Genomic DNA, 56709 nt, shown 5'->3' with positions numbered 1-56709 from the left:
CCTGCGGGGCGCGGCCGTACGACAGCGAGAAGGTGGTCATCAGGTAGAAGAGCACGTAGGTCGCCAGCATGAAGAACGTGCCGAGGATGAGCTGCTTCCAGTAGTTCTTGAACACGTTCGCGAGGGGCAGGCGCGTGAGCTTGCCCTGCTTCGACGCGTTCGAGAAGGCGGTCGACTCGACCAGGCGCAGTCGCACCCAGAGGCCGACGACGACCATGACGACCGAGAACAGGAACGGGATGCGCCAGCCCCAGTCGAGGAATGCCTGCGACGGCATCGAGGGGTCGTCGCTCGGGAGCATCGCCGCGATGACGAGGAACAAGCCGTTCGCGATGATGAAGCCGATGGGGGCCCCGAGCTGCGGGAACGTGCCGTACCAGGCGCGCTTGCCCTCGGGGGCGTTCTCGGTCGCCACGAGCGCGGCGCCCGACCACTCGCCGCCGAGCGCGAAGCCCTGCGCGATGCGCAGGATGACGAGCAGCAGGGGTGCGAGCCAGCCGACCATCGCGTACGTCGGCAGCACGCCGATCAGGAACGTCGCGATGCCCATGGTGAGCAGTGCGCCGACGAGCGTCGCCTTGCGGCCGTGCTTGTCGCCGAGGTGTCCGAAGATGACGGCGCCGAGGGGCCGTGCGATCATCGCGGCGCCGAAGACCGCGAACGATGAGAGCAGCGCGGTCGTCGCGTCGCCCGTCGGAAAGAACAGGTGGGGAAAGACGAGCACCGCAGCGGTCGCGTAGACGTAGAAGTCGTAGAACTCGATCGTCGTGCCGATGAGGCTCGCGAGTACCACGCGGCTGCGCGGATTGGCCGGGGTGGCGGTGGTGGTGACGGGTGCGGCCGGGGCCGCGGTTGGTGCAGACATCGCTGGCGAAGACTCCAAGAGGGGTGCGGAAGAACGCTGCGCCCCGAGGCACGTCGGTCAGGCGTTCGAACCGGAGGCAGTGCAGGAATCGTCGCTTGTGGCAACCTGTCCACCCTACGCGAGCACCGCATGCGCCCAGGCGCATGTCGGGTTCCCGATGCGGTGAGCGGCGGGCTCGGTGCGGCGAACGGCGAGATCAGCGCCAGGCGACCGCGATCACGATGTTCGCGAACGTGAGCACACCGGTCGTCCAGAGGGCCCAGCTCGGCGCCGGGTCCTTCTTGCGGTAGACGAAGACGAGCACCGTGATGATGATCGCGATGAGGAGCTTCACCGCGATCTTCACGTTGTTCACGTCGGACAGGTCGCCGATCTGGATGGTCGCCACGAGGAGGACGCCGGTTACGATCTGCGTCAGCGCGCCGCGCCACATGATGGGAAGCACGGTGCCTTTGCCTCCCGCAATCGCCTTCTGTTGCACGAGGAATCCGCCGAAAAGCATCGCGAGGCCGACGAAGTGCAGGATGAGGAGGATGATGCGCAGGATGTCCATGCTCCTGAGCCTAGGAGTCGCGGGGTTCTCGCCGCCACCCGAGCACCCGGTGGCGGCGAGAATCCGATCGAAAGTCGGATGCCGAGGTCAGCGACCGCCCGAGCGCACCGCGACCAGCGCGCGGGCGGTCGCGATCGCGGCCTCGGCGGCCTCGCGGCCCTTGTCCTCCTTCGAGCCGGGCAGCCCGGCGCGGTCGAGGCCCTGCTGCTCGTCGTCGAGGGTGAGCACGCCGAACCCGACCGGCTTGCCGGTGTCGAGGGCGACCCGGGTGAGCCCGTCGGTCGCCGCGGCCGACACGTACTCGAAGTGCGGCGTGCCGCCGCGGATGATCACGCCGAGCGCGACCACCGCGTCGGCGCCCGCCTCGAGCGCGGCCTTCGACACGACGGGCAGCTCGAAGCTTCCGGGCACGCGCACGAGCGTGAACGATGCGCCCGACGCCTCGAGCGTGCGGGTCGCGCCGGCGATGAGCGCGTCGGTGATCTGGTCGTGCCAGCTGCCCGCGACGATCACGACCTTCAGGTCGCTGCCGTCGACGTTCAGTTCGGGGGATCCTGCTCCGCTCATGATGCGTGTCCTTCCAAGAGGGCCTCAGCCGCCGCGTCGGCGAGCTGCTGGTCGTCGATCGTGTGTCCCATGCGGTTGCGCTTGGTCTCGAGGTACCCGGTGTTGACGTCGACCACGCCGACGACGAGCGGCAGCCGCTCGACGACGTCGATGCCGTGGGCCTCGAGCTGGCGCACCTTCTCGGGGTTGTTCGTCAGCAGCCGCACCCGACTGATGCCGAGGTCGGAAAGGATGCCGGTCGCCGCGCTGTAATCGCGAGCATCGATCGGCAGGCCGAGTGCGAGGTTCGCATCGAGCGTGTCGAGGCCGTCTTCCTGAAGGCGGTAGGCGCGCAGCTTGTTGATGAGGCCGATGCCCCGGCCCTCGTGGCCGCGCAGGTAGACGACGACGCCACCCGTGCGCTGGATCGTCTCGAGCGCGGTGTCGAGCTGCGGCCCGCACTCGCACTTCAGCGACCCGAAGGCCTCACCGGTCAGGCACTCGGAGTGCACGCGCACGACCGCACCGACCGGGTCGTCGGCCGGGTCGCCCGCGATGATGGCGACGTGATCGGCGCCGGTGCTGCGGTCGCGGTAGGCGCGCACAGTGAACTCGCCGCGGTCGGTCGGCAGCTTCGTCTCGACCTCGAACGCGACGGCCGAGGATTCGGGCACGGCCGCGGTCGCGGCATCCGCCCATGGATCGCGACCCGTGTCGCGCATCCAATCGACGAGCGCCGCCACGGTCGTGACGGGCAGCCCCGCGCGCTCGCCCATGGCGATGAGCCCCGGAAGCCGCATCATCTCGCCGCTGTCCTCGACCATCTCGCCGATGACGCCGACCGGTTCGAGACCGGCGAGGCGCATGAGGTCGACCGCCGCCTCGGTGTGGCCGGCACGCTCGCGTACGCCGCCGTCGACGGCGCGCAGCGGAACGACGTGCCCGGGTCGATGCAGTGAACGCGGCTCCGACGCCGGATCGGCGAGCACGCGCAGGGTGTGTGCGCGATCGGCGGCGCTGATGCCCGTCGACGTGCGGTCGGCCGCGTCGACCGTGATCGTGTAGGCGGTCGTGCGCGGGTCTTCGCTGCGCTCGGTCATCAGCGGCAGTTCGAGCCGGTCGGCGACCGAGTTCGGCATCGGCGCGCAAAGGTAGCCGCTCGTGTGCCGCACCATCCACGCGATCCACTCCTGCGTCGCGAACTGCGCCGCCATGATGGCGTCGCCCTCGTTCTCACGACCTTCGTCGTCAGCGACGATGACGGGCTTGCCCGCGCGCAGCGCATCGAGGACTTCGGGGATGGTTGCGAGGCTCATGCGGTACCTCCGGTGCTGTGGATGGACGACGGGATCTCGACCGACTCGGTGCCGAGGCGGCCGGCGAAGCGCAGCATGCGCTCGACCTGGCGCGCGAGGATATCGGTCTCGATGTTCACCCTGTCGCCGACGACCCGGTCGCCGAGCGTGGTCGCGGTGAGGGTCTCGGGGATGAGCGACACCTCGAACCACGAGCCGCCGGGCTCGTCGCCGACGGCGCTCACGGTGAGCGAGACGCCGTCGACCGCGATCGAGCCCTTGTCGACGACGAGCGGCGCGTGCGACGCGTCGAGCGAGAATCGGATGACCCGCCACGCGTCGCCCGGGCGGATCTCGAGCACCTGCGCGGTGCCGTCGATGTGGCCCTGCACGATGTGCCCGCCGAGCCGGTCGCCCACCTTCGCGGCCCGCTCGAGGTTCACCGCGAGCCCTTCGGCGGCGCCGTCGAGCGTCGACATCGCGAGCGTCTGCGCCATCACATCGGCGGTGAAGCCCTCGGCGTCGAACTCGACGACGGTCAGGCACACGCCCGACACCGAGATCGAGTCGCCGTGCGTGACGCCCTCGACCACGAGCGGCCCCCGCACGCTCAGGCGGGCGGCGTCGTCGGTTCGCTCGACGCGCGTGATCGTGCCACGCTCCTCGATGATTCCGGTGAACATGTCAGTTCCTCTCAGTAGCGTTGCCCGAGTAGCGGAGCGTATCGAGACCCGAGGCCGGGTGCGCGACGAGCAGTACGTCGTCGCCGAGTCGTTCGATGTCGGTGAAGGTGAAGCGCTTGGCGCCGTCGATCGACGTGATGCCGAGGTCGCCGAGCGCGAGCCGCGGGCCGCCGAGCAGCGCAGGTGCGACGTAGACGAGCAGCTCGTCGACGAGGCCCGCGGCCACGAAGGCGCTCGCGAGCGTCGGCCCGCCCTCGATGAAGAGCGAACGGATGCCCCGCCGCTGCAGTTGCTCGAGGTCGGCGGCCAGGTCGGTTCCGGTGAAGAACATGGGCGCGTGCGGGTGGCGGGTGATCGACGCGTCGGCGGGCACCTCGCGCCGGCCGAACACCACCGGCACGGGCTGCACGTCGTAGAACTGCCCGCCGGGGTCGCGCGCGGTGAGTGCCGGGTCGTCGGCGAGCACGGTTCCGGTGCCGACGGCGATGGCGTCGGCGGCGGCGCGTCGCCGGTGCACGTCGGCACGGGCGGCCGGGCCGGTGATCCACTGGCTCGTGCCGTCGGCCGCGGCGGCGCGGCCGTCGAGGCTCGACGCCCACTTCACGATCACGCGCGGGCGGCGGTGGCGCGCGGCGAACAGCCAGTCCTCGAGCATGGCCCCGGCCTCGTCGGCGAGCACGCCGCCGTCGACCTCGATGCCGGCGTCGCGCAGGCGTTGCGCTCCGCCGGCGGAGTGGTCGCCGGGATCTGAGACGGCGTAGACGACCCGGGCGATGCCGGCCTCGATGAGGGCGAGCGCGCAGGGGCCGGTGCGGCCGGTGTGATTGCACGGCTCGAGCGTGACCACGGCGGTGGCGCCCTCGGCCGCACCCGGGGCGAGCTTCGAGAGCGCGTCGACCTCGGCGTGGGCTGTGCCCGCTCCACGGTGCCAGCCCTCGGCGATGACGTCGCCGGCGCGCGAGAGGATCACGCAGCCGACGCGCGGGTTCACCCCGCGTGAGGGGCCGCGCGTGGCGAGCTCGAGCGCGCGGCGCATCGCTGCGGCATCCGCCATCGTGTGCGCACCCGTGGTCATCCCTCGTCCTGTTCATCAGGGCTCCGGGGATGCTCGGCGCAGCCGAACAGGTCGACGACGCTTCGCGTCGCCGACACGTGCCGCCTCCCATCCGGACTTTCACCGTCGGTACCGGAATTCCACCGGTTCAACCGAGTGCGCCCGATCTCTCGATCGACCGCACCCGGCTCGCGGACTGTAACCGCCGGTTCGGAATTGCACCGACCCCGGAGCACGTTGTCGTGTCGATTCTATGTCAACGCGGGCGCGCGCGTCCTATTCCCACGTCGCACCCGGCTCTCCGGCGTCGATCACCGCAGCCGAGTGGGCAGAGATCGTCCTTCCCCGCTATATGAAGGTCGATCTCTGCCCACTCGATCTCTGCGGGGTGTTCGCGCGCGTGAAGGGGGCTCGATCGGGTCACGCCGCCTCGACGAGGGCCCGGGCCGCGCCCTCGTCGACGATGAGGTCGGTGATGAGCCCGGCAGCGAGCGCGCCGTGCAGGCTCGGGATCTTCGCGCGCCCCGAGACGACGCACACACGGCGCGGCGCGCGGCGCAGTACCGCGAAGTCGGGCCCGGTCGCACGTTCGTTCAGCGCGATGCCGTCGCTCGAGCCGTCGGCTCGGTAGAACACGGTGGCGACGTCGCCGACGACGCCGTCGCGGCTGAGCGCCTCGTAATCGGCGCGCTCGAGGTAGCCGCCCTGGTAGACGTGGCTCGGCACCTCGGCGAACGGCGAGCCGAGGCCGAACAGCGCGACATCCATGCGGCTCTGCAGGTCAAGAAGGCGTCGAGTCGAGCGTTCGCGCCAGAATGCCCGCCGGGTCTCGGGGTCGTCGAAGAAGGCAGGCACGGGGGACTGCTGCACGTGCGCACCGAAGGCGTCGCCGAAGCGGCGCAGCAGCTCGCTCGCGTAGAGGATTCCGGTCGAGCGCACGTTGCCGGCGCCGTTGAGCTGCACGATCTCGGTGTTGTGGGTCGCCTTCGGCACGAGATGACGGCTCATGGCCGTCATGGTGGAGCCCCACGCGATGCCGATCGTCTGGTTCGAGTCCACGTACTGGCCGAGAATACGTGCAGCTGAGAGCGCGACACGGTCGAGCCGGTCGACGTCGCTCGCGTGGTCGGGCACTGGGACGACGTGCGCGTGCACCTCGTGACGCTCGAGGATCTCCTGCTCGAGCCGGCTCGGCAGGTCGAGCGGCGAGTGGATCGAGATCTCGACCAGTCCGCTCGCCCGGGCATGGCTCAAGAGGCGTGAGATCGAGGATCGCGAGGTGTGCAGCTCGTGGGCGATCGCGTCCATCGTGAGGTCCTGCATGTAGTAGAGGTGCGCGGCCCGAAGGGCGTCGCGTGTCTTGCCCGGCACCGTCTCGGTCTCGCCCGGCTCGTTCTCAGTCATCCTGCTCTCCCCTTGCACGTATGTGCACGCAGCTTGCAATAGCGTGCGAGCATGCTCACGATGTATTCATCCACACCGGACCCGTCGGCGCAAGCCGATCGCGGCCGATGGATTCGCATCGAGTACCCACCCGCATCGAGAAGAGGACAGCGATGTCTGCGAACCCCACGACCACGCAGCGACACCGCCACGGTCGCGCCCCGCGCCTGCGCGCCGAGGTCGCGGACCTCCACGCCCGGCCCACGGCCGACGTGGTCGTCATCGGCGCCGGTATCAACGGCATCGCCACGTTCCGTGATCTCGCCCTGCAAGGCGTCGACGTGGTGCTCGTCGAGCGCGACGATTTCGTCTCGGGCGCATCGTCGGCCTCGTCGCACATGATCCACGGCGGCATCCGCTACCTCGAGAACGGCGAGTTCCGGCTCGTCCAGGAGTCGGTGCGGGAGCGGAACGCCCTCATCCGGATCGCCCCGCACTACGTCAAGCCGCTCGAGACGACGGTGCCGATCTTCTCGACGTTCTCGGGCATGCTCTCGGCGCCGATGCGGTTCCTGACCCACAGGGCGGGGCGGCCGACCGAGCGGGGTGCCGCGCTCATCAAGGCCGGGCTCACGCTCTACGACTCGTTCTCGCGCGACGGCGGTCAGGTGCCGCGACACCGGTTCCACGGTGCGAAGCGGTCGCTCGCCGAGCTGCCGGCCCTCAACCCCGGCGTGAAGTACACCGCGACCTACTACGACGCCAGCATGCACGATCCCGAGCGGCTCGCCCTCGACGTGCTCTTCGACGGCCTCGCCTCGGGCCCGCACGCCCGTGCCGCCAACCACCTCGAGGCGGTCGCGCTCGGCGCCGAAGGCGTGCGCGTGCGCGACGGGCTCACCGGCGAGGAGTTTGCGATCGCCGCCGACGTCGTCGTCAACGCGTCGGGGCCCTGGACCGACATCACGAATGCGCAGCTCGGTCACCCGTCGCGGTTCATGGGTGGCACCAAGGGATCGCATATCGTGCTCGACCACCCCGAGTTGCTCTCCGCGACCGCGGGCCGCGAAATCTTCTTCGAGCACGAAGACGGACGGATCGTGCTCATCTACCCGCTCAAGGGCCGCGTCATGGTCGGCACCACCGACCTCGAGCACGACATGCGACAGCCCGCGGTGTGCACCGACGACGAGGTCGACTACTTCTTCGAACTCATCGCGCACGTTTTCCCAGGCATCCGGGTCGATCGGTCGCAGATCGTCTACCGCTTCTCGGGAGTGCGGCCGTTGCCGCGCCACGATGACACGCAGCCCGGGTTCGTGAGCCGCGACTACCGCATCGAGCGGTCCGACGTCGCTGAGCGGCCGGGAACGATGCTGCTGAGCCTCGTCGGCGGCAAGTGGACCACGTTCCGGGCCCTCGCAGAGCACCTGTCCGACGAGGTCCTCGGGCGCCTCGGGCGCACGCGCGTGCACTCCACGAAGGGACTCGCGATCGGCGGCGGCGCGGCGTACCCGGCGACCGACGATGCCCGCCGGGTGTGGGTCGCGGCGCACGGCGACGAGGTCGGCAACGCGCGGGCCGCGGCGCTCCTCGACCGATACGGCACCCGAGCCTCCGACCTGCTCGGCGAGGTCGAGGGCGCCGAGGACCTCGCCCTCGACCATCACCCCGGGTACACGCGGGGCGAGATCCGGTGGCTCGTGCGCAACGAGCGCGTCGTGCACCTGCTCGACCTCGTGCAGCGGCGCACCAGTATCGCGTTCACCGGCACCCTCACGGCGCCGCTGCTCGAGGAGCTCGCCGACCTCGTCGCCGCCGAGCTCGCCTGGGACGCCGAACGGCGAGTCGCCGAGGTCGCGCAGGCGCGCCGTGTGCTCGCCGAGCGCCATGGCGTCACACTGCTGGAGGTCGCGGCGGCCGGGTGAGGTCGTCCGAATCTGCACGGATGTGCACCGCGAAACCCGTGATTCGGTGCCGATGGCCCGGTAGCTTCATCGAGGCCGGCATCGTCCGGTGCTCCCGGCGGGCGGATGCGACATCCGTTCGCCCACTCGAAGGAAGGTCAACGTGGACAATCTCGGAATCGTGTTCCTCGCGGAACTCGTCGGCACGGCGATGCTGGTGCTGCTCGGCTGCGGCGTCGTAGCGAACGTGGCGCTCGCCAAGACGAAGGGCTTCAACGGCGGGTTCCTCATGGTGAACTTCGGCTGGGGCCTCGCGGTCTTCGCCGGCGTCATCGTGGCGTACGCCTCCGGCGCGCACATCAACCCCGCCGTCACCCTAGGACTCGTCGCGAACGGCGCCACCGAGTTCGGCAACCCTGCGTTCGGCACCGCAGTGCCGGTGAACGTCGTCTCGGTGCTCACCTACATCGGCGCACAGCTGCTCGGCGCGTTCCTCGGCGCGATCGCGGCGTGGTTGGCCTACAAGCAGCACTTCGACGCCGAGCCCGAGCCGGCCAACAAGCTGGGCGTGTTCTCGACCGGCCCCGCCATCCGCTCATACGGCTGGAACCTCGTCACCGAGATCATCGGCACATTCGTGCTCGTCTTCGTCGTCATCGGCTTCGGCCGGCAGGGCGACGCCTCGGGCCTCGCTGCGCTCGGCGCGCTGCCCGTGGCCCTGCTCGTGGTCGGCATCGGCGCGTCCCTCGGTGGCCCGACCGGCTACGCGATCAACCCGGCACGCGACCTCGGCCCGCGCATCGCGCACGCCATCCTCCCGATCAAGGGCAAGGGCAGCAGCGACTGGTCCTACTCATGGGTCCCCGTCGTCGGCCCCATCATCGGCGGCGTCCTCGCCGGCTGGGTCGCGATCCCGCTCCTGCCGCTCCTCGGCTGAGCTGCGGCATCCGCTCGCCGAATCCACCCGCACCACCCATTCACTGACAGCAACGGAGGTCTCAGATGACTGACTACGTCCTCGCGATCGATCAGGGCACCACCTCATCGCGCGCGATCATCTTCGACAAGGCCGGATCGATCGTCTCGACCGGGCAGCTCGAGCACGAGCAGATCTTTCCCAAGGCCGGCTGGGTCGAACACGACCCCGCCGAGATCTGGCGTAACACGGGAGAGGTCATCGGCCAGGCACTCGGCAAGGCGAACCTGACCCGCCACGACATCGCCGCGATCGGCATCACCAACCAGCGCGAGACCGCGGTCGTGTGGGACCGCACGACCGGCGAGCCGGTGTACAACGCGATCGTGTGGCAGGACACCCGCACCCAGCCGATCGTCGACCGGCTCGCAGCCGACGGCGGCGTCGAGCGCTTCAAGCAACAGGTCGGCCTGCCGCTCGCGACCTACTTCTCGGGCACGAAGATCGTCTGGATCCTGGAGAACGTGCCCGGTGCACGGGAGAAAGCCGAGGTCGGCGACCTGCTGTTCGGCACGACCGACACCTGGGTGCTGTGGAACCTCACCGGCGGAGTCGACGGCGGCGTGCACGCGACGGATGTCACGAACGCGAGCCGCACGATGTTCATGGACCTCGAGACCCTCCAGTGGGACGACGAGATCCTCGCCGCGTTCGGCGTGCCGCGCTCGATGCTGCCCGAGATCAGGTCGTCCTCGGAGGTCTACGGCGTCGCGAACGAGCACTCGCTGCTGCGCGAGACGCCGATCGCCGGCATCCTCGGCGACCAGCAGGCCGCGACCTTCGGCCAGGCGGCGTTCGAGACCGGCGAGGCGAAGAACACCTACGGCACCGGCAACTTCCTGATCTTCAACACGGGCGAGGAGATCGTCCACTCGAAGAACGGCCTGCTCACGACCGTCGGCTTCAAGCTCGGCGACCAGCCAGTGCACTACGCACTCGAGGGCTCGATCGCCGTGACCGGCTCGCTCATCCAGTGGCTCCGCGACAACCTCGGCCTCATCTCCTCGGCCGCCGAGGTCGAAGAGCTCGCGAAGTCGGTCGATGACAACGGCGGCGCGTACTTCGTGCCGGCGTTCTCGGGGCTGTTCGCGCCCTACTGGCGCCCCGACGCTCGCGGCGCGCTCGTCGGCCTCACCCGGTACGTGAACAAGGGCCACATCGCCCGTGCAGCGCTCGAGGCCATCGCATTCCAGACCCGCGATGTCATCGAGGCCGTGAACGCCGACGCCGGGGTGGACCTCACCGAGCTCCGCGTCGACGGCGGCGCGACCGCCAACGACACGCTGCTGCAGTTCCAGGCCGACATCCTCGGCGTGCCCGTCGTGCGCCCGGTCGTCGCCGAGACCACGGCGCTCGGCGCGGCATACGCGGCCGGTCTCGCGGTCGGCTTCTGGTCGAGCCTCGACGAGCTGCGGGCCAACTGGCAGGAGGACAAGCGCTGGACCCCGTCGATGGACGAGGCCGAGCGTGCACGTCTCGACCGCAACTGGAAGAAGGCCGTCTCGAAGACCCTCGACTGGGTCGACGACGACGTCGCATAAGCCTCACCGCAGGTACGGTGAGGTGACGGGTCGGGTGCATGGGGGTGCGCCCGACCCGTTCTCGTCTCGTGACGCGCCCGTAGCCGTTGCGCCGCGCTGCGGCGCGCCCTGCTGCGGTGCGCCCCGCTGCTCAGACGGTGAGGCGCTCGGCGAGGATCGGCGCGAGTTCAGTGAGCGATGCGATCTCGACGACGTCGACCAGCGCTGCCGATGCGGCCTCGTCGTCGGCCATCGTCGCGCCGGTGCGATTGAGCCACACGCCGACGAGTCCGGCGGCGGCGGCACCGATGGCGTCGGTGGCGAGGCGGTCGCCGACATAGGCCGCAGCCGTGACGGGCGCGTCGGACTCGAACCGTGCGATCGCCTGCTCGAAGATGCGCACGTCGGGCTTGGTGATGCCGACGTCGCCCGATGCGACGATGTGCGCGAATCGGTCGAGAATGCCGAGCCGCTCGAGCTTGGCTCGCTGGAGGTCGAGCTCGCCGTTCGTGATGATGCCCAAGCGCACGCCCGGCAGCACGTCGACGAGCGCGTCGAGCGCGGGCAGCGCGTCGTCGTGCAGCGACCATGACTCGCGGTAACGCTCGAAGTAGCGGGCGAACCATGCGCCGGCGGCGAGTTCGTCGAGCTCGTCACCGTGGGCCAGTGCGAAGTCGCGTGCGCGCGCTCGTCGCTGGCCCTCGAACGTCAGCTGCCCCGCGAGGTAGGCGTGGTAGTGCTCTTCTTCGAGGTCGCGCCAGAACTGTTGCGCGGGTGCGCGTTCAGCGTCGTATGCCCGTTCGGCCATATGCGCCACAATGCCCGCGTCGACCGCGGCGCGGTGCGCCATGAGAGTGTCGTCGAGGTCGAAGAGCACGACCGGCGTCGCCGCACTCGGCGAGGTCATCGGCCGCCGCCGAGGATCGACTGCCAGCTGTCGTGCGCTCGCGCGTCGATCACGGCGCCCCGCTCGCCACTCCACGCCGGCAGGTCGACGCCGTCGCGGCCCGGAACCGTGCCTGCGTCGGTCGTCGTGTTGATGAATCCCGAGGCGCGGGCGACCGAGGCCGAGGCGACGTTGCCGGCGTTCGCCCGCCATGAGATCGTGTCGATGCCCGGCACGCCGCCCGCGAACGCCCAGTCGCAGAGCGCCGTCGTCGCCTCGGCCATGACGCCCGAGCCGCGGTGCTCGGCGCCGAGCCAGAAGCCGATCTCACGGGGCCCGGTGCGCAGGCTGATGACGCCCATGAGCGGACTGCCCACCTCAGGTCGGATGGCCCACGTCAGCTCGGAACCGGCCACCCAGGCTTCGGGCACGTACTCGGTCAGGAACCCTCGGGCGTGCGCGTCGGTGTACGGCCATGGTGTCGTGAGGAACCGCTCGAAGAGCGGATCTTGGCAGTAGTGAGTGACCAGTTCGATGTCGCGTTCGGCCGGTAGGTCGAGCACGAGGCGCGGCGTGCGCAGGGTGACAGGTTGCATCTCAGCCGCGACGCACGAATCCGACACGGTCGTAGACCTCGCGCAGGATGCGCTCGGCACGCTCGCTCGCGCGCTCGGCGCCGACCGCGAGCAGCCGGTCGAGCTCGGCGGGGTCTTCGAGCAGTTCGAGGGTGCGTGCGCGGATGGGCGTCAGGCGGTCGACGACCACTTCGGCGAGATCTTTCTTGAAGTCGCCGTAGCCGCGGCCCGCGTAGCGCGCCTCGAGTTCGGCGATGGAGTCACCGGTCGTCGCAGCATAGATGTCGAGCAGGTTCGAGATGCCGGGCTTCGTGTGCGGCTCGTAGCGCACCTCACGCTCGGTGTCGGTGACGGCGCTCTTGATCTTCTTCGCCGTGATCGCAGGGTCGTCCATGAGCTTCACGAGGCCCGCCTCTGACGCCGAGGACTTCGACATCTTCGCCTCGGGCTCCTGCAGATCGTAGATGCGCGCCGACTCTTTGGGGATGAGCGCCTCGGGCACCACGAACGTGTCGCCGTAGCGCGAGTTGAAGCGCCCCGCGAGGTCGCGCGTGAGCTCGAGGTGCTGTCGCTGGTCGTCACCGACAGGCACGAGGTCGGTGCCGTAGAGCAAGATGTCGGCGGCCATGAGCACCGGGTAGGTGAACAAGCCGACCGTGGTGGCGTCGGTGCCGTGCCTGGCCGACTTGTCTTTGAACTGCGTCATGCGGCTCGCCTCGCCGAAGCCCGTCATGGTGCCGAGCACCCATGCGAGCTCGGTGTGGGCCGGCACGTGCGACTGCACGAACAGCGTTGAGCGCTCGACGTCGACGCCCGCCGCGAGGTACTGGGCGGTCGTGCGGCGCACGTTGTCGTGCAGCGCCTTCGGGTCTTGCGCCACCGTGATCGCGTGCAGGTCGACGACGCAGTAGATGGGGTCGTACTCGTCTTGCAGTGCGACCCAGTTGACGAGCGCACCGAGGTAATTGCCGAGGTGCAGCGAATCGCTCGAGGGCTGCATGCCCGAGAAGACGATGGGGGTGGTGGTCATGGATTCAACGTTCTCGTGTGTGGGAGAGATGGTCAGATGGCGTAGTCGACGACGACCGGGGAGTGGTCGGACCATCGCTCGTCGTAGGCCGCCGCACGGTCGACCGTGTACGACGCCACCGTTGCCGCGAGCGCGGACGAGGCCAGGTGGTAGTCGATGCGCCACCCGGTGTCGGTGTCGAACGCCTTGCCGCGCATCGACCACCACGTGTAGGGGCCATCGACCTCGCCTGCTGCCCGGCGGCCGACGTCGACCCAGCCGAGGCCCGCGCCGGCGTTGTAGTCGGGTGCGTCTTCAGCACCCACGAACCGGTCGAAGTACTCGCGCTCGCGGGGCAGGAAGCCGGCCTTCTTGACGTTGCCCTTCCAATTGCGGATGTCGAGCCTTCGGTGGCCGACATTCAGGTCGCCGACGATGACCGCGAGTTCTGTGTGCTCGACGAGCCGGGGCATGCGCTCTTCCATCGCATCGAGGAATCGGTACTTCTCGACCTGCTTCGGCGTGCCGTCTTCACCGGAGTGCACGTAGGCCGACACAACGGTGAGCACCCGCCCGTCGACGTCGTAGTCGGCCTCGAGCCAGCGACCGGCGCTGTCGAAGTCGGGCGCGCCGAGCTCGACCCGGTGGATCTGGGCGCGGTTGCGGCTCGCGATCGCGACCCCGGCCCGGCCCTTCGCGGTCGCAGGGTCGTGCAGGATGTCCCAGTCGTCGCCGAGCAGGCCCTGCAGGTCATCGGTCGACGCGCGCACCTCTTGCATGGCGAGAATGTCGACGTCGCGAGCCACCAGCCACTCGCCCATGCCCTTGCGGAATGCAGCGCGCACGCCGTTGACGTTGACGCTGGCGAGTCGGACGGGTTTCGCGGAGGGCATGCATTCGATCCTAGGGGAGGCCTCCGGCGCGCTTTCGCGACGCTTCGCCGGGCGCGGATGCCTCGAGCTCGGCGAGCTCGGATTCGGCGCGGTCGAGGCGACGCCTGGCGGCGAACCTCCCCATCCAGTTCGCGGCGGCCACGTCGGCGGTGGCCTCGCGAACGCGAACGCGCGCCGCCGTGACGAGCGCCTGCTGCTCGCGCTCGAGTTGCTCGGCGGCGAGTTGCTCGGGGGTCACCTTTCGCAGCGACTCATGGGCATCGGCGGCCTCGACGGCGATCCAGCTCGCCGCGACGAGGATGATGATGCTCGTGATGCGGAACCAGAGCAGCATGCCGATGAACACGGCGAACGTCGCGAGCAGCGGGTTGGTCGAGGCACGGCCGAGCAGGAACCCTCCGAGCAGCTGCAGCGCCGACAGCGCGGCAGAGCCCAGCAGCGAGCCGACCCACACGCGCCGCCAGGGCATCGCCGCCCCCGAGAGGAACCGGAACATGACGGCGAGGGCCAGCGTGTCGATCGCGAAGACGACGAGGAACGCGCCGGCCTGCACGAAGAAGTCCGACCAACCCGAGCCGCTGTCGAGCCCCACGAGGGCGAGCAACCAGTCGAGGAACGAGGTCGTCGCGACCGACAGGCCCGTGGCGATCAGCAGGATCGAGCCGAACGCCAATCCTGCGAGCAGGTCGCGTGCTTTCAGCAGCACGTACGCTCTCATGTCTTTCGGCAGGCCGAAGATGCTGCGCACGGCGGTGCGCGCGTAGGTGATCCACGCGATGGCCGTCCAGATGAGGCCCGCGAGGGCGACGGCGCCGGTCCAGCCGAAGAGGCTGGTGCTCTGGGTGGCGATCTCGGTGAGCTCGTCGGTCGTGAGCACGCCGTTCTCGCCGATGAGCCCCGGTGCGTAGGTGTTGAGCAGCGTCACGAACGCATCGAGTGTCGCCGGGTTGCCCGTCAGCCAGATGCCCGCGACCGCGAGCACGACGTACAGCGCCGCGAAGATCGCGAAGAGCGCCTGGTAACTGAGCCCCGACGAGAGGATGAACCCGTTCTGGTACAGGAAGTGCCGCCACACCCGCACCGGGAAGAGGGCGAGGGTCTTCTGCGTGATGGTGCCGACCGTGTGGATCGGCTCCTCGAGCCGGTCGCGGATCGGCTCGGTGAACGCGTCGAATCGTTGCCTGGCCGACGTGCCCGCCTCGTCACTGTCAGGGGCGTCATCGGATGTCGCGGGGGGCGCGTCGTACGGTCGACGGTGTTCGCCGGAACGGCTGTCCGTGCGCTCGCTCACGCTGCCCCCTTCGCCGAGCGCGGAACCCTACGGCTTGCCGCGCATGACGGCCTGCTTGACCTCGGCGATCGCCTTCGTGACCTCGATGCCGCGCGGGCACGCGTCGGTGCAGTTGAAGGTCGTCCGGCAGCGCCACACGCCCTCGGTGTCGTTGAGGATGTCGAGGCGGGTCTGCGCGTTGTCGTCGCGCGAGTCGAAGATGAAGCGGTGCGCGTTGACGATCGCGGCGGGGCCGAAGTACTGGCCGTCGGTCCAGAACACGGGGCACGACGAGGTGCACGCGGCGCAGAGGATGCACTTCGTGGTGTCGTCGAAGCGGGCGCGCTCGGCGACCGACTGCACGCGCTCCTTGCCCGGCTCGGGCGTGCTGTTCGCCACCAGGAACGGCTGCACCTCGCGGAAGCTCGCGAAGAACGGTTCCATGTCGACGATGAGGTCCTTCTCGAGCGGCAGGCCCTTGATGGCCTCCACATAGATGGGCTTCGAGATGTCGAGGTCCTTGATGAGCGTCTTGCACGCCAGCCGGTTCCGGCCGTTGATGCGCATCGCGTCGGAGCCGCAGATGCCGTGCGCGCACGAACGGCGGAACGTGAGCGAGCCGTCTTGTTCCCACTTGATCTTGTGCAGCGCGTCGAGCACGCGGTCGGTGGCGTACATCTCGACATCGAAGTCCTGCCAGCGCGGCTCGGTGTCGACATCGGGGTCGAACCGGCGGATCAGGAAGGTGACGGTGAACGAGGGGATCGCGGCTTCGGTCGTCGGGGCCGCCTCGAGCGTTGCGGTGCTCACGTCAGTACTTCCTTTCCATCGGCTGGTAGCGCGTCACGACGACCGGCTTCCAATCGAGCCGGATGTGGTCGGCCGCATCGGACGAGTGCGCGTCACCCGAGAGGTAGGCCATCGTGTGCTGCATGTAGTTGGCGTCGTCGCGGTCGGGGAAGTCGTCGCGCATGTGACCGCCGCGGCTCTCTTTGCGGTTGCGCGCCGAGAACACGACGACCTCGGCGAGGTCGAGCAGGAACCCGAGTTCGACGGCTTCGAGCAGGTCGGTGTTGAACCGCTTGCCCTTGTCGTGCACCGCGATGTTGCGGTAGCGCTCGCGCAGCCCGGCGATGACCTCGGTGACATGGGCGAGCGACTCGTCGGTGCGGAACACCTGGGCGCTGCGGTCCATCTCGTCTTGCAGCTCTTTACGGATCGCGGCGATGCGCTCGGTGCCGTTCGAGTCGCGCAGCTGCGTGAGCAGGTTGCGCACCGCTGCGGCCGGGTCGTCGGGCAGGGGAGTGAAGTCGACGGTCTTGACGTACGCGACGGCGTTGTTGCCCGCGCGCTTTCCGAACACGTTGATGTCGAGCAGCGAGTTCGTTCCGAGGCGGTTCGACCCGTGCACCGAGACGCATGCGCACTCACCCGCGGCGTAGAGCCCGGGAACGACGGTGGTGTTGTCGCTGAGCACCTCGGCGTTGTTGTTCGTGGGGATGCCGCCCATGGCGTAGTGCGCGGTGGGCATCACCGGCACCGGCTCGAAGACGGGGTCGACGCCGAGGTAGGTGCGAGCGAACTCGGTGATGTCGGGGAGCTTGGTCTCGAGCACCTCGGCGCCGAGGTGGGTGCAGTCGAGGTAGACGTAGTCCTTGTGCGGGCCGGCGCCGCGCCCCTCGGCCACCTCTTTCACCATGCACCGGGCGACGATGTCGCGCGGCGCGAGGTCTTTGATGGTGGGGGCGTAGCGTTCCATGAACCGCTCGCCCGAGGCGTTGCGCAAGATGGCGCCCTCGCCTCGTGCACCCTCGGTGAGCAGGATGCCGAGGCCGGCGAGACCCGTCGGATGGAACTGGAAGAACTCCATGTCTTCGAGGGGGAGGCCCTTGCGCCAGATGATGCCGACGCCGTCGCCGGTGAGGGTGTGCGCGTTCGAGGTGGTCTTGTAGATCTTGCCGAACCCGCCGGTGGCGAAGATCACGGCCTTCGCCTGGAACACGTGCAGTTCGCCTGACGCAAGGTCGTAGGCGACGACGCCCGATGGCTTCTGCACTCCATCGACCTCGGTCATCACCAGGTCGAGCACGTAGTACTCGTTGAAGAAGTTGATGCCGAGCTTCACGCAGTTCTGGAACAGCGTCTGCAGGATCATGTGGCCCGTGCGGTCGGCCGCATAGCAGGCGCGGCGCACGGGCGCCTTGCCGTGGTCGCGCGTGTGGCCGCCGAATCGGCGCTGGTCGATCTTGCCCTCGGGCGTGCGGTTGAACGGCAGTCCCATGTTCTCGAGGTCGATGACCGCGTCGATCGCCTCTTTCGCGAGGATCTCGGCAGCGTCTTGGTCGACGAGGTAGTCGCCGCCCTTGACGGTGTCGAACGTGTGCCACTCCCAGCTGTCTTCCTCGACGTTGGCGAGGGCGGCGGCCATGCCGCCCTGCGCGGCGCCCGTGTGTGAGCGCGTGGGATAGAGCTTCGAGATGACCGCGGTCTTCGCGCCGGGGCCGGCCTCGATCGCCGCGCGCATGCCGGCGCCGCCGGCGCCCACGATGACGATGTCGAACTGGTGGTGGTGGACGCCGTCGATGATCTGGGTCTCGGCGTCGGCGGACTGGGTGTTCACGGATCTCCTATGCGGAACAGAACGAGGGGAGCAGGTCGGCCATGTCGGCCGAGACGGGCGGGCAGGGCTCGAACGTGAAGACGACCAGGGTGCCGAGCACGATGAGCACGGCCGCGGCACCGAACAGGGCGCCCTTCAGCACCTTCTGCACCGTTCCCGGGTTCGTGTAATCGTTCACGATCGTGCGCATGCCGTTGGCGCCGTGGATGAGTGCCAGCCAGAGCATCAGCACGTCCCACCACTGCCAGAACGGGTCGGCCCACTTGCCGGCGACGAAGCCGAAGTCGATGGCGCTCACGCCGTCGCCGACGATGAGGTTCATGAAGAGATGGCCGAAGATCAGCACGATGAGCACGACGCCCGACGCGCGCATGTAGATCCAGCCCCACTTCTCCCAGTTGGTGCCGCGATTGCGCGCGGGCCGGGCCGGGGTGCGGGGTGCTTCGATGGTGTTCGTCACTGTCGCTCCCCTTACTAGTGGCTGAAGACGTTGATGAGGTGGCGCGGCGTGAAGGCGAGCATGGTGATCACCCAGAGCGCGACGACGATGTAGAAGAGCACCTTCTGGTTGCGCGTCGCCCACGACCAGAAGTCGACGAGGATGATGCGCAAGCCATTGAAGGCGTGGAACACGATGGCTCCGACCAGCGCGACCTCGCCGAGGCCCATGATGGGCGTCTGGTAGGTGCCGATGACCGCGTTGTAGGCCTCGGGGCTCACGCGCACGAGCGCCGTGTCGAGGATGTGCACGAGCAGGAAGAAGAAGATGGCGACACCGGTGATGCGGTGCAGCACCCATGACCACATACCCTCGCGACCGCGGTAGAGCGTGCCGCCCGGCTTCTCTCTCGCCGGCTTCGCGGGTGTGGTCAGGGTTCCTGCCGAGTTCTGTGGCATGAACAACCCCTCCCTGGGATGAATCCTGCCCGGCTCGAGCGGGCGTCTGGGGGCGCAGCGGCCCGATCCCGAGTGTAGTCCGACGCTCCGGAGCGCGCCCCTTAGGGCTGCCTAATATCTTGACGTCGAGACTTCTGCGCTCGGCTGATGTTCGCCGCCGCCCGCTATCCTGAGCGGATGCACCTGGACCAGCCTCTCGACCGGTTCTACGCCGTGATCCCCGCGGGCGGCGTCGGCTCCCGCCTCTGGCCGCTCTCGCGGGCCGATGCGCCGAAGTTCCTGCACGACCTGACCGGCTCCGGGCAGACCCTGCTGAAGGACACGTGGGACCGGCTCGCGCCGCTCTCGGGCGACCAGCGCATCATGGTCGTCACCGGCCGCGCCCACCGTGCGGCCGTCGAAGCCCAGCTCCCGGGGCTGAGCGACGCGAACATCGTGCTCGAGAGCGAGCCGCGCGACTCGACGGCCGCGATCGGCCTCGCCGCCGCGATCCTCGAACGCCGCGAGCCGGGCGTGATCATCGGCTCGTTCGCCGCCGACCACGTGATCTCGGGCGAGACCCTGTTCCGGTCGGCGGTCGCCGAGGCGGTCGCGGCTGCCGACGCCGGCTACATCGCGACGATCGGCATCACCCCCACCGAGCCCGCGGTCGGCTTCGGCTACATCGAGTGCGGCGACGCGCTCGCCATCGACGGCGCCGAGCACGCCGAGGCCGTGTCGAGCTTCGTCGAGAAGCCCGACCTCGACACCGCGAGGCGCTACCTCGCCGACGGCAAGCACCTCTGGAATGCGGGCATGTTCATCGCCCGCGCCGATCAGCTGCTCGCCGAGATCGCCCGCAACAAGCCCGAGCTGCATGCCGGGCTCATCGAGCTCGCGGCTGCATGGGACGACCCGGCGACCCGCGGACCGGCGGTCGACCGCATCTGGCCGCGGCTCGAGAAGATCGCCATCGACTACTCGGTCGCCGAACCGGCCGCCGCGGCCGGGCGGCTCGCCGTCATCCGCGGGCACTTCGCGTGGGACGACGTGGGCGACTTCGCCTCGCTCGCGAAGCTCAACACCGCCGGCCGGTCGGGCGAGCTCGCGATACTCGGCGAGCACGCGCGGGTGCTCGCCGACGCATCGAGCGGCATCGTCGTCAGCCGGTCGAAACGGGTCATCAGCCTCATCGGCGTGCACGATATCGTCGTGGTCGACACACCCGACGCGTTGCTGGTCACCACGAGCGAGCACGCGCAGCGGGTGAAGGCGGTCGTCGACGCCCTGCGGCTCGGCGGTTCGAGCGACGTGCTCTAGGCACACGAGAGAAGCGAGGCAGCGGATGTCCCAGGGTCGGGGTTTCACCGTCGGGGCCGTGCTCGTCGCGGCATCCGCACTGTTCGTCGCGTGCGCACCCGCGCCCGACGCGGGCGACGATGTCGCGGCATCCGACACGTGCGTACGCATGGTGACCAACTCGGGCGGTCTCGAAGACCGTTCGTTCAACCAGTCGACGTGGGAGGGCCTGCAGTCCGCAGAGGCCGAGTACGGCATCGAGGCCGAGGCGCTCGTCTCGACCGGTGAGACCGACCTCGCCCCGAACGTCGAGCAGGCGTCCGCGTCGGGCTGCGAGCTCGTCGTCACGGTCGGCTTCGAGCTGGCCGAGTCCACCCTCGACCAGGCGGGCGAGAACCCCGAACTCGCGTTCGCGATCGTCGACGAGGTCGTCGAGGCGCCGAACGTGAAGCCGGTCATCTTCGACACCGCGCAGGCGTCGTACCTGGCCGGGTACCTCGCGGCAGGCGTGTCGAAGACCGGCGTCGTCGCCACCTTCGGCGGCGGCAACCAGCCACCCGTGACCCTCTTCATGGACGGCTTCGTCGACGGTGTCGCCAAGTACAACGAGGTGCACGGCGGCGCCGTGCGAGTGCTCGGCTGGGACAAGGCGAAACAAGACGGTGCGTTCACGGGCGACTTCGAGGACATCAACAAGGGCAAGGCGCTCAGCGAGGGGTTCATCGACCAGGGCGCCGACGTGATCCTCCCGGTGGCCGGGCAGGTCGGTGAGGGGGCCGCATCGGCCGCAGTCGAACGCGGCGGGGTCTCGGTGATCTGGGTCGACAGCGACGGCTACGAGACGCTCACCCCCGAGTTCCGGCCGGTGATCCTCACAAGCGTGCTGAAGAACACGCAAGATGCGATGGTCGAGATCGTCGGCGACGTCATCGACGACGCGTTCTCGAACGAGCCGTTCATCGGCACGCTCGAGAACGGCGGGGTCGAGATCGCGCCGTACCACGATCTGGCGCCGCTCGTCTCGGCCGAACTCGACGCCGAGATCGAGGGCCTTCGGGCGGCGATCATCGCCGGCGACATCGTCGTGGATTCGCCCAGCGCACCGTGATGCGCCGGTCACCCCTGTTCGGGGGATCATTCGCCTGCTCATGTGAGCAGAAAGTCGCGGCTTCATAACCATTGCGTTGCGCCGGCGCAAACCACGATGGCGACCGATGCAACTTTCGGTAACGTGACTTCAACGCCCCCGGACCGATGGGGCTGCAGGACTCTGGAGGACACTGTGAAGGTCATGACCAAGAAGGCGGCGCTCAGCGGCCTCTCGCTGTTGGGCGCAGCCGTGCTGCTCGCCGCGTGCTCGGCGGCTCCCGAAGACTCGGGCGAGACCGGGGACGCGGCTCCCGACTTCCAGCCGTGCATGGTGTCCGACGCCGGCGGCTTCGACGACAAGTCGTTCAACCAGAGCGGTTTCGAGGGGGCCACTGCGGCAGCCGACGAGCTCGGCGTCGAGTTGACCGCTGTGCAGTCCGACGCCGAGACCGACTACGCGCCGAACATCACGAACCTCGTCGACCAGGGTTGCGACCTCATCGTCACGGTCGGCTTCGCACTCTCTGCGGCGACCATCGAGGCGGCTGTGGCCAACCCCGACATCAACTTCGTCATCATCGACGACGCGGCCGACGGCGACTTCGACGGCGCCACCGACGCCGAGAACATCAAGCCGCTCCTCTTCGACACCGCCCAGGCGGCGTTCCTGGCCGGCTACGCGGCCGCGGCCTACTCGCAGACCGGCGTCGTCGGCACGTTCGGCGGCATGAACTTCCCGACGGTCTCGATCTTCATGGACGGCTTCGCCCAGGGCGTCGAGTACCACAACGCCGAGAAGGGCACCGACGTCAAGGTCCTCGGTTGGGACCGCGCCGCGCAAGACGGCGAGTTCACCGGTGGCTTCGAGGCCAACGACACCGCGCGCCAGAAGGCTCAGGCGCTCATCGACCAGAACGTCGACGTGCTGCTGCCCGTCGGCGGCCCGATCTACCAGTCGGCTGCCGCGGCGATCCGCGACGCGGGCCGCGAGATCGCGATGATCGGCGTCGACGCCGACTTCACCGTGACCGACCCGTCGGTCGCCGACCTCATGCTCACCTCGATCCTCAAGGGCATCGCGGTCGGCACCGAAGAGGCGGTCCTCGCTGCGGGCAACGGCGAATTCGACAACAGCCCCTTCATCGGCACCCTCGAGAACGAGGGCGTGGGCATCGCCCCGTTCCACGACTTCGAGTCCAAGGTTCCCGAGGGGCTCCAGGGCGAGATCGACGACCTGATGGCCGCGATCATCGCGGGCGACGTGCAGGTCGAGTCCTACCTCGCCGCCAACTGAGTCGAGGGCGTTGAGCGGGGAGGTCGGCGGATGCCGGCCTCCCCGTTCCGACTGTCGGAGGCCACTCGGTCGCGCGCGCGCCACATCTGAGCACGCGACCTCCGACACGTTCAACATTCGCGCAGCGACTGCAACGGATGCAGTCGAATCACTAGGATCGGGAACATGAAGCTCGAACTTCGCGGCATCACGAAGCGTTTCGGCAGCTTGGTCGCGAACGACCACATCGACCTCACCGTAGAGGCTGGCGAGATCCACTGCCTGCTCGGCGAGAACGGTGCAGGCAAGTCGACGCTCATGAACGTGCTCTACGGCCTGTACCGGGCCGACGAGGGCGAGGTGCTCCTCAATGACGAGGTCGTGCACTTCGAGGGGCCCGGCGATGCCATGGCCGCCGGCATCGGCATGGTGCACCAGCACTTCATGCTCATCCCCGTCTTCACCGTCGCCGAGAACGTCATGCTCGGCAACGAGTCGACGAGGTCGGGCGGGCTGCTCGACCTGCCCACCGCGCGCAAGAAGGTCGAAGAGATCGCGGCCCGGTTCGGCTTCCACGTCGACCCCGACGCGCTCGTCGAAGACCTGCCGGTCGGCGTGCAGCAGCGGGTCGAGATCATCAAGGCACTCTCGCGCGATGCCAAGGTGCTCGTGTTCGACGAGCCGACCGCGGTGCTCACCCCGCAAGAGACCGACGAGCTCATGGTCATCATGCGCCAGTTGAAAGAGGCGGGCACCTCGATCGTGTTCATCACCCACAAGCTGCGCGAGGTGCGCGAGGTCGCCGACCGCATCACGGTCATCCGGCTCGGCAAGGTCGTCGGCGAGGCCGAGCCGACCGCGTCGAACGCCGAACTGGCATCGCTCATGGTCGGCCGAGCGGTCGAGCTCACCGTGCACAAAGACGAACCCACGCTCGGCGACGACGCCCTCGTGGTCGACCACCTGACGGTCGTCGACCCGATCGGGCAGCTCGTCGTGAACGATGTGAGCTTCACCGTACGACGCGGCGAGATCCTGGCCGTCGCCGGTGTGCAGGGCAACGGTCAGACCGAGCTCACCGAAGCGCTGCTGGGCCTGGCGCACCAGGTGCGGGGGTCGGCTGTGCTCGACGGTACCGAGCTCGTCGGCCAGAGCGTGCGCGACATCCTCGAGTCGGGCGTCGGCTTCGTGCCCGAAGACCGCACCGAAGACGGGCTGGTCGGCGAGTTCACGATCGCCGAGAACCTCATGCTCGACCGCAGCGAGTCGCCGCCGTTCGTGCGCATGGGCAACCTGCAGCACGCCACCCTCGCCGACTTCGCACGCGAGAAGGTCGAGGAGTTCGACATCCGCACCCAGGGCATCGACGAGTACGTGCAGCGACTGTCGGGCGGCAACCAGCAGAAGGTGGTGCTTGCTCGCGAACTCAGCCGCGACCTGCGATTGCTCGTCGCCGCACAGCCGACGCGCGGCGTCGACGTCGGCTCGATCGAGTTCATCCACAAGCGCATCGTCGCGGCACGCGACAGCGGCGTGCCCGTGGTCGTCGTCTCGACCGAGCTCGACGAGGTCGCCGCGCTCGCCGATCGCATCATGGTCATGTACCGCGGCCGCATCGTCGGCATCGTGCCTGGCGACACCCCGCGTGACGTCCTCGGCCTCATGATGGCCGGAGAAAACGCCCCAGAAGGAGCCGCCGCATGAGCGACCCCCAGCAGCCGGCGGGCGACGCCCCCGGCGCGAACGAACCCGACGCCGACGTCGCCATCGAAGAGCCGGCGGCCGCCTCGCCCGAGGGGGGTACCGCCGTCACCGACGCCCGTGCGACCGCGTCGAGGCCCGGTGCCGTTGCGGATTCCTCGGGTGCCGCAGACGACATACCGCCGCCGTCGAAGTGGCACAAGATGCTGCGCGAAATCGCCACCGGCAATGCCATCATCTCGGTGCTGGCGGTGGTGCTCGCCCTGATCGTGGGCGCAATCATGATCGCGTTCACCGACGAGCGCGTGCAAGAGACCAGCGTGTACTTCTTCGCGCGGCCGGCCGACATGCTCTCGGCGATCTGGCAGTCGGTGTCGGGTGCGTACTCCGCGCTCTTCCAGGGGTCGATCTACAACTTCCGACGCGACGATTTCCTCTCCGGAATCAGGCCCCTCACGCAGACGCTGCTGTTCGCAACGCCGCTGATCGCGGGTGGCCTGGGTGTCGCCCTCGCGTTCCGCGTCGGCATGTTCAACATCGGTGGCCGGGGCCAGATGCTGATCGCGGCATCCGTGGCCGGATGGATCGGATTCGGCTTCGACCTGCCGTGGGGCGTGCACATGATCGTCGCCCTCGTCGGCGGACTCGTCGGCGGCGCGCTGTGGGCGGGCATCGCCGGGCTCCTCAAGGCCCGCACCGGCGCGCACGAGGTCATCGTGACGATCATGCTCAACTACGTCGCGTTCTACCTCGTGTCATGGATGCTGCGCACACCCGGATTGCTGCAGGCGCCGGGTTCGTCGAACCCGAAGACCGCGGCGATGAGGGACACGGCGATCTTCCCGGCCCTCCCGGCGCCGTTCAACCTGCACTTCGGGTTCGTACTCGCTATCGCCGCCACCGTGCTGGTCTGGTGGATCCTGAGCCGTTCGAGCCTCGGGTTCAAGTTCCGTGCCGTGGGCATCAACCCGAACGCGGCCCGTGTCGCGGGCATCAACGTGCCCGGCATGTACGTCTACGCGATGCTCATCTCGGGCGCCCTGCTGGGTCTTGCCGGGGTCAGCCAGGTGCTCGGCACGGTCACCACCGGGTTCACGGCGGGCATCGACGCGGGCATCGGCTTCGATGCGATCACGGTCGCCCTGCTCGGCCGGTCCACTCCGTGGGGCACCTTCGTGGCGGGCATCCTGTTCGGTGCGTTCAAGGCCGGCGGCTTCTCGATGCAGGCCGCCGAGGGCGTGCCGATCGAGATCGTGCTCGTGGTGCAGTCGCTCATCGTGCTGTTCATCGCGGCTCCGCCGCTCGTGCGCACGATCTTCGGCCTGCCCGCCCCCGACGCCAAGCCGAAACGATCTCGCAAGACCGCCGCGAATGAGGTGAAGGCGAAGTGAGCAAGACCGTAGAGCACCACCGCGTCGCGCCGCGACCCGACGCCCTCGACACGACCGTCGTGACGAGCTGGAAAGCCCCGATCGCCTTCGCGATCTTCACGCTCCTCGCCCTCGCGCTCGCCGTGTTCGCGCCGCGACCCGGCGAAACGACCTACCGTTGGTCGAGAGAGACCGACGCGCTGCAGGTGCCCGACCTCGTCGTGCCCGTGATGCCCGCGTTGTGGGCGGTCGTCGGCCTCCTCGCCGTCGCGACCCTGTACTCGGTCGTGCTCGTGCGCTCGAAGCGCCGCGTGCCGCTCTGGCTCATCGTGGTCTTCGCGATCGCCTTCATGTTCGCATTCCTCACCTGGGCGGGCTCGGGCTCGTCGCTGCCGATGATCGGCCTGCTGTTCGGCTCGCTGAGCCTCGCCGTTCCGCTCATCTTCGGGTCACTCGCGGGCGTAATCGGCGAGCGTGCGGGCGTCATCAACATCGCCATCGAGGCCCAGTTGCTCGCCGGCGCGTTCACTGCCGCAGTCGTGGCGTCGGTGACTGGCCAGGTGTGGCTCGGACTCATCGCGGCCATGGTCGCCGGCATGCTCGTGGGAATGGTGCTCGCCGCATTCGCGATCAAGTACTTCGTCGACCAGGTCATCGTCGGTGTCGTGCTCAACGTTCTCGTCGTCGGCCTCACGAGCTTCTTCTTCTCGCAGGTGCTCGCACCGAACGCGGCGCTGCTGAACACGCCGCCGAGGTTCGAACGGCTGCCGATCCCCGTGCTCGGCGACATCCCGATCGTCGGTCCCGTCTTCTTCCGTCAGACGATCGTCGTCTACCTGATGTACATCGCCGTCGCCGTCGTCTACATCGGCCTGTTCCACACCAGGTGGGGCCTGCGACTGCGTGCCGTGGGCGAGCACCCGCAGGCCGCCGACACCGTCGGCATCAAGGTGAACCCCACCCGGTTCTGGAACGTCGCCCTGGCCGGTTCGATCGCCGGACTCGGCGGCACGTTCTACACGATCGGATCGGGCATCGCCTTCAACAAAGAGATGACAGCGGGGGCCGGCTTCATCGCGCTCGCCGCCGTGATCTTCGGCCAATGGGACCCCATCAAGGCCACCCTGGCGGCGCTGCTGTTCGGCTTCGCGTCGAACCTGCAGAACACGCTTTCGGTCATCGGCTCGCCGGTGCCCAGCGAGTTCATGCTCATGCTGCCGTACGTCGTGACCATCTTCGCCGTCGCCGGCCTCGTCGGAAAGTCCCGCGCGCCGGCCGCAGACGGCAAGCCGTACATCAAATCCTGACGGGCGGCCCCGGCCACGGGGCATCCGTCGCACCGATCGCCTGAACGGGAGCGCACCATGACCGCAACGGATCCGATCGACTGGGCAGACCTGCGCGAGCGCGCCCGCGAAGCCATGGCGAAGGCGTACGTGCCGTACTCCGAGTTCCCGGTCGGCGCGGCCGCGGTCGTCGACGACGGCCGCGTCGTGAGTGGCTGCAACGTCGAGAACGCGTCGTACGGCGTCACGCTGTGCGCCGAGTGCTCGCTCGTGTCGGCGCTCATCATGTCGGGCGGGGGTCGGCTGGTCGCGTTCACGTGCGTCGACGGGCACGGCGCCACGCTGATGCCGTGCGGCCGGTGCCGGCAGTTGCTCTACGAGCACTCGGTCGAGGGCATGGTGCTCGACACCGTCTCGGGATTCAAGACCATCGACGAGGTGCTGCCCGACGCGTTCGGCCCGCGCCAGCTCGCCGACTACCGAGGAGACCACCCATGAGCGCCATCGAAGCCTTCGACGCCGTCGACCTGATCCGCGCGAAGCGCGACCGCCGCGAGCTCGAGACCGCCGAGATCGACTGGCTCATCGACGCGTACACCCGCGGCTACGTGGCCGACGAGCAGATGTCGGCGATGACCATGGCGATCTTCCTCAATGGCATGAGCCGGCGCGAGATCCGCGACATGACGATGGCGATGATCGCGAGCGGCGAACGCATGGACTTCTCGGGACTCGGCAAGCCCACGAGCGACAAGCACTCCACCGGCGGGGTCGGCGACAAGATCACGCTGCCGCTGATGCCGCTCGTCGCGTCGTTCGGGGTGGCCGTGCCGCAGCTCTCGGGCCGCGGGCTCGGGCACACCGGCGGAACGCTCGACAAGCTCGAGTCGATTCCCGGCTGGCGGGCCGACCTCACGAACGACGAGATGTTCGCGCAGCTGCGCGACGTCGGCGGGGTCATCTGCGCCGCGGGTGCCGGACTCGCGCCGGCCGACAAGAAGCTCTACGCGCTGCGCGACATCACCGGCACCGTCGAAGCGATCCCGCTGATCGCGTCATCGATCATGTCGAAGAAGATCGCCGAGGGCACCGGCGCGCTCGTGCTCGACGTGAAGTTCGGGTCGGGTGCCTTCCTCACCGACATCGAGCGCTCGCGCGAACTCGCCCGCACGATGGTCGAGCTCGGCGAAGATGCGGGGGTCGCGACATCCGCCTTGCTCACCAACATGAACGTGCCGCTCGGACTCACGATCGGCAATGCCAACGAGGTGCGCGAATCGGTCGAGGTGCTGGCCGGAGGCGGGCCCGCCGATGTGCGCGAACTCACGATCGCGCTCGCACGCGAGATGCTCGACCTCGCCGGGCAGCCCGAGGCCGACGTCGAGGCGGCCCTCGACGACGGGCGGGCGATGGACACCTGGCGTCGCGCGATCGCTGCCCAGGGCGGCGACCCCGACGCCGCCCTGCCGGTCGCCCGCGAGCAGCACGACGTCACCGCCGACCGCGACGGCGTGCTCGTCGAGCAGCAGGCGCTGCCGTTCGGCATCGCCGCGTGGCGACTCGGCGCCGGCCGTGCGCGCAAGGAAGACCCCGTGCACCACGCGGCGGGCATCGACCTGCACGCCAAGCCCGGCGACGAAGTGCGCGCCGGGCAGCCGCTGTTCACGCTCTTCGCCGACGACCCCGCGCGGTTCGATCGGGCGCTCGAGGCGGTCGATGGTGCCTGGCGCATCGGCGCCGCGGGCGATCCGGTCGACGACGGCGGACCCCTCATCGCAGACCGCATCGGGCGCTGACGGCTCTGTCGATCGCGCAGCGAGCGCCGTCGAGCGTATCGAGATCCTGGCGACGGGTCTCGATATGCTCGCTCCACGCTCCACGCTCCACGCTCCACGCTCCACGACCGACGCGCCGCGTCATTGCTTCGAGAATGCCGAGACTTCGCGGCGTCCGTGTCGCTATCGTTGAGTCGTGAACACGAATCCGACGGAGTACCGGCTCGAGGGCGACGGCGCCGACATCCAGTCGCTGCCGAAGATCTCGCTGCATGACCACCTCGACGGCGGCCTGCGGCCGCAGTCGCTCATCGAACTCGCCGATGAGCTCGGGCTCGAGGTTCCGGCCGCCGACGCCGAGGCGCTCAGGGCGTGGTTCACGGAACAGTCGAACTCGGGTTCGCTCGTCGAATACCTGAAGACCTTCGACCTGACGACGGCGGTCATGCAGACCCGAGCCGGCCTCAGCCGAGTCGCGCGCGAGTTCGTGCAAGACCTCGGCGCCGACGGGGTCATCTACGGCGAGATCCGCTGGGCACCCGAGCAGCACCTCACTCGCGGGCTGAGCCTCGACGAGGCGGTCGAGGCCGTGCAGGCGGGCATCGAGCAGGGCCTCGATGACGTGCAGGCCCTGGGGCGCCGCATCCGCGTCGGCCAGCTCGTCACCGCGATGCGGCACAACGACCGTGGGCTCGAGATCGCCGAACTCGCCGTACGTCACCGTGAGCGGGGAGTCGTCGGCTTCGACATCGCGGGCCCCGAAGCCGGGTTCCTGCCGGCCCGGCACCGCACCGCGTTCGATTACCTCGCGAGCCAGTTCATGCCGGTCACCATCCACGCAGGCGAGGCCGACGGCCTCGAATCGATCCGCGGTGCCCTGCTCGATGGTCGCGCCCTCAGGCTCGGCCACGGCGTGCGCATCGCCGAAGACCTCGTCATCGAGCGCCAAGACGACGAGAACACGTACGTCTCGCTCGGGCCGATCGCGCAATGGGTGCGCGACCGCGAGATCGCCCTCGAGACCAGCCCGTCATCGAACCTGCAGACGGGGGCCATCGCGGCATGGGGCGGCGAGCTCGTCGACCACCCGTTCGACCTGCTGTACCAGCTCGGGTTCCGGGTCACGGTGAACGCCGACAACCGACTGCAGAGCGGCACCTCGCTCACGCGCGAGCTCGCACTGCTGAGCGACGCGTTCGGGTACGACCTCGACGACTTCGAGACGTTCCAGCTGAATGCCGCCGCGTCGGCCTTCCTCCCGCTCGACGACCGCGAAGAGCTCGCCGAGCTCATCCAAGACGGCTTCGACGAGGCCTGAACCTGCCAGACGACCGATGCCCCGACCCGGGGCCCGCGTCCGACCGCCGCCCGAACGGATCACCTGAAATGACCTTCCCGCCGCTGGCCGATGCCGGCATCATGCTGGGCGCCCATGCGACCGACTGGCGTGACGCCGTGCGGCTGGCCGGGCGTGCGCTCAGGCTTTCGGGCTCGACGCGGGCCGAGTACTCCGACCGCATGATCGCGGTCATCGAGGAGTTCGGTGCCTACGTCGTCGTCGCGCCCGGTCTCGCGCTCGCGCACGCCAGGCCCGGGCCTGATGTGCGTCGCGAGGGGCTCTCGGTGGTCACCCTCGCCGAGCCCGTGGCGTTCGGGCATCCCCACAACGACCCCGTGCGGGTCGTCGTGGGGCTCGCGGTCTCGAACGCCGAAGAGCACGTGGCATCGGTGGCGTCGCTCGCCAACGTCTTCAACGACGGCGCCACGGTCGCGCGCCTCGCACGCGCCACGTCCGCCGACGACGTGCGCGGCCTGCTCGGCATCGACGCCCCTGGGGCTTGAGCCCGGCGCGCTCTGCGCCACTTCTGTACCTTCTGCGCCAGCCGAACTGGCGCGCGGCCCGCCGAAATGGCGCAGCCCTCGCATCGGGCTACTCGACGAGTTCGCGCATGCCGGCGTCGAGGGCGGCGACGGCGGCGGAGGCCGCGGCTCGCCGTTCGGCAACGGTTCCGGCCTCGGACACCGCGTCGATGTAGACCTTGAGCTTGGGCTCGGTTCCGCTCGGGCGCACCATGACCCGCGCGTTGCCCTCGAGCACGATGCGCAACACGTCTGACGGCGGCAGCGAGCCGAAGCCGTCGGCGAGGTCATCGATGCGTTCGACCCGGATGCCGCCGACAGAGGCCGGCGGTTCGGCGCGCAACCGCGCCATGACCTCGCCGATGCGCGAGAGGTCGGTGACCCGGATCGAGACCTGGCCCGAGGCGTGGCATCCGAATCGCTCGACGAACTCATCGAGGTGGTCGGCGACCGTGCGACCCTCGGCCTTGAGCTCGGCCGCGAGTGCGAGGAACGCGAGGCCCGCCGAGATGCCGTCTTTGTCGCGCACGGTGCCCGGATTCACGAGGTAGCCGAGCGCCTCTTCGAAACCGAACACGAGGCTCGGCGCACGCGAGATCCACTTGAACCCCGTGAGCGTGGCCTCGAAGTCGAGGCCGTAGGCACGCGCGACGACCTCGAGCCCCGGTGACGACACGATCGAGCACGCGAGCGCCCCTTGGGGCCCCGAGTCACCAGATGCATCGGCGGCGCGGCGCGCGGCCTGCCACCCGAGGATGAGGCCGACCTCGTTGCCCGAGAGCCGCCGGTAGCCCGCTTCGGCAGCAGGGTCGGGGATCGCGATCGCGAGCCGGTCGGCGTCGGGGTCGTTCGCGACGATGAGCTCGGCGTCGACGGCACGGGCGCGTTCGTAGCTGAGGTCCATGGCGCCCGGCTCTTCGGGGTTGGGGAACGCCACCGTGGGGAAGGCCGCGTCGGGCTCGATCTGCGCGTCGACGAGCGTCGGTGTGTCGAAGCCCGCCGTGTCGAGCACGCGCGACATCGTCTGCCACCCCACGCCGTGCATCGCCGTGTAGACGACGCGTGGCTGCGCGACGGGCGCAGCGCCCGTGGGCGAGGCCACGAGCCCCGTCTGCCGCACGTACTCGTCGATGACCGACTCGGCTGCCGTCCAGAACGTGCCGCGCGGCAGGTCGCGCACCGACCTGGACTCGGCGACGCGGGTGATGTGCGCGGCGATCTCGGCGTCGGCGGGGGCGACGATCTGCGAACCGTGGTGCTCGCCGCCGAGGTAGACCTTGTAACCGTTGTCGTTCGGGGGGTTGTGCGAGGCGGTGACCATGACCCCGGCCGACATGCCGAGGTGCCGAACGGCGAACGCGAGCACCGGGGTGGGCAGCAGGCGGGGGAGCAGCACTGCCCGCACGCCCGCGCCCGCCATGATCTCGGCCGAGTCGCGGGCGAACACGTCGGAGTTCTTGCGTCCGTCGTAGCCGATGACGATCGACGGCGTCGAGCCGGGTGTCGCACGTTCGACGAGGTAGGCCGCGAGCCCCGCGGCCGCCTGTGCCACGAGCACGCGGTTCATGCGATTGGGCCCGGCCGCGATCGCTCCGCGCAGGCCGGCGGTGCCGAAGGCGAGGCGCGTGTCGAACCGGTCGGCGAGGTCGGCGGATGCCTCGGGGTCGCCGCCGCGCACGGCCGCGATGATCGCGGCGAGTTCGTCACGGGTCTCGGGGTCGGGGTCTTGGGCGATCCACGCCTCGGCGATGGCGACGCGCTGCGCGTCGCGGGGATCGATGTGCTGCGGCATCGGCTCGTCCCTTCCTTCTGCGCTGCGGCTACAGCGCGGCGACGATGTTCGCGAGCAGCCCGGTGATGACGGGTTCGGCGGCCTGGCCGGCCTCGATGACCTCGGCGTGGCTCAGCGGGGTCTGCTGGATGCCGGCGGCGAGGTTCGTGATGAGCGACATGCCGAGGATCTCCATGCCGGCCTGGCGCGCCGCGATGGCCTCGAGGGCAGTCGACATGCCGACGATGTGACCCCCGATGGCCTTGGCCATCTGCACCTCGGCGGGCGTCTCGTAGTGCGGCCCGCGGAATTGGCAGTACACGCCCTCGTCGAGCGTCGGGTCGATCGAGCGCGCGAGGTCGCGCAGCCGCTTCGAGTACAGGTCGGTGAGGTCGACGAAGGTCGCCCCCTCGAGCGGCGAGTCGCCGGTGAGGTTGATGTGGTCGCTGATGAGCACGGGGGTGCCCGGGGTCCAGTGCTGCTTGATGCCGCCGGCGCCGTTCGTGAGGATCATCGTCGTCGCGCCGGTGGCCGCGGCCGTGCGAACCGAGTGCACCACCCGGCGCACGCCGTGGCCCTCGTAGTAGTGGGTGCGGGCGCCGATGACGAGCGCGCGTTTGCCGCTCGGCAGCAGCACCGAGCGCAGGGTGCCGACGTGCCCCTCGAGCGCGGGCTTCGAGAAGCCGGGCACCTCGGTGGCCGCGATGGTGTGCGTCGTCTCGCCGATGAGCTCGGCGGCACGGCCCCAGCCGCTGCCGAGGGTGAGGGCGACGTCGTGGTGGTCGACGCCCGTGAGTTCCGCGATCTTCGCGGCGGCGTCGGCTGCGAGGTCGAAGGGGTCGGCTGCGGGGTCGTCGAGGGGGTTCGCATCGTGCATCACACCACTCTAGGGGCGCTGCGGATGTCGCGGCACGGTCGTGCACGGATGCAAGGGGCTGCACCCGAACTGACAGAATGTGAGCATGGCCTACGAGTTCGAGCGCACACAACGCATTGCCGTCCTCGGAGGGGGGCCGGGCGGGTACGAGGCCGCGGCCGCGGCTGCGCAGCTCGGGGCCGAGGTGACCCTCATCGAGCGCGCGGGTGTCGGCGGCTCCGCGGTGCTCACCGACGTCGTGCCGTCGAAGTCGCTCATCGCGACGGCCGAGGCTTCGAACGCGGTGAAAGAGGCCGCCGACCTGGGTGTGCAGTTCTTCGCGAAGGGATCGGCCGGCGAGAAGGCCGTCAAGCCCGAGGTCGCCATCAACCTCGCCGCCGTGAACAAGCGACTCCTCGGGCTGGCGGCGCAGCAGTCCGAAGACCTGCGCAGCAACCTGCTCGAGGCAGGCGTGCGCATCGTGCACGGCGAGGGGCGCCTCGACGGCCCCAACGCCGTCATCGTCTCGACCGCCAAGGGCGGCACCGACTTCGATCGCATCGAGGCCGACACGCTCGTCATCTCGGTCGGCGCGAGCCCGCGGGTGCTGCCCACCGCGGTGCCCGACGGCGAGCGCATCCTCACGTGGACCCAGCTCTACCAGCTCGAGCGGGTGCCCGAGCACCTCATCGTCGTGGGTTCAGGTGTCACGGGCGCCGAGTTCGCTTCGGCATACCGCGCGCTGGGAGCCAAGGTCACGCTCATCTCGAGTCGTGACCAGGTGCTTCCGGGCGAAGACGCCGATGCGGCATCCGTCATCGAGAAGGTCTTCAAGCGCAACGGCATGAAGGTCATGAACAAGTCGCGGGCCGAGTCGGTCGTGCGCGACGGCGACTCGGTCGTCGCGACCCTCACCGATGGGCGCGAGGTGCGCGGCAGCCACTGCCTCATGGCGGTCGGCTCGGTGCCGAACACCGCCGACCTCGGCCTCGAGGCCGCGGGAGTGCAGCTGGCCGAGAGCGGGCACATCCGCGTCAACCGTGTCGCACGCACCTCGATGCCCAACATCTACGCCGCCGGCGACTGCACGACGTTCGTGCCGCTCGCCTCGGTCGCCTCGATGCAGGGGCGCACGGCCGTCTTCCACGCCATGGGTGACATCGTGAACCCGCCCGAGGACCGCAACATCACGTCGAACATCTTCACGCAGCCCGAGATCGCCACGGTCGGCTGGACCGAGAAGGAGATCGACGAGGGCGTTGTGCCGGGCGTCGTCTACAAGCTGCCGCTCTCGTCGAACCCGCGCGCGAAGATGATCGGCATCCGCGACGGGTTCGTGAAGCTCTTCGCCTCGAGCGGCTCGGGTGGCATCATCGGCGGCGTGATCGTCGCGCCGAAGGCGTCGGAGCTCATCTTCCCGCTCGCGCTCGCCATCGAGCACCGCCTCACGGTCGACCAGTTCGCCGAGGCGTTCCCCGTCTACCCCTCGCTCACGGGCTCGCTCACGGACGCCGCCCGGGCTATGCACATCGTGCGCTGAGCCCGGCTTCGGTACGGCAGAACGGCCTGTCGGACAACATTTGGCAACTGGTTGCCAATCGGATCACCGCGTGCGTAGATTGATGCAGTCGCGACGCCTCATGGGTGCTCGGCGACACCCACAGCACGCGCCCGACCGGGCGCGCAACGCCGCATTCGACTCCGGCCGGCAACCCGTAACGGCCGACGGTGTTCGACTGCATGCAAAGGAGCATCAGGAATGAAGATCACACGTCTGCTGCAGGCATCCGCGGTCGTCGGAGTCGCGGCACTCACCCTGGCCGGTTGCGCCTCGGGTTCCGGCGACTCCGGGTCGAGTGCCGAGGCGACCGAGCCCAAGACGATGAAGCTCGCCCTCAATCAGGCCCAGGATCACCCCTCGTTCATCGCGCTCGAGGCATTCGGCGAGTACCTCACGGATGCCACCGATGGCCGGTGGAACATCGAGGTCTACCCCGACGCCCAGCTCGGCGATCAGGCGCAGTACGTTCAGTCGGTGAGCGATGGGGTCATCGACCTCGCTGTCGTCTCGGCGCCACAGCTCGAGAACCTGAATGACGACTTCGTGGTCTTCAGCCTCCCCACGGTCTTCGACTCGATCGATCACCAGATGTCGGTGCTCTCGGATGACGAGGCCGTGGGTGACGTGTACGCGTCGCTCGAAGACAGCAACAACATCACCGTTGTCGGCGGACTCACGCAGGGCGCCCGCAGCATCTACCTCAAAGACAAGATCGCCGAGACGCCGGCCGATCTGGCGGGAAAGAAGATCCGCGTGCAAGAGAGCCCGGTCTTCATCGCGATGATCGAGGCTCTCGGTGCCTCGCCCACCCCGATGGCCTTCAGCGAGGTGTACACCGGCCTCCAGTCGGGAGTCATCGACGGCGCCGAGAACAACGAGATCTCGTACCTCACTCAGAACCACTACGAGGTCGCGCCGTTCTTCTCCTTCACCCGTCACCTGATCGGTGCCGACTTCCTGATCAGCAACACCGACACGCTGAACGAGATGTCCGAAGAAGACCGTGCCGCGTTCGACGAAGGCTGGACCGCGGCGTGGGAGCAGCACACGGACCTGTGGGTCACCGACACCGACAAGGCGATCGAAGACGCAACGGCCGGCGGCGCCACGTTCGAGGAGGTCGACAGCGAGGCCTTCACCGAGGCGCTCACCCCGCTGCTCGACGAGTTCATCACCACCGACTCGCAGCAGGCCCTCTACGACGCGATCCGGGCCGGCGCGGAGTAGGCCCACCCCATCACCGGCGGGGGCGCCGCGTGGTCTACGACCACCGGCGCCCCCGACCTGAGCCACGACAGCACTCGATGGCATCGCCCCCCAGCGGGGCCGACGGAGGACAACGTGAACAGCAACGCACCGGAGTCCGGCGAGAATCCGCCGGGCAGCGGCCGACCAGGCGACACAGGTCGCTCCGAACCGAATGGCCCGGCTCGCTGGGGCGGTCTCGTCGGGGTGCTGGGCGGCATCCGTCGCGTCATCGACCGAGTGCTGGCCGTGCTCTGCATCATCATGTTCGTGGCGCTCGTCTTCATCGTCGCTCTGCAGGTGTTCACCCGTGAGGTCCTGAACAACTCAGCACCATGGACCGAGGAGGCGGCGCGGTACACGTTCGTCGTGCTGGCAGTCCTGGCCGCCGCGTACGTGTTCTCGGAGCGAGGCCACATCGCGGTCGAGATTCTGATCGAGAAGCTCCCCCTCAGGTGGCAGAAGGTGATGGGCATCGTCAACGAGTCGATCGTCATCTTCTTCGCGATCCTCGTCTTCATCGTCGGAGGCGCTCGTGTCACTGACAACGCGTGGAGTCAGGACATCGCCACCCTGCCGTTGAGCGTCGGCCAGGTGTTCCTGGTGCTCCCGATCGCCGGCATCCTGATCGTCTTCTACTCGCTGGCCACTGTCATCGGCATCCTTGCGGGCGTTGAGAAGCCCACCCCCGAATTCGACGAGAGCGCGGAGATCTGAGGCTATGGATACCAACACCATCATCGCCGTCGTCATTCTGGTCGTCGGCATCACCGTCGGGATTCTCATGGGCCTTCCCGTGGCGGTCGCCATGGGTCTGCCCTCGACAGTGGCGATCGTCATCCTGCTCGACTGGGAGGGCGCTGCGCTCACCTCGGCACAGCAGATCTTCGCAGCCAGCAATTCGTTCGCCCTGCTCGCCATTCCGTTCTTCATCCTCGCGGGTGGCCTGATGAACACCGGGGGCATCGCGTCGAGACTGATCGACCTGGCGCTCGTGGTCGCGGGTCGCCTGCCTGCACCGCTCGCCCAGACCACCGTCGTCGCCAACGCCATGTTCGGCTCGGTCTCGGGCGCGTCCGTCGCGTCGGCCGCCGCCGTCGGCACGGTACTGTCGCCGCGCATGCGCAAAGAAGGCTACGACCCCGCGTTCTCGGCGACGGTCAACGCCGCGTCCTCTCCCTCGGGAATGCTGATCCCGCCGAGCAACACCTTCATCGTGTACTCGCTGGTTGCGGGCGGCGGGGCTTCGATCGGGGCGCTGTTCATGGCCGGCGTCGGGCCGGGAATCCTGTGGGCGCTCATCTGCATCGTGATGGTGGCCCTCTATGCCCGCAAGCGCCCCGAACTGCGCGCCACCGGCCCCCGGCCGACCCTGAAGCAGGCGGTGATCGTCTTCCTGCGTGCGATCCCCGCGCTCCTCATGATCGTCGTCGTGATCGGCGGCATCCTGAGTGGATTCTTCACCGCCACCGAGTCCGCGGTGATCGCGGTGCTCTACTCGCTCGCGCTCGGACTCGTACAGCGCACGCTGTCGGTCAAGGATCTCCCGAAGGTCCTCCTCGAAGCCACCAAGGTCACGGGCATCATCATGCTTCTGATCGGAGTCTCTGGAATCCTCGGCTACGTGCTCGCGTTCGCGCGGATCCCGCAGCTCGTCACCCAGGGCCTGCTCGGCTTCACCGACAACACAGCGATCATCCTCATCATCATCATGATCGTGCTGTTGCTCGCGGGAACCGTTATGGACCCGACTCCGGCGATCCTGATCTTCACGCCGATCTTCCTGCCGGTGGTCGTCGCCCTTGGCGTCAGCCCGGTGCACTTCGGTGCGATGATGGTCTTCAACATGTGCCTCGGCAACATCTCACCGCCGATCGGAAACAACCTGTTCGTCGCCGCACGTGTCGGAAACGTCAGGATCGAATCCGTCTTCAAGGGCATCTGGCCGTATTTCTGGGCGCTGTGCATCGGCCTGCTCATCGTGGCATTCGTTCCGGCACTCTCGATGTGGTTGCCCGAGACCTTGGGACTGATCCGGCCGTGACGTGAGAACATGACATCGTCGTGACCTGAGCAGCTGGGCAGGGATGCCCAGCTGCTCATTCGCACTGGGGGAGGATGTTCGGCTCAGGCGGCGTGCTCGTGATCGGGTGCCACAGGGCGCGACTCGCGCCGTGCGGGCGGCGCAGTCGAATCGCGTACCACCAGTTTCGCCGGCAGTCGGGTCGGTCGCAGCGGGCCGGCGGCACGCGCACGGCCCGGTCGGCCGGCCACCTGCTGTGCCAGCACGATGCGCACGGCATGGCTGCCGAGGTGGCGCAGCGGCGATGCGAGGCTGGTGAGCGGTGGAATACTCCACCCGGCCAGGAGGCTGTCGAAGCCGATGACGCTGACGTCGTCGGGCACGCGCATTCCCAGCTCGGCGAGGCCCCGCATGAACCCGACTGCGATGGAGTCGTTGAAGGCGATGACACCGCTGGTCGCGTGCTCGGTGAAGGCGTGCGCAGCGGCGTGGCCGCCCGCCTGCGTGGGGGCGGTCGGACCGATGCGGCGGGTTCGCAGCCCAAGCTGCTGGGTCGCCGCCCGGAAGGCCCGCCACCTCGTACCGTCGGTCCACGCGCCTGCCGGGCCGGCGACGTACGTGAGCTCTCGGTGGCCGAGCGCGGCCAGGTGGGCGACGGCCTGACTCATGCCGTCGGCGTTGTCCGTGAGCACGCTCGCGACATCGGTCATCGCTCGGTTCACCACGACGGTGGGGCGCTGTCTCGCGACGACCCGTATCGACGAGTCGGGAAGCGTCGAGGCGGCCAGGATCACGCCGTCGACGACCGGGATCAGGCGCTCGAGGGCGCCCCGCTCGGTGGTGGCCGAGCGCTGGGCGTCGACGACGAGCAACGTGTGGTCGGCAGCGTTCGCGGCCTCTTTCGCGCCCCTGATGATCTCGTTGAAGAAGTGATCGGGCACATCCGGCACCACCATCGCGAGCAGTGCGGTCTTCGCACCGGGCAGGGACAACCGCACCACCGGCTTCGCACGGTACCCCATCTCCGCCGCGATGCGCCGCACTCGGTCGGCGGTCTGGGCGTTGACGCGACCCGGGCGGGAGAAGGTGCGCGACACCGTCGACGGCGCGACGCCGGATGCTCGGGCGACGTCGTAGATCGTCGGACTCGTCGGGTTCGGGGCATCCTCATCGCGGGCCATCGACCCAGTTTACGTGTAGGAACAACAAATGGCAACCGGTTGTCACGATCGGAAGCCGAGTACGGATGACTGCAGGGCGTCGCACCGAACGCACCGGCCGACCAATGGTCGCCCCTCGGGGATGCGCGTACGCTGGTACGGCGCGGCGCGGCGTGCGCGGCGCAGACTCCCGGGGGAACGATGGATCTGCGCGCGCAGGCGGCGGCGAACTTCGCTGTGGTCAGCGGTGGCGCGTGGGTCGGCTGGAAGAGCCCAAGGCGATGAGCGGCACGCCATCGCACGGGGGCGCGAGCCCGGCTGCTGACACGCTGACTCCGGCCGACCGATACCAGGAGCTCTTCGTCGACGTTCAGACGTCGCGCGTGTTCGACGACAGCAAGACCTTCGTCGACTGCTCACCGATCGACCGACCGATGCGCATCCTCGAACGGTATCGCCGGGAATCGCGCCGTCCGGGGTTCGACCTCGCGGGATTCGTCGGCGAGCAGTTCACGCTGCCCGTCTCACGAACCGAGCATTTCCTCCCCGAGCCCGGAGAACCCATCGGAGCGCACATCAGCCGCCTGTGGGACGCACTCACCCGAACGCCGCTCGAGCACCCGCCGCGCTCGTCCCTGCTGCCGTTGCCCGAACCGTACGTCGTGCCAGGCGGACGATTCCGCGAGCTCTACTACTGGGACTCGTACTTCACGATGCTCGGACTCGCCGCAGAAGGGCGCAGAGGGCTCGTCCGCGGGATGACCGACGACTTCGCATACCTGATCGACGCGTATGGTCACGTGCCGAACGCGAATCGCACCTACTACCTCTCGCGTTCGCAACCGCCGGTGTTCGCGTTCATGGTCGAGCTGTGCCGCTCGATGGGAGCGGCGACGCCCCTCGACTACGCCGCGCAACTCCGGCAGGAGTATTCCTGGTGGATGGAAGGTGCGGATGACCTGCGCGAGGGTGAGACCCACGGCCGTTGCGTGCGCATGGAGGACGGGGCGGTGCTCAACCGCTACTGGGACGACCGGGACAGCCCGCGAGAGGAGTCGTTCCGCGAAGACGTCGCGACCGCCGGCCGTTCACGGCGGCCCGTGCACGAGGTGTATCGCGACCTGCGGGCTGCCGCGGCGTCGGGCTGGGACTTCAGCTCGCGATGGTGCTCCGAGCCCGGTGACCTCTCGACGATCATGACCACGTCGATCGTTCCGGTCGATCTGAATGCGTTCCTCCATCGGCTCGAAACCGCGATCGCCGAAGTGAGCGAGCGCGAAGGCGACGATCGAGCCGCCGCTCGATTCCGGGAGTCGGCGGCGGCGCGCGTGCGGGCGATCGATCGATGGTTGTGGGACGCCTCGGCCGGCGCGTACGCCGACTACGACCTCTGCGCCGGGAGGGTGCGTCCGTCGCTGACGGCAGCCTGTGTCGCGCCGCTATGGGTGGGGATCGCTTCATCGAGTCGCGCCGCCGAGGTCGCGAGCGCGGTGCGTGATCGGTTGCTGCGACCCGGTGGACTCGGCACGAGCGAACACGAGACCGGTGAGCAATGGGACCGACCCAACGGTTGGGCACCGCTGCAGTGGATGGCCGTGAGGGGATTCGCCCGGTACCGAGAGGCGATCGCCGCCGATCTGCAGCATCGCTGGTTGCGCGCCGTCGATGCCGTGTATCGCCGCGATGGCCGACTGGTCGAGAAGTACGCCATGCTGGGCACGCCGGAATCGACGACCGGCGGCGGCGGCGGCGAGTATCCGCTGCAAGACGGCTTCGGATGGACGAACGGCGTTGTGCAGGCGATGCTCAAGGGCTTCGATCCCGACGGCCGACTCACCTGACCCGTCGTACTGCCGGGGTCACGCGGCGCGCGGTGTCAGGCGTCGGTGATGGCGAGCAGCAGGTGCCCGCTCGAGACCGTGGCGCCGGCTTCGGCGTTGACCGTGCCCACGACGCCGTCTTTGTGGGCGACGATGGGCTGCTCCATCTTCATGGCCTCGAGCACGAGCACGAGGTCGCCCTTGACGACCTTGTCGCCCTCGGCGACCGCGACCTTCACGACCGTCGCCTGCATGGGCGCCTTGACCGCGTCGCCGGTACCGGTGTCGACGGCGTGGGCGGCGGTGCGCCGACGCGGCGCCGGTCCGGCGGTGCGAGATGCGGATGTCGCGCCCGCGAGCCGTTTCGGAAGGCTGACCTCGACGCGCCGGCCGGCGACCTCGACGACCACGCTCGTGCGCGCGGCGCCGCCCGAGGTCTCTTCGATCTCGCCCGACCACGGTTCGAGCCGGTTGTCGTACTCGGTCTCGATCCAGCGGGTGTAGATCGAGAAGGGCTCGTCACCGTCGGGCGCGAAGGCGGGGTTGTGCACGATGTCGCGGTGGAACGGCAGCACGGTCGGGAGCCCTGCGACCTCGAATTCGTCGAGGGCGCGGCGGGCGCGCTCGAGGGCGTCCTTGCGCGTGGCGCCGGTGACGATCAACTTGGCGAGCAGCGAGTCGAAGGCGCCCGAGATCTCGTCGCCCGAGGCGACACCCGAGTCGATACGGATGCCGGGACCGCCCGGGAACCGCAGCTGGTGCACGGGACCGGGTGCGGGGAGGAAGCCTCGGCCCGGGTCTTCACCGTTGATGCGGAACTCGATCGAGTGGCCGGTCGTGACGGGGTCGGAGTAGTCGAGCACGCCGCCCTCGGCGAGGCGGAACTGCTCGCGCACGAGGTCGATGCCCGTGACCTCTTCTGACACGGGGTGCTCGACCTGCAGGCGGGTGTTCACCTCGAGGAACGAGACGGTGCCGTCTTGGCCGATGAGGAACTCGCAGGTGCCGGCGCCGATGTAGCCGACCTCTTTGAGGATCGCCTTCGAAGCCTCGTAGAGCGCGCGGTTCTGCTCGTCGGTGAGGAACGGCGCTGGGGCCTCTTCGACGAGCTTCTGGTGCCGGCGCTGCAGCGAGCAGTCGCGTGTCGACACGACCACGACGTTGCCGTGCTGGTCGGCGAGGCACTGGGTCTCGACGTGGCGCGGCTTGTCGAGGTACTTCTCGACGAAGCACTCGCCGCGGCCGAACGCCGCGACGGCCTCGCGGGTCGCCGAGTCGAACAGCTCTGCCACCTCGTCGCGCGTGCGGGCGACCTTGAGGCCGCGGCCGCCGCCGCCGAATGCGGCCTTGATGGCCACGGGGAGACCGTGGACGTCGACGAATTCGAGCACCTCGGAGGCATCGGCCACGGGGTTGAGCGTGCCGGGCGCGAGCGGCGCCCCGACCTTCTCGGCCACGTGCCGCGCCGAGACCTTGTCACCGAGGCGTTCGATCGCCTCTGGGGAGGGGCCGATCCAGATGAGGCCGGCATCGATGACGGCGCGGGCGAAGTCGGGGTTCTCGGCGAGGAAGCCGTAGCCGGGGTGCACGGCGTCGGCGCCGGAGCGACGCGCGACCGACAGCAGCTTGTCGATGACGAGGTAGGTCTCGGCGCTCGTGACGCCGTCGAGGGCGTAGGCCTCGTCGGCGAGCCTTGCGTGGCGCGCGTCGCGATCCTGGTCGGCGTAGACGGCGACGGAGCCGAGGCCGGCGTCACGTGCGGCGCGGATGACGCGGACGGCGATCTCGCCTCGGTTGGCGATGAGGACCTTGGTGATGCGCGGCATAATGCTCAAGCCTATTGGCCACGCCCGTCACGCCTTTGGGTGACCTCCACAAAATGAACCCGAGACTCTTGAGGGCGGCGACAAACGTGGTTCAGTGGCGGCGGTTCCAGAACGAGGGCCAGTCGCCGCCGAGTTCGCGCACGAGGTCGCGCAGGGTCGACAGCGAGAGCCCGACGACCGTCGAGGGGTCGCCCTCGACGCGGCGGATGAACGGCCCGCCGAGGCTGTCGATCGTGAACGCCCCGGCGACGAGCAGCGGCTCGCCCGTCGCGATGTACGCGTCGATCTCGGCCTCGTCGAGTGCGGCGAAACGCACGGTCGCGACATCCGCTCGCCCGACGGCGCCGCGCACCCGGCCGCCGCGGTGGTCGATGAGCCAGTGTCCCGACCAGAGGTCGCCGTGCGCGCCGTTCTGCGCGAGCCAGCGCGCCTTCGCGACGTCGGCGGTGTGCGGCTTGCCGTAGATGGCCCCATCGACCACGAACGCCGAGTCGCCGCCGAGGATGAACCCGTCGATCGGCTCGCCGCCCGGCGACGAGCCGAGCAGCGCCTCGGCCTTCGCCTGGGCGAGCAACTGCACCATGTCGGCGGGCGGGAGGGGGCCTGTGACCGCCTCGCTCGCCGCGACCGCTGCCTGCTCGTCGACCCCGGGTGCCACTGCGATGGGCTCGACCCCCGCGGCCCGCAGCGTCTGCAGGCGGGCGGGCGAGGTCGAGGCGAGGTAGAGGCGCATGCACCTATCCTGCCCCGGCGCGGCGACGCTGTGGAATGCTCGAACCATGGCACAGACCCGTCGTCCCCGTCGCGGAAGTCGCGCCGGCACCCGCAGCGGCACCCCGAGGCCCGCGCCGAAGCCGCCCGCCGCCGACGGCCCGCTCGTGACCCTCGACATCGAACGGGTCGCGCACGGCGGCGTCTTCGTCGCCCACCACGAGGGGCGCGTCGTCTTCGTCGCCGACGCGATCCCAGGCGAGCGGGTGGTCGCGCGCGTCGTCGACCAGTCGAAAGACCGGTTCTGGCGGGCCGAGACCGTCGAGGTGCTCGAGGCGTCGCCCGACCGCCGGCCGCACATCTGGGCCGAGGCCTCGGTCGAGCGGCCGCCTGAACGGCGAGCGGGCGGCGCCGAGTTCGGCCACATCCATACGGCCCGCCAGCGCACGCTGAAGGCAGAGGTGCTCGTCGACGCCCTCGCCCGGTTCGGCGGAGTCGAGCGCGACGTGGTCGTGGAGCCGGTCGAAGCGGCGCTCGCACCCGGGGTAGACCTCGACGCCGGAACCGGTTGGCGCACCCGCGTTCGCCTGCACGTCGGTGCCGACGGCTCGGTCGGTCCGTATGCGGCCCGCAGCCACACGGTCATCCCAGTGGCATCCGTACCGCTTGCGGTGCGCGCGCTCGCCGAGCTCGCACCGCTCGCCGACCGGTTCGCGGGCGCCCGCGCCATCGACCTGGTCGCACCCAGCGTCGGCGACGCCGCGCTCGTGGTCGTCGACGACGATCGGATGCCCCGTGGTCCGCGCCCGACGATCGTCGAGCGCGTCGGCGACCGTGACTTCACGCTCGATCGCGACGGCTTCTGGCAGGTGCACCGCGGCGCCGCGGCCACGCTGACCGCAGCCGTGCACGACCTGGTCGACGGCGACCGGTTCGACCCGCGGGCGGCGAACCACGACCTCTACGGCGGCGTGGGACTGCTCGCGGCCGCCGTCGGTGATCGCTTCGGCGACACCGTGCGCATCACGTCGGTCGAGGCCGACGCGCGCGCGACCGAGCACGCCGGGGCGAACCTCGCCGACTGGGTCGGCGCCCGAGCCGTCACGGGGCGGGTCGATCGGTATCTCGACGAGCTCGCGACATCCGCCGGGCCCGCCGACCTCGCCAGGCTCGCCGATGCGACCGTCGTGCTCGACCCACCGCGGTCGGGCGCCGGGCGCGCCGTCGTCGACCGGCTCGCCGAGGTGCGGCCGCGCCAGCTCGTCTATGTTGCCTGCGACCCGGTCGCGCTCGCGCGCGACGTCGGCCTGCTGCGGGCGCACGGCTACGAGCTCGAGGCGCTGCGCGCGTTCGACCTGTTCCCGAACACGCACCATGTCGAGGCGGTCGTCCGCCTGCGCGCTATCGTGTGAGACGAACGTGAAAGGGGCCGCGTGACCTCCGTGAACCAGCGCACCGTGCCCGCCACCGCAGCGGCGGTGGCGATCGTCGACGATCACGAGGCCGTGCGACTCGGACTTCGCGCGGCGTGCGAGGCGGCGGGCTATTCGGTCGTCGCCGACACACCCGACGTGGCGCGCCTGCTCGAGGCGCTCAGCGGGCGGCGCTGCGACGTGGTCGTGCTCGACCTGTCGCTCGGCGACGGCACGTCGGTGACCGAGAACGTGCGTTCGGTGCTCGCCACCGGCAGCGCCGTGCTCGTGCACAGCATCGCCGACCGCGTGGCGGCGGTGCGCGAGTCGCTCGCGGCGGGCGCGGCAGGGGTGATCCCGAAGGCGTCCCCGATGTCCGACGTGATCCGCGCGATCGCGACGGTCGCGGGCGGCGGGGTGCTCAACAATGTCGAGTGGGCGAGCGCGATCGAGGCCGACAGCGACTTCGCGAGGGCGCAGCTCGGGCGGCGTGAGCGCGACGTGCTGCACCTCTACGCGTCGGGCCTGCCGCTCAAACTCGTGGCGATGCAACTCGGCATCGCGCATTCGACGGCCCGCGAGTACCTCGACCGCATCCGGGCGAAGTACGTCGAGGTCGGCCGGCCGGCGCCGACGAAGGTCGACCTGCTGCGCCGGGCCGTCGAAGACGGAATCCTCCCGGGGCTCGATCCCGACGGTGGAGATGCCCGCCGCTGAATGGCTCGTGCCGCGCATCGTGCGGCGCCGAGCCACCGTGACCAGCGGTCAGGTCGAGACGATCTTCGCGAGGGCACTCGGGCTCTTCGGGCTCGTGTTCGGGGCACAGACCGTGCCCCTCGCGCTGCAAGAGGCCGACGCGCTCGTCACCGGCTCCGGAGCGGCATTGATGGCCGTGCTCTACGGCGCGATCGTCGCGCTCGCCGTGGCGACCGTGACGAAGGTCGCCGTGCGCGTGGCCTGCATCGGTTTCGCCGCCCTCTTCGCCGCATCGCTCGTCGCCTGGCCGTTCCTCGTCGTCGACCCGGCGGCGCTCGACGGCTCTGCGCCATGGTTGTACTACCTCTGCACCGTCGCGACGACCGCGGCCGCACTCGCCCTCTCGCCCCTCTGGGCGGCCGCGTACACCCTCGTGATCCCAGCCCTCTACGGGGTGGTGCGGCTCACCGAGTCGGGCGGCGAGGCAGGCCCGCTGCTCGCGGTGCTCGACTCGCTCTACGCCGTCGTACTCGGCGTCGTGGTCCTCGCGATCGTCATCATGCTGCGCCAGGCCGCCGAGCAGGTCGACACGGCGCAGGAGGCGGCGCTCGAGCGGTACGACGTGGCCGCCAGGCAGCACGCCACCGAGATCGAGCGCGTCAAGGTCGATGCGCTCGTACACGACAGCGTGCTCACGACATTGCTCTCGGCTGCCGCCGCGACGACTCCCGACCAGCAGTCGCTCGCCGCGAGAATGGCGCGAGACGCACTCCTTCGGCTCGACGAGGCCGGTGCCACGGGCGCAGGCGCGCTCGACACGGTGGGACTGCCGGTGCTGGTGCGCCGGCTTCGCGCCGCGCTGACGACGTTCAACACCCCGTTCATCGTGCGCGTGGTCAATGCCGGCGGCGTCGAACTGCCCGTCGAGGCGGTCGACGCCCTCTACACGGCTTCGGTACAGGCCATGGTCAACAGCTTGCAGCACGCCGACGAACCGGGCCGGCGCGCCCGTCGCGAGCTTCGAGTGCGTGGGGTGCGCGCAGGCGGTTGCGTCATCGAGGTCTCCGACAACGGTGTCGGCTTCGACCGAGTCTCGGTGCCGGCCGAGCGGCTCGGTCTGCGGGTCTCGATCGAGGAACGCATGGGCAACGCCGGCGGCAGCGCCGAGATCGAGTCGCGGCCGGGCCACGGCACGACCGTGACGGTGGCCTGGCCGGCAGGGGCGGCGGGCGGCATCGAGGGGGGCGCATGATCACGATCCCGCGATGGCTGCTGCTGCTGCTCGGCGCGCTCTTCTCGACGTACCACGTGGTGCTCGGTATCTACTCGCTCGACATACCCGCCTCCCCTTGGCCCACCATCGCGGCGCTCCACGTCTACTCTCTCGCCACGGTGCTGAGCCTCTGGCCCGGCAAGCGCATTCGCATGCCCGACTGGCTCGCCGCATTCGACCTCGCCGTCGCCATCGTGCTGCCGCTGCTCGTCACGAGCTAGCTCGATCCCGACGTCGACAACGGCTACGCGACCTGGTACGTCGCCGCGGTGGGCACACTCATGACGATCGCGGCGGCGCGCCGGCAGCTGCTCGTCGCATGGGTGGGCGTCATCGCCCTCGCCGTGCAGACGATCGTGTGGGCCGGGCCGCTCGCACTCGTCGTGCTCGGCGTGATCGGCAGCATCGTCTGGGTCGCCATCGCGCACACCCTCACGAGCGCCTTGACCAGCGCCGGCCGCGAGACCCGGCGTTACGCTCAGGCCGAGCGCGAGGCCGCCGCGTGGCAGGCAGCGCAGGACGCACACCTCTTCGAGGGCCGCATGCGGCTGGGCCAGACCGAACGACTCGCGGCGCCGATGCTGCGACGCATCGCCGACCGCGATGGCCGGCTCACCGACACGCAGCGTGAGGAGTGCCGCACGCTCGAGGCGTCGATCCGCGATGAGATCAGGGGCCGGATGCTGCTCACCGATGTCGTCCGCACCGAGGTGCGCCGCGCGCGCGAGCGCGGGATCGTCGTGACCCTGCTCGATGAGGGCGGCATCGACGACCTCGACGAGGCGAGCCGCGACCGGGTGCTCTCGCGGCTGGCCGAGGCCATCGCGGTCTCGCACGCCGACCGGATCATCGCCCGTACCGCCGCTGCCACCTCACCCGCCGCGGTCACAGTGGTCGGGCTCGTCGATCCGATCGGTGCCGCGCCCGAGGCCGACGAGCCCGAGGTCGAGCTCTGGCTCGAGATTCCGCGGGAGGTCGAGACCGGCGACGTCGACGCCACCGCGGCGAACCCTGGGGAATGAGGCAGAAGCGACAGCGGCGAAACCGGGGGAATGAAAGAGGGGGCATGAAAGAGGGGGGCCGATCCCCGATCGACCCCCCATCAAGCCCGAGCCACGGCAATAACCCGAATATCGCCTTGGCTCGCCCCCAACAGCCATCGGTACCCGACCGATGGCGGTGGCGACTCACTAGGAGCCTGCATGACCATCATGCGCGAGCGTGACGGTCGGGGAAAGTCAGCATTTCGGGGGACACCGGTGTCCCCCTCGCGGGCGCCCGAGATGCCGGATCAGCGCACCGAGCGCACCCACCTGCCGTGACCGACCTCGATCGGCCGGCGCATCGCGTTGCCGCTGCGCACCCAGGGGCTGCGGCCGGGCTCGTCGGCGGATGCCGCGTCGCCGGCGGCCTCGTCGACCGATGCGAGGATCACCGCGGTCACCGCGGCGGCCTGCTCATCGCTGACGTTGCGGCTGAGGATGCGCACGTCGGCGGCGCGCTGGCCGGTGCCGTCGGCGCCGGGTTCGACGGGCGCGACCGGGTGTGACGGGTCGGGGCTCACAGCGGAATGTTCCCGTGCTTCTTCTGGGGCAGGCTCGCGCGCTTGGTGCGCAGGTTGCGCAGTGCCTTCACGACTGCCGTGCGGGTGGCGGCCGGCTCGATGACACCGTCGAGTTCGCCGCGCTCGGCGGCGAGGAACGGCGACGCGACGTTGTACGTGTACTCGTTGGCGAGCTTCGTGCGCACGGCCGCGACGTCTTCACCGGCGAGTTCGGCCGACTTGATCTCGGCGCGGTACAGGATGTTCACCGCGCCCTGCCCGCCCATCACCGCGATCTCGGCGGTGGGCCACGCGAGGTTGATGTCGGCGCCGAGCTGCTTCGAGCCCATGACGATGTACGCACCGCCGTAGGCCTTGCGGGTGATGATCGTGACGAGCGGCACGGTCGCCTCGGCATAGGCGTAGAGCAGCTTCGCCCCGCGGCGGATGACGCCGGTCCACTCCTGTTCGGTGCCGGGAAGATAGCCGGGCACGTCGACGAGCGTGAGGATCGGGATCGAGAAGGCGTCGCAGAACCGCACGAACCGACTCGCCTTCTCACCCGCGGCGATGTTCAGCGTGCCCGCCATCTGACTGGGCTGGTTGGCGATGATGCCCACTGATCGACCCTCGACCCGGGCGAAGCCCACCACGATGTTGGGGGCGAACAGGGGCTGCACCTCGAGGAAGTCGCCGTGGTCGACGATGCCCTCGATGACGGTGTGCATGTCGTACGGCTGGTTCGGCGAGTCGGGGATGATCGAGTTCAGCCGGCGGTCGTCGTCGGTGATCTCGAGCTCGACGTCGGCGTCGTACACCGGGGCGTCGGTCATGTTGTTGTCGGGAAGGAACGAGACGAGCGTGCGCGCGTAGTCGAGCGCGTCGGACTCATCGCTCGCGAGGTAGTGCGCGACGCCCGAGACGGTGTTGTGGGTGAGGGCGCCGCCGAGCTCCTCCATGCCGACGTCTTCACCCGTCACGGTCTTGATGACGTCGGGGCCGGTGACGAACATCTGGCTCGTCTTGTCGACCATGATCACGAAGTCGGTCAGCGCGGGGGAGTACACCGCGCCGCCGGCGGCCGGGCCGCACACGATCGAGATCTGCGGGATGACCCCGGAGGCAGCGGTGTTGCGGCGGAAGATCTCGCCGTACTTGCCGAGTGCGACCACGCCCTCTTGAATACGTGCGCCGCCCGAGTCGAGGATGCCGATGATCGGCACGCCGATCTTCAGCGCGAGCTCCATGACCTTGATGATCTTCTCGCCCGCGACCTCGCCGAGCGAGCCGCCGAAGATCGTGAAGTCCTGAGAGTAGACGGCCACCTGGCGGCCGTGGATGGTGCCGGTGCCGGTGACGACCGCGTCGCCGTAGGGGCGCTTCCCGTCCATGCCGAACGCGTGGGTGCGGTGGCGCACGAACTCGTCGAGCTCGACGAACGAACCGGGATCGAGCAGCTCGCCGATACGCTCGCGGGCGGTCATCTTGCCCTTGGCGTGCTGCTTCTCGATCGCCGCCTCGCCGCTCGCGGTCACCGCTTCGTGGTAGCGCAGCTTGAGGTCGGCGAGTTTGCCGGCGGTGGTGGAGAGGTCGGGGCCGTCAGTCGCTTCGGTCACGCCGTTCACTCTACCGGCGAGGATCCGGCCCGCTTCGTTGAGGGTTTCCACAAAGGCGCCCCGTCGTTCCCTGAGCTTGTCGAAGTGAGCCCATCGACCCGCCACCCGATCCGTTCGGCTGGGCCAGGGAGCGGGCGTGAGTAGGGTGATGCCATGGAATGGCAGCGATCGCGCGCGGCGGTGCCGCGCTTCGAGTTCCTGGCCGAGGCCGGGTCGACCAACGACGAACTGCGCGATGCGGCGAGCGGTGCGGATGCCGCGGCCTGGCCCCACGGCTCGGTCATCGTCACCGACAACCAGACGCACGGCCGCGGTCGGCTCGGGCGCACCTGGCTGGCGCCCACGGGCAAGACCCTTGCGATCTCGGTGCTGCTGCGCCCCGAGCTGCCCGGCGGCCGGCCGTTCCCCTCCGACGCCTACGGGTGGATCCCCCTCATCGCCGGTGCCGCCATGACCGAGGCGGTGCGCCGTGCCGTCGACGCGGCATCCGCGCTCGATTCCGTCGACGACGACGACGAGAGCGGCGGCATCGAGGTCGAACTCAAGTGGCCGAACGACGTGCTGGTCTCGGGCTACAAGATCTGCGGAATCCTGTCGGAACTCATGCCCGCCTCGAACGATGCCGCTCCCGCCGTCGTGGTGGGCGCGGGCCTCAATCTCACCCTCGACGAGCACGACCTGCCGACCCTCACCTCGACCTCGCTGCTGCTCGCCACCGGTCGGGCGCCCGATGCCGACGCAGTGCTCGCGGACTACCTCGGGGGGTTCCTCGAGCTGTTCCGCGACCTCACGGCGGCAGGCGGCGACGCTGCCGTGAGCGGTGCCGACCGTCGGGTGAGTGCGCTCTGCGGCACCCTCGGCAGCGACGTACGGGTGCACCTTCCCGGCGAACAGGAGCTGATCGGCCGTGCCGAACGGCTCGACCGCGATGGCCGGCTCGTCGTCATCGACCGAGAGAACGGTGAGCCGCAGGCTGTCGCCGCCGGAGACATCACGCATCTGAGGTATTAATGAGCGTATGACGAGTGCCCCGACGCCAGGCCCGGCCGCAATGCCCGCGCAGCCGGTTGAGCGGGTGGTCGCGCGCGTGCGTCGTCATGCCGGCGTGCTGATGCTGCCCTCCCTGCTGCTCATCGTCGTCGCGGGTGCGACCGCCTACGCCATCGGCGTGCTCGGCGAGGCATGGCAGCAACTCGCCGCAGTCGGCGCGGCGGTGTTCCTGGTGCTGCTCGGCTGCCTGCTCCCGTTCCTTGCATGGCTCACGCGCCGGGCGACGATCACGACCCGGCGCTTGGTCCTGCGCAGCGGCATCTTCGTGCGCGTGCGCGAAGAAGTGCTGCACAATCGAGGCAATGACGTCTCAGTGCGGCAGACGTGGTGGCAGAGCCTGTTCGGGTCGGGAGACGTGCGCATCGACATCGGCCGAGAACGTCCCGTGGTGCTGAAAGACGTGCCCAAGCCCGACCTCGTGCAGGCGGCACTGCATGAACTCATCGAAGACGCGCACGCCGCGTTCACCGAGCGGCGCCGCGCGTCGCAGCAGCACATCGACGGCGACACGGTCGCGTGGGGTCACCGCTGACCCGTCAGGTGCACCTTCAGCGAGCCCCCGGCCTGAGCGCGTAGTGTTGACCGTTGGGCTCGCGCACCCCGAGCGCGTCCCGCGATGAAGGGTTCCACTTGGCCGACGAATGCATCCACGGTTTCGAAGACGGCCTGTGCGCCATCTGCTTCCCGCCGAAGGAGCCCGCGCCGAGGCCCGCCGCCGCGGCGAAGCCGCGCACGTCCCGCACCGGGGGCGCCCGCACCGGGCGACCTGCCGCCCGGGTTCCCGGGGCTCCGCACCCTTCGGCCGACGCGGCGATCGACGCCAAGGCGATGCGCATCTACCACGTCACGCACCTCGACAACCTCGCGCACATCCTGGGGTCGGGCGCACTGCTCGCCGACGCTGCCGAGCCGGGTGCCCGGCCCGAAGTCGACATCGCCGCGCCGGCCGCCCGCGAGTTCCGCCGCACGGCCGAGCTCGGCGGCACCGGCGCGGTCGTCGCCGATTACGTGCCGTTCCTGCTCACCACCGACGCCCATGTCTGGGACGCGGTTCGCACGGCGACCCCCGACCCGCGACTCGACCCGTCGGCGGTCGAGCGACCCGCAGCCGACTACGTGATCTTCGTCAGTTCGGTGGGCATCGCGCTCGGCGCGCGCACCGACGTGCTCGGCGAAGTGGTGCTCAGCGACGCCGACGCGGCGGTCGCCGGCGCCCGCACCGCGACCGAATGGCCCGAGATCGAGCGGATGCTCCGTGGCATCGCCCGTGACGACGACGCGGCTTCGATCGCCTCGGCCGAGTTCCTCGTGCGCGAAGCGCTGCCGATCGAACGTGTATCGCTCATCGCGGTCTCGAACGAGAAGGTGCGCGATCGCGTGCGCGAGGCACTCAGGGCCGTCGGTCTGCGTACCCGGGTTGCGGTGTACCCGCCGTGGTTCCTGCCGAACCCGGTCGAGGCGCAGTAGGGGGCTCCTCGAACAGCGTGCGCTGCGCCTCTTCGACGCGCGCGAGGTTCGAGAGCCCGTCGGAACGATGGTGCCCGAACACCCAGTAGCGGTACAGCACGAAACGGAACGCGGTGCCGAGCGCGAGCCCCACGACGTTCGTCGAGATGTTGTCGGCGACCAGGCTCGTGTAGCCGAGCAGGTGGTGACTGATCCAGAGGCAGCCGAGCGCGATGGCCATGCCGCCGAGCGACACGATCACGTACTCGGCGAACTCGCGCACGTAGTTGCGCCGGCGATGCTTGCGAAAGGTCCAGTAGCGGTTGCCGAGCCAGTTGAAGATGATCGCGACGCTCGTCGAGATGGTCTTCGCGCCGATCGCCGATTGCGCCCAGTTGTCATCGCCGAAGACGCCGAGCCGCAGCAGGTTGAAGAGCGTCACGTCGATGACGAGGCCCATGAGCCCGACGACGCCGAATTTCACGGCATACGCGAGCAGGCCGTTCCACAGTCGAGAGGCGACGCTCGCGAGGCTGGTGGACACCGGGACATCCTATGCCGTGGAACCCCGCGTACACTGGGATCCGCGACATGGCGACCGCCGCTGCTGTCGAACGCGTGTCGATCCCCTTCGAAAGGACCGCCCATGCCTCGGCTGAGCGTACTCATGCCTGCCCGAAACGCCGCGACGCACCTCGAGGCGGCGATGAGGAGCACGCTGCTGGCGCTCCCTCGCGACGCCGAACTCGTGGTGTACGACGATGACAGCAGCGATGAGACGCTCGCGGTGGCGATGCGCGTCCGCAGCAAGCGGGTGCGAGTGCTGCACGGCGACGAGCGGCGAGGCCCCGCCCGCGGGATGAACCACCTGCTCGAGAACTCCGACAGCGAGTTCGTGGCCCGCATGGATGCGGATGACATCTGCCACCCGTTCCGATTCGGCGCCGAACGTCGCGAGATCGGGCGCGGTGCCGACGTGGTGTTCGGCACGATGCTGCATTTCGGCGGGCGATACCGCTATCCCCGATTGCTCTCGAGCGGGCGCCTGGGGGTCGAAGCGGTTCGGCTCTCACTGCTTCTCTCGAACCCGCTCGGCCACTCGACGATGTTCGCGCGCCGGAATGTGCTCAACGGCGGCGACACCTACCAGGAATGCCCGACCGAGGACTTCGTGCTGTGGACGACGCTTGCGGCGAGGGGCGTTCCGATTGTACGGTCGGGAACCCCGTTCGCGAGCTACCGGCATCACCGCGGCCAGTTGACCGCGACGCGTGATTGGCAGGCCCGACGCGAGACCGAGAACGAGGTGGTCCGCGGTGCGTACACGGCGCTCGCTTCCGCGGTGACGGGCTGGCAGCCGAGCGACGACTTCCCGCTGCGCGGGAGTTGGGCAGATGTGGATGGCCGCGACCGTTTCTACGTCGACGAACTTCGGACGCGAATCGAACGGTTGCGTGGGTCGGAGCACGACTTCGTCCAGGGCCTCGCCCGGACTCGCGCAATTCATTGATCGGCCCGAGGCACATGTCTGAGGTGCGTGCCCTACGGTCGAACGCTAAACTCGGACTGTTTGCGGCGGCTGCCCGATAGGCGCTGCGCGAATCCCGGCGCGCGAAGGGCAGATGGATGAGCTTCGAGGTCTCGACGGCCAAGGTCGACATCACGCCCAGGCCCGGCGTGAACCCGTACATGGCGGGGTACGGAACACAGACTGCGCAGCGCACAGTCGTCAGCGATGCTCCCTATGCCGATCCGCTCTGCGCGCGATGCGTCATCCTGTGGGACGACGGTAGCCCCAACGCCATCATCTCGCTCGACATCCTGGGCCTCCCGCGCGATGTGCACCAGGCGCTGCGACCGCGGCTGACGGCACTGGCCGACTGGAATTCCTCCGACATCGTGTTGGTAGCCAGCCACACGCACAACGGTCCCGCCGTCGCCACGCTCGATCCCTTCATCTCCTACGGCATCACCGACCAGGACCGGATCCAGGCGTACACCGTGTGGCTGCAGGATCAGGTGGTCGAGCTCGTCGCCACGGCGCTCGCGGCGACCCGCACCCCGGTGACGCTCGACTACCGCGTCGCATCGATGAACTTCGCTCGCAACCGTGCCGGACTTTCCACCCATGAGACAGTCGTCCCGGTGTTGACCGCGCGCAGTAGCAACGGCACCCCCCGCGCGGTGCTGTTCAGCTACGGCTGCCACCCGGTCAGCGCGGGTTGGCAGGAACGGTGGGACGGCGACTGGCCGGCCGGCGCATGCACCGCCATCGAACAGGAGACCGGCGCATTCGCGCTCTTTCTCCCTGGCCCCGGCGGCGATCAGAACTCCGTCGGAGTGCGCGGATGGGCACTGCGCGACCAGCATAGCCAAGCACTCGGCGCCGCCGTGGCGACGGCGGCGCAGTCGGCCGGTCGGGCGCTCACAGGGCCGATCAGCTCGAAGCTGAGCGAAGTGATGCTACCGCTCGATATCACGCCCACGCCCGCCAACCTTGCCGCGCTCCGTGCGGCGTTCGTGACCCGCATGGGCAACCCGCTGGGCCAACCGGCGTGGTACCGGCGCCATGCCGAGGCGATGATCACGAGGATCGACAACGGCGCCTTCAACCTGCACGTGCCCAATCCGTCGCAGATGTGGCGCATCGGCGGGAGCCCCGCGCTGAAGATGGCCTTCCTCGGCGGTGAGGTCGTGAGCGGCTACGGTGTATATTTCCGTGCTCGCAATGGCGGGGCGAATGCACTTTACATCGGCGGGTATGCCAACGAGGTCAGCTGCTATATCCCGTCGAACGCCCTCCTGCCCCCACTGGCCCCACCCTACGGGAGCTATGAAGGCGGGTGGGACGCCGACTTCCCCGGGATCGCTGGAGGAAGCATGACCATCTACCCGCAGGTCGCGCATTTCCGATCCGGCGAGGGGGGCGTCGAGGCGACGCTGATCTCTGCGCTGAGCGCACAGCTCGCCTGAGCCGTTCAGGCCGGGGCGGCGAGCCAGCCGGCGAAAAGCTCGGATTGCGGCGCATCGGGCGCAAGCGCCAGCGACGCCGCGACGATAGGTCGCCCGAGCTCGACCAGTCGGCTGTGCAACCGGGCGGGATCGATGCGGGTACTTGCCGCGAGGACGACCAGGTACGTCGCGTTCCTATCGAGGACGTCGCCACCATGCTCCGAGACGACATCCACGATCGCGGACTCCTCGTCGGTGAGGACGAACGGCCCCTCGCCGATGTAGCTGACCGTGCAATCAGTGATGGTCATGTAGTACGGGTCGGCCCATACCTCCTCGAGCCGTCCGCGCGGAGCGAAGTCAGGCAGGGGCGAGATGCAGGCGAACCGGAAGCGTGCGGCGAGCGCAGCATCGGCTGCGGCCTCGCCGGTTGTGCGTGGTCGGGTCATCGGCGGCATTGCCCCCGCCGCCTGCGGCGAGGGACGCAGCAGCATCAGCCCCAGAGCGCCTGCAGCCGTGAACCCCAAGTGAAGCGCGGTGCGGCGGGTGATCGGGTGCGGCACGTGCGGCGTCATTGCGGCCCCCTGGTCTGCAGCTCAGCATCGAGCAGTCCCGCGTGGGGCGCCTCGGGGCAGAGCTCGAGGGCAGCTCGGAGGATCGATGTCGGCACGTCGGCGATCCCGGGTTCGCTGTCGGGTGTGACCCGGACGCAGGTGGCGAGAGCAAGGGCGAACAGGGAAACGAGATCCTCTCCGGGAAGGTCTGCCGCTGCGGTTTCGGCGACAAGCTCTTCAGGTGGGGTGAGTTCGATCGGTTCGCCCGTGGCCGGGTATGCGGTGCAGGCGTGCAGCCGCAGGTAGTCCGTCGACGCCCACGCCTCCTCGAGACGGGCGAAGGTCACGACCTCGCCGAGGCCATCGTCGACGCAGTCGATGAGGAAGCGAGGCTCGTCACGGTCGGTCGGTGCCGCCGCCGTGGGTGTGGTCGACATCACGCCCTCACCACTCTGTGTGGTGCAGCCGACCAGTGTCAGCGCGAGGGTCATGGCCGCGAGGCCGGATGTCGTCGCACGCACGCGGTCGGCGACGCTGTTGCGGTGCTCGATCATCCGATCACCGTCATGCTGTTCCAGCCGCTGCCGATGATCCGGACGTTGCCCCATCCGCCGGTGCCGTCGCCCGGGT

54 protein-coding genes and 1 riboswitch (1 of these 55 only partly in view) are annotated in these 56709 nt (G+C 69.2%); of the genes, 28 read left to right on the top strand and 26 right to left on the bottom strand.

Annotated features, from left to right (window positions below; genetic code table 11):
• The 7 genes from ABD164_RS16390 to ABD164_RS16360 all read right to left on the bottom strand — a co-directional run.
• Positions 1-865: the 5' portion of an MFS transporter gene (locus tag ABD164_RS16390; protein ID WP_344297488.1), read on the bottom strand. 509 nt of this gene lie to the left of the window's left edge; only the first 865 of its 1374 coding nucleotides appear in the window; its start codon is at positions 863-865; its stop codon lies off the left edge, out of view.
• Between the two features lie 196 nt (positions 866-1061).
• The gene (locus tag ABD164_RS16385; RefSeq protein ID WP_344297486.1) at positions 1062-1418 is read right to left on the bottom strand and encodes a hypothetical protein; all 357 of its coding nucleotides are present in this window, start codon (positions 1416-1418) and stop codon (positions 1062-1064) included.
• An 87-nt stretch (positions 1419-1505) separates the two neighbouring features.
• Entirely contained in the window at positions 1506-1985 is a 480-nt protein-coding gene (gene ribH, locus ABD164_RS16380; protein WP_344297484.1) for a 6,7-dimethyl-8-ribityllumazine synthase, read from the bottom strand.
• Positions 1982-3280: a GTP cyclohydrolase II gene (gene ribA / locus ABD164_RS16375; protein ID WP_344297481.1), complete on the bottom strand. Its 1299-nt coding sequence runs from the start codon at positions 3278-3280 to the stop codon at positions 1982-1984. Before ribA ends, ribH begins: the two co-directional genes overlap by 4 nt.
• Positions 3277-3942, bottom strand: coding sequence for a riboflavin synthase (locus ABD164_RS16370; RefSeq protein WP_344297479.1), 666 nt, complete (start codon positions 3940-3942; stop codon positions 3277-3279). The genes ribA and ABD164_RS16370 overlap by 4 nt, the downstream gene beginning before the upstream one ends.
• A 1-nt stretch (position 3943) precedes the next feature.
• Positions 3944-5017 carry a bifunctional diaminohydroxyphosphoribosylaminopyrimidine deaminase/5-amino-6-(5-phosphoribosylamino)uracil reductase RibD gene (gene ribD, locus ABD164_RS16365; RefSeq protein ID WP_344297477.1) on the bottom strand — a complete coding sequence of 358 codons (1074 nt, stop codon included), beginning with the start codon at positions 5015-5017 and terminating at the stop codon, positions 3944-3946.
• A gap of 73 nt (positions 5018-5090) precedes the next feature.
• Positions 5091-5236, bottom strand: a riboswitch (FMN riboswitch).
• Between the two features lie 180 nt (positions 5237-5416).
• Positions 5417-6400 carry a sugar-binding transcriptional regulator gene (locus ABD164_RS16360; RefSeq protein ID WP_344297475.1) on the bottom strand — a complete coding sequence of 328 codons (984 nt, stop codon included), beginning with the start codon at positions 6398-6400 and terminating at the stop codon, positions 5417-5419.
• Between the two features lie 152 nt (positions 6401-6552).
• On the opposite strand from ABD164_RS16360, the gene ABD164_RS16355 reads away from it, so the two are divergent.
• The 3 genes from ABD164_RS16355 to glpK all read left to right on the top strand — a co-directional run bounded on the left by ABD164_RS16355 (position 6553) and on the right by glpK (position 10803).
• Positions 6553-8307, top strand: a complete 1755-nt coding sequence (locus tag ABD164_RS16355; protein WP_344297473.1) for a glycerol-3-phosphate dehydrogenase/oxidase — start codon at positions 6553-6555, stop codon at positions 8305-8307.
• Between the two features lie 142 nt (positions 8308-8449).
• Entirely contained in the window at positions 8450-9223 is a 774-nt protein-coding gene (locus ABD164_RS16350; RefSeq protein WP_344297471.1) for an MIP/aquaporin family protein, read from the top strand.
• Positions 9224-9288: 65 nt separating this feature from the next.
• A complete protein-coding gene (gene glpK / locus ABD164_RS16345; protein ID WP_344297469.1) occupies positions 9289-10803 on the top strand; it encodes a glycerol kinase GlpK in 1515 nt (504 codons plus the stop codon).
• A 130-nt stretch (positions 10804-10933) separates the two neighbouring features.
• Here glpK and ABD164_RS16340 read toward each other — a convergent pair whose 3' ends face one another.
• The 9 genes from ABD164_RS16340 to sdhC are packed head-to-tail and all read right to left on the bottom strand — an operon-like array spanning position 10934 to position 18932.
• Positions 10934-11689, bottom strand: a complete 756-nt coding sequence (locus ABD164_RS16340) for an HAD family hydrolase (protein ID WP_344297467.1) — start codon at positions 11687-11689, stop codon at positions 10934-10936.
• Positions 11686-12264, bottom strand: a complete 579-nt coding sequence (locus tag ABD164_RS16335) for a GNAT family N-acetyltransferase (protein ID WP_344297465.1) — start codon at positions 12262-12264, stop codon at positions 11686-11688. Before ABD164_RS16335 ends, ABD164_RS16340 begins: the two co-directional genes overlap by 4 nt.
• Position 12265: 1 nt before the next feature.
• The gene (gene trpS / locus ABD164_RS16330) at positions 12266-13273 is read right to left on the bottom strand and encodes a tryptophan--tRNA ligase (protein ID WP_344297463.1); all 1008 of its coding nucleotides are present in this window, start codon (positions 13271-13273) and stop codon (positions 12266-12268) included.
• A gap of 32 nt (positions 13274-13305) precedes the next feature.
• On the bottom strand, positions 13306-14145 hold the full coding sequence (locus ABD164_RS16325) for an exodeoxyribonuclease III (RefSeq protein WP_344297461.1): 840 nt from the start codon (positions 14143-14145) through the stop codon (positions 13306-13308).
• A gap of 10 nt (positions 14146-14155) precedes the next feature.
• Positions 14156-15436 (bottom strand): YihY/virulence factor BrkB family protein, encoded by a 1281-nt coding sequence (locus ABD164_RS16320; protein WP_344297459.1) that lies wholly within the window; start codon positions 15434-15436, stop codon positions 14156-14158.
• A 27-nt stretch (positions 15437-15463) separates the two neighbouring features.
• Positions 15464-16225, bottom strand: coding sequence for a succinate dehydrogenase iron-sulfur subunit (locus ABD164_RS16315; RefSeq protein ID WP_344297457.1), 762 nt, complete (start codon positions 16223-16225; stop codon positions 15464-15466).
• A gap of 1 nt (position 16226) precedes the next feature.
• Positions 16227-18035: a succinate dehydrogenase flavoprotein subunit gene (gene sdhA, locus ABD164_RS16310; protein WP_344297455.1), complete on the bottom strand. Its 1809-nt coding sequence runs from the start codon at positions 18033-18035 to the stop codon at positions 16227-16229.
• 7 nt (positions 18036-18042) lie between these two features.
• Positions 18043-18495 carry a succinate dehydrogenase hydrophobic membrane anchor subunit gene (locus tag ABD164_RS16305; protein WP_344297453.1) on the bottom strand — a complete coding sequence of 151 codons (453 nt, stop codon included), beginning with the start codon at positions 18493-18495 and terminating at the stop codon, positions 18043-18045.
• A gap of 14 nt (positions 18496-18509) precedes the next feature.
• Positions 18510-18932 (bottom strand): succinate dehydrogenase, cytochrome b556 subunit, encoded by a 423-nt coding sequence (gene sdhC, locus ABD164_RS16300; RefSeq protein ID WP_344297451.1) that lies wholly within the window; start codon positions 18930-18932, stop codon positions 18510-18512.
• A gap of 177 nt (positions 18933-19109) precedes the next feature.
• On the opposite strand from sdhC, the gene ABD164_RS16295 reads away from it, so the two are divergent.
• The 10 genes from ABD164_RS16295 to ABD164_RS16250 all read left to right on the top strand — a co-directional run bounded on the left by ABD164_RS16295 (position 19110) and on the right by ABD164_RS16250 (position 30546).
• The gene (locus tag ABD164_RS16295) at positions 19110-20231 is read left to right on the top strand and encodes a mannose-1-phosphate guanylyltransferase (RefSeq protein WP_344297450.1); all 1122 of its coding nucleotides are present in this window, start codon (positions 19110-19112) and stop codon (positions 20229-20231) included.
• A 25-nt stretch (positions 20232-20256) separates the two neighbouring features.
• Positions 20257-21318 (top strand): BMP family lipoprotein, encoded by a 1062-nt coding sequence (locus ABD164_RS16290; protein WP_344297448.1) that lies wholly within the window; start codon positions 20257-20259, stop codon positions 21316-21318.
• A gap of 174 nt (positions 21319-21492) precedes the next feature.
• On the top strand, positions 21493-22593 hold the full coding sequence (locus ABD164_RS16285) for a BMP family lipoprotein (protein ID WP_344297446.1): 1101 nt from the start codon (positions 21493-21495) through the stop codon (positions 22591-22593).
• 165 nt (positions 22594-22758) lie between these two features.
• Complete coding sequence (locus ABD164_RS16280) at positions 22759-24276, top strand: ABC transporter ATP-binding protein (RefSeq protein WP_344297444.1); 1518 nt, start codon at positions 22759-22761, stop codon at positions 24274-24276.
• A complete protein-coding gene (locus tag ABD164_RS16275) occupies positions 24273-25664 on the top strand; it encodes an ABC transporter permease (RefSeq protein ID WP_344297442.1) in 1392 nt (463 codons plus the stop codon). Before ABD164_RS16280 ends, ABD164_RS16275 begins: the two co-directional genes overlap by 4 nt.
• A complete protein-coding gene (locus ABD164_RS16270; RefSeq protein ID WP_344297440.1) occupies positions 25661-26950 on the top strand; it encodes an ABC transporter permease in 1290 nt (429 codons plus the stop codon). Before ABD164_RS16275 ends, ABD164_RS16270 begins: the two co-directional genes overlap by 4 nt.
• A 57-nt stretch (positions 26951-27007) precedes the next feature.
• On the top strand, positions 27008-27427 hold the full coding sequence (locus ABD164_RS16265; RefSeq protein ID WP_344297438.1) for a cytidine deaminase: 420 nt from the start codon (positions 27008-27010) through the stop codon (positions 27425-27427).
• On the top strand, positions 27424-28725 hold the full coding sequence (locus ABD164_RS16260) for a thymidine phosphorylase (RefSeq protein ID WP_344297436.1): 1302 nt from the start codon (positions 27424-27426) through the stop codon (positions 28723-28725). The genes ABD164_RS16265 and ABD164_RS16260 overlap by 4 nt, the downstream gene beginning before the upstream one ends.
• Positions 28726-28900: 175 nt before the next feature.
• The gene (locus ABD164_RS16255) at positions 28901-30022 is read left to right on the top strand and encodes an adenosine deaminase (RefSeq protein ID WP_344297434.1); all 1122 of its coding nucleotides are present in this window, start codon (positions 28901-28903) and stop codon (positions 30020-30022) included.
• A gap of 68 nt (positions 30023-30090) precedes the next feature.
• Positions 30091-30546 carry a PTS sugar transporter subunit IIA gene (locus tag ABD164_RS16250; protein WP_344297432.1) on the top strand — a complete coding sequence of 152 codons (456 nt, stop codon included), beginning with the start codon at positions 30091-30093 and terminating at the stop codon, positions 30544-30546.
• Positions 30547-30634: 88 nt separating this feature from the next.
• On the opposite strand, the gene ABD164_RS16245 is transcribed toward ABD164_RS16250, so the two are convergent.
• Together ABD164_RS16245 and ABD164_RS16240 are read right to left on the bottom strand one after the other, a co-directional pair.
• Entirely contained in the window at positions 30635-32356 is a 1722-nt protein-coding gene (locus ABD164_RS16245; protein WP_344297430.1) for a phospho-sugar mutase, read from the bottom strand.
• 28 nt (positions 32357-32384) lie between these two features.
• On the bottom strand, positions 32385-33212 hold the full coding sequence (locus ABD164_RS16240) for a purine-nucleoside phosphorylase (RefSeq protein ID WP_344297428.1): 828 nt from the start codon (positions 33210-33212) through the stop codon (positions 32385-32387).
• A gap of 85 nt (positions 33213-33297) precedes the next feature.
• On the opposite strand from ABD164_RS16240, the gene ABD164_RS16235 reads away from it, so the two are divergent.
• From ABD164_RS16235 to ABD164_RS16220, 4 genes are all read left to right on the top strand, one after another.
• Positions 33298-34731 (top strand): NAD(P)H-quinone dehydrogenase, encoded by a 1434-nt coding sequence (locus ABD164_RS16235; protein WP_344297426.1) that lies wholly within the window; start codon positions 33298-33300, stop codon positions 34729-34731.
• A gap of 219 nt (positions 34732-34950) precedes the next feature.
• A complete protein-coding gene (locus ABD164_RS16230; RefSeq protein ID WP_344297424.1) occupies positions 34951-35979 on the top strand; it encodes a TRAP transporter substrate-binding protein in 1029 nt (342 codons plus the stop codon).
• Positions 35980-36093: 114 nt separating this feature from the next.
• Positions 36094-36714, top strand: a complete 621-nt coding sequence (locus tag ABD164_RS16225) for a TRAP transporter small permease (RefSeq protein WP_344297423.1) — start codon at positions 36094-36096, stop codon at positions 36712-36714.
• Between the two features lie 4 nt (positions 36715-36718).
• Positions 36719-38041 carry a TRAP transporter large permease gene (locus tag ABD164_RS16220; RefSeq protein WP_344297421.1) on the top strand — a complete coding sequence of 441 codons (1323 nt, stop codon included), beginning with the start codon at positions 36719-36721 and terminating at the stop codon, positions 38039-38041.
• A gap of 83 nt (positions 38042-38124) precedes the next feature.
• Here the strand turns inward: ABD164_RS16220 and ABD164_RS16215 are convergent, their stop codons facing one another.
• Positions 38125-39201: a LacI family DNA-binding transcriptional regulator gene (locus tag ABD164_RS16215; RefSeq protein ID WP_344297419.1), complete on the bottom strand. Its 1077-nt coding sequence runs from the start codon at positions 39199-39201 to the stop codon at positions 38125-38127.
• A gap of 260 nt (positions 39202-39461) precedes the next feature.
• Between ABD164_RS16215 and treF the strand changes: the two genes are divergently transcribed.
• The gene (gene treF / locus ABD164_RS16210) at positions 39462-41021 is read left to right on the top strand and encodes an alpha,alpha-trehalase TreF (RefSeq protein WP_344297417.1); all 1560 of its coding nucleotides are present in this window, start codon (positions 39462-39464) and stop codon (positions 41019-41021) included.
• Positions 41022-41056: 35 nt separating this feature from the next.
• Here the strand turns inward: treF and ABD164_RS16205 are convergent, their stop codons facing one another.
• Both ABD164_RS16205 and ABD164_RS16200 read right to left on the bottom strand, forming a co-directional pair.
• On the bottom strand, positions 41057-42826 hold the full coding sequence (locus ABD164_RS16205) for an acetyl/propionyl/methylcrotonyl-CoA carboxylase subunit alpha (protein ID WP_344297415.1): 1770 nt from the start codon (positions 42824-42826) through the stop codon (positions 41057-41059).
• Positions 42827-42917: 91 nt separating this feature from the next.
• Positions 42918-43559 carry a Maf family protein gene (locus ABD164_RS16200; RefSeq protein WP_344297413.1) on the bottom strand — a complete coding sequence of 214 codons (642 nt, stop codon included), beginning with the start codon at positions 43557-43559 and terminating at the stop codon, positions 42918-42920.
• A 46-nt stretch (positions 43560-43605) separates the two neighbouring features.
• Between ABD164_RS16200 and ABD164_RS16195 the strand changes: the two genes are divergently transcribed.
• The 5 genes from ABD164_RS16195 to ABD164_RS16175 are packed head-to-tail and all read left to right on the top strand — an operon-like array spanning position 43606 to position 47940.
• A complete protein-coding gene (locus ABD164_RS16195) occupies positions 43606-44949 on the top strand; it encodes a class I SAM-dependent RNA methyltransferase (protein ID WP_344297411.1) in 1344 nt (447 codons plus the stop codon).
• A gap of 21 nt (positions 44950-44970) precedes the next feature.
• A complete protein-coding gene (locus ABD164_RS16190) occupies positions 44971-45666 on the top strand; it encodes a response regulator (protein WP_344297409.1) in 696 nt (231 codons plus the stop codon).
• The gene (locus tag ABD164_RS16185) at positions 45653-46897 is read left to right on the top strand and encodes a sensor histidine kinase (protein WP_344297407.1); all 1245 of its coding nucleotides are present in this window, start codon (positions 45653-45655) and stop codon (positions 46895-46897) included. Before ABD164_RS16190 ends, ABD164_RS16185 begins: the two co-directional genes overlap by 14 nt.
• Positions 46894-47139, top strand: a complete 246-nt coding sequence (locus ABD164_RS16180; RefSeq protein WP_344297406.1) for a hypothetical protein — start codon at positions 46894-46896, stop codon at positions 47137-47139. Before ABD164_RS16185 ends, ABD164_RS16180 begins: the two co-directional genes overlap by 4 nt.
• A gap of 48 nt (positions 47140-47187) precedes the next feature.
• On the top strand, positions 47188-47940 hold the full coding sequence (locus ABD164_RS16175) for a hypothetical protein (protein ID WP_344297404.1): 753 nt from the start codon (positions 47188-47190) through the stop codon (positions 47938-47940).
• 269 nt (positions 47941-48209) lie between these two features.
• Here ABD164_RS16175 and ABD164_RS16170 read toward each other — a convergent pair whose 3' ends face one another.
• Positions 48210-48482 carry an acyl-CoA carboxylase subunit epsilon gene (locus ABD164_RS16170; protein WP_344297402.1) on the bottom strand — a complete coding sequence of 91 codons (273 nt, stop codon included), beginning with the start codon at positions 48480-48482 and terminating at the stop codon, positions 48210-48212.
• Positions 48479-50077 carry an acyl-CoA carboxylase subunit beta gene (locus ABD164_RS16165; protein ID WP_344297401.1) on the bottom strand — a complete coding sequence of 533 codons (1599 nt, stop codon included), beginning with the start codon at positions 50075-50077 and terminating at the stop codon, positions 48479-48481. The genes ABD164_RS16170 and ABD164_RS16165 overlap by 4 nt, the downstream gene beginning before the upstream one ends.
• Before the next feature lie 153 nt (positions 50078-50230).
• Between ABD164_RS16165 and ABD164_RS16160 the strand changes: the two genes are divergently transcribed.
• The 3 genes from ABD164_RS16160 (at position 50231) to ABD164_RS16150 (ending at position 52594) form a co-directional block, all read left to right on the top strand.
• Positions 50231-51088: a biotin--[acetyl-CoA-carboxylase] ligase gene (locus tag ABD164_RS16160; RefSeq protein ID WP_344297399.1), complete on the top strand. Its 858-nt coding sequence runs from the start codon at positions 50231-50233 to the stop codon at positions 51086-51088.
• 7 nt (positions 51089-51095) lie between these two features.
• Positions 51096-51659 (top strand): PH domain-containing protein, encoded by a 564-nt coding sequence (locus tag ABD164_RS16155; RefSeq protein WP_344297397.1) that lies wholly within the window; start codon positions 51096-51098, stop codon positions 51657-51659.
• A gap of 98 nt (positions 51660-51757) precedes the next feature.
• Positions 51758-52594, top strand: a complete 837-nt coding sequence (locus tag ABD164_RS16150) for a DarT ssDNA thymidine ADP-ribosyltransferase family protein (RefSeq protein WP_344297395.1) — start codon at positions 51758-51760, stop codon at positions 52592-52594.
• Here ABD164_RS16150 and ABD164_RS16145 read toward each other — a convergent pair.
• Positions 52518-53117 (bottom strand): GtrA family protein, encoded by a 600-nt coding sequence (locus ABD164_RS16145; protein WP_344297393.1) that lies wholly within the window; start codon positions 53115-53117, stop codon positions 52518-52520. The genes ABD164_RS16150 and ABD164_RS16145 overlap by 77 nt on opposite strands.
• 102 nt (positions 53118-53219) lie before the next feature.
• Between ABD164_RS16145 and ABD164_RS16140 the strand changes: the two genes are divergently transcribed.
• Together ABD164_RS16140 and ABD164_RS16135 are read left to right on the top strand one after the other, a co-directional pair.
• The gene (locus ABD164_RS16140; protein WP_344297391.1) at positions 53220-54083 is read left to right on the top strand and encodes a glycosyltransferase family 2 protein; all 864 of its coding nucleotides are present in this window, start codon (positions 53220-53222) and stop codon (positions 54081-54083) included.
• Between the two features lie 116 nt (positions 54084-54199).
• Complete coding sequence (locus ABD164_RS16135) at positions 54200-55546, top strand: hypothetical protein (RefSeq protein ID WP_344297389.1); 1347 nt, start codon at positions 54200-54202, stop codon at positions 55544-55546.
• A 5-nt stretch (positions 55547-55551) separates the two neighbouring features.
• Here ABD164_RS16135 and ABD164_RS16130 read toward each other — a convergent pair whose 3' ends face one another.
• A complete protein-coding gene (locus tag ABD164_RS16130) occupies positions 55552-56100 on the bottom strand; it encodes a hypothetical protein (protein WP_344297388.1) in 549 nt (182 codons plus the stop codon).
• Positions 56097-56633 (bottom strand): hypothetical protein, encoded by a 537-nt coding sequence (locus tag ABD164_RS16125; protein WP_344297387.1) that lies wholly within the window; start codon positions 56631-56633, stop codon positions 56097-56099. Before ABD164_RS16125 ends, ABD164_RS16130 begins: the two co-directional genes overlap by 4 nt.
• Between the last annotated feature and the right edge of the window lie 76 nt (positions 56634-56709).

Origin of the sequence: Agromyces neolithicus (assembly GCF_039529735.1) — a bacterium.
GTDB lineage: Bacteria > Actinomycetota > Actinomycetes > Actinomycetales > Microbacteriaceae > Agromyces > Agromyces neolithicus.
Note: the sequence above shows the minus strand (reverse complement) of the source record. Positions and strands in the feature narration are given on the sequence as shown.

Coding starts and splice junctions, on each gene's coding strand:
- ABD164_RS16125 (WP_344297387.1), bottom strand. CDS start 56,633: ATGATCGAGCACCGCAACAGCGTCGCCGACCGCGTGCGTGCGACGACA.
- ABD164_RS16250 (WP_344297432.1), top strand. CDS start 30,091: ATGACCTTCCCGCCGCTGGCCGATGCCGGCATCATGCTGGGCGCCCAT.
- ABD164_RS16155 (WP_344297397.1), top strand. CDS start 51,096: ATGACGAGTGCCCCGACGCCAGGCCCGGCCGCAATGCCCGCGCAGCCG.
- trpS (WP_344297463.1), bottom strand. CDS start 13,273: ATGACCACCACCCCCATCGTCTTCTCGGGCATGCAGCCCTCGAGCGAT.
- ABD164_RS16230 (WP_344297424.1), top strand. CDS start 34,951: ATGAAGATCACACGTCTGCTGCAGGCATCCGCGGTCGTCGGAGTCGCG.
- ABD164_RS16385 (WP_344297486.1), bottom strand. CDS start 1,418: ATGGACATCCTGCGCATCATCCTCCTCATCCTGCACTTCGTCGGCCTC.
- treF (WP_344297417.1), top strand. CDS start 39,462: ATGAGCGGCACGCCATCGCACGGGGGCGCGAGCCCGGCTGCTGACACG.
- ABD164_RS16240 (WP_344297428.1), bottom strand. CDS start 33,212: ATGCACGATGCGAACCCCCTCGACGACCCCGCAGCCGACCCCTTCGAC.
- ABD164_RS16340 (WP_344297467.1), bottom strand. CDS start 11,689: ATGACCTCGCCGAGTGCGGCGACGCCGGTCGTGCTCTTCGACCTCGAC.
- ABD164_RS16335 (WP_344297465.1), bottom strand. CDS start 12,264: ATGCAACCTGTCACCCTGCGCACGCCGCGCCTCGTGCTCGACCTACCG.
- ABD164_RS16215 (WP_344297419.1), bottom strand. CDS start 39,201: ATGGCCCGCGATGAGGATGCCCCGAACCCGACGAGTCCGACGATCTAC.
- ribA (WP_344297481.1), bottom strand. CDS start 3,280: ATGAGCCTCGCAACCATCCCCGAAGTCCTCGATGCGCTGCGCGCGGGC.
- ABD164_RS16200 (WP_344297413.1), bottom strand. CDS start 43,559: ATGCGCCTCTACCTCGCCTCGACCTCGCCCGCCCGCCTGCAGACGCTG.
- ABD164_RS16275 (WP_344297442.1), top strand. CDS start 24,273: ATGAGCGACCCCCAGCAGCCGGCGGGCGACGCCCCCGGCGCGAACGAA.
- ABD164_RS16140 (WP_344297391.1), top strand. CDS start 53,220: ATGCCTCGGCTGAGCGTACTCATGCCTGCCCGAAACGCCGCGACGCAC.
- ABD164_RS16235 (WP_344297426.1), top strand. CDS start 33,298: ATGGCCTACGAGTTCGAGCGCACACAACGCATTGCCGTCCTCGGAGGG.
- glpK (WP_344297469.1), top strand. CDS start 9,289: ATGACTGACTACGTCCTCGCGATCGATCAGGGCACCACCTCATCGCGC.
- ABD164_RS16325 (WP_344297461.1), bottom strand. CDS start 14,145: ATGCCCTCCGCGAAACCCGTCCGACTCGCCAGCGTCAACGTCAACGGC.
- ABD164_RS16205 (WP_344297415.1), bottom strand. CDS start 42,826: ATGCCGCGCATCACCAAGGTCCTCATCGCCAACCGAGGCGAGATCGCC.
- ABD164_RS16290 (WP_344297448.1), top strand. CDS start 20,257: ATGTCCCAGGGTCGGGGTTTCACCGTCGGGGCCGTGCTCGTCGCGGCA.
- ABD164_RS16355 (WP_344297473.1), top strand. CDS start 6,553: ATGTCTGCGAACCCCACGACCACGCAGCGACACCGCCACGGTCGCGCC.
- ABD164_RS16135 (WP_344297389.1), top strand. CDS start 54,200: ATGAGCTTCGAGGTCTCGACGGCCAAGGTCGACATCACGCCCAGGCCC.
- ABD164_RS16360 (WP_344297475.1), bottom strand. CDS start 6,400: ATGACTGAGAACGAGCCGGGCGAGACCGAGACGGTGCCGGGCAAGACA.
- ribD (WP_344297477.1), bottom strand. CDS start 5,017: ATGACCACGGGTGCGCACACGATGGCGGATGCCGCAGCGATGCGCCGC.
- ABD164_RS16180 (WP_344297406.1), top strand. CDS start 46,894: ATGATCACGATCCCGCGATGGCTGCTGCTGCTGCTCGGCGCGCTCTTC.
- ribH (WP_344297484.1), bottom strand. CDS start 1,985: ATGAGCGGAGCAGGATCCCCCGAACTGAACGTCGACGGCAGCGACCTG.
- ABD164_RS16265 (WP_344297438.1), top strand. CDS start 27,008: ATGACCGCAACGGATCCGATCGACTGGGCAGACCTGCGCGAGCGCGCC.
- ABD164_RS16245 (WP_344297430.1), bottom strand. CDS start 32,356: ATGCCGCAGCACATCGATCCCCGCGACGCGCAGCGCGTCGCCATCGCC.
- ABD164_RS16160 (WP_344297399.1), top strand. CDS start 50,231: ATGGAATGGCAGCGATCGCGCGCGGCGGTGCCGCGCTTCGAGTTCCTG.
- ABD164_RS16260 (WP_344297436.1), top strand. CDS start 27,424: ATGAGCGCCATCGAAGCCTTCGACGCCGTCGACCTGATCCGCGCGAAG.
- ABD164_RS16220 (WP_344297421.1), top strand. CDS start 36,719: ATGGATACCAACACCATCATCGCCGTCGTCATTCTGGTCGTCGGCATC.
- ABD164_RS16130 (WP_344297388.1), bottom strand. CDS start 56,100: ATGACGCCGCACGTGCCGCACCCGATCACCCGCCGCACCGCGCTTCAC.
- ABD164_RS16195 (WP_344297411.1), top strand. CDS start 43,606: ATGGCACAGACCCGTCGTCCCCGTCGCGGAAGTCGCGCCGGCACCCGC.
- ABD164_RS16280 (WP_344297444.1), top strand. CDS start 22,759: ATGAAGCTCGAACTTCGCGGCATCACGAAGCGTTTCGGCAGCTTGGTC.
- sdhC (WP_344297451.1), bottom strand. CDS start 18,932: ATGCCACAGAACTCGGCAGGAACCCTGACCACACCCGCGAAGCCGGCG.
- ABD164_RS16370 (WP_344297479.1), bottom strand. CDS start 3,942: ATGTTCACCGGAATCATCGAGGAGCGTGGCACGATCACGCGCGTCGAG.
- ABD164_RS16295 (WP_344297450.1), top strand. CDS start 19,110: ATGCACCTGGACCAGCCTCTCGACCGGTTCTACGCCGTGATCCCCGCG.
- ABD164_RS16185 (WP_344297407.1), top strand. CDS start 45,653: ATGCCCGCCGCTGAATGGCTCGTGCCGCGCATCGTGCGGCGCCGAGCC.